Raw genomic sequence first — 53,978 nt, 5'->3', positions numbered from 1 at the left:
AATCCCTGCAACAATGGGCTCGCCCAACGATGTCGCTGCAATCGTGATTGTCATCAAAGATATGGCGACTACAAGCACATCGATCATAATGCGCTTCGAAAAGTGTTTCGTCATGAGTTGAGCCCTCACAACCGAGATGAAGTAACTGCGCAGTTACAATCTTAGTTCGTACGCAAATGGGTATCCCGAGCCATCGCCGCTTGGTTCGTTATTGCGCCTCGTCGACGAGAGCCCCATGTCTTGCGGCCGCTTCAATTCGGCGCGCCGTAGCTGAATTCGTGCTGCGTGTCCGTCCTACCAACGCTACTGTGATCAACGGGATCATAATCGGATTGTAGGACTTGAGGAGTTTCACGCGAGATCAGAACCTGATTCCGCATTTCAGCGAGGCGGGCGCGGCAGTATTCGCGGTAAAGCAGGTCGAATATGGCGGGCATGGATACCCCCATCGTTAGAGCACCACTAGATTTCCAACACGGATTTCGGATAATCGTGGCCCCGGCGATGGCTGTCCGATGTGAGCCCATTTACAGGCTGAGCCAATTCAAAAAACTCAAAGAACGATTGGCTGGCTTGTCGGTGCAAAAAGGAACAGGGCTGATTACCTAAAATAGATTATAGCAGCCTTCTGTTTCAACAGAACTTCGTCAAACAACTTAAGAGCGCTGCTCTGCGAATAAATTTCCAACTACAGCGCGAAACAACTTACCAGTGGATGCAAGCACCGTTGGCTGCAACGTCGTCTGTTAGCCACCAGACCGAAGCAAGAATGGGTCGACCGAGGCAGCTAGTCGGTCTGCCACTTGCATGTTCGGCGTGGACTGCTTTTCGGAAGGCAGCGGGCCGAGAGAACTGACAGCCAGCCCGGCACAGGCGACAAGAACAGCTATTGCAACCGCAGCGAGATATTCGGTTCTCATCTTGTCCCTCCCTTCATAGCCAAGAACTAACCGGGTGCTCCTAGAAATCGTTCCGGGTGCTGTTCGTTTCCTCGTTCGAATGGAGGCCCGGCGTCGCGATCCCAAAGGAACGAAGCGCCTGCCAAGGCTTTGGCAGAACACGAGACCGTCGCTCGCCGATTCTAGCTCGGCGCATGTCGCGGGATAGCCAAAGGTCGGGGCCACCGGCCCGCTATGCTCAATGCAAGCGCTCGCGCAGATAGCCAAAAACGGCGGTCTCCGGTTCCACTAGTGGAGGGCAGCCGTGCTCGCAGGCGGAGAAGCTGCGAGAAAGGGGTAGGCACGGAGGTCCGTTGTGCCCCGCCGCATCGACATAGACCAGAAACACAGCCGAGCAACTGCCAAAGAAATCGGCGAGAAATTGCGTGCGGCGCTAAAGCCTGAGCCGGACCAACCGGAGAGGCTCAAAACGCAGATCGAACGGCTCCGGAAATTGGAGGAGCGCTCACCGTCAATCGTCCCCGGGAGCGAGCATGGGAACAAATCTCGCCGTTGAGCCGCAGATGGGTCGTAACCGGCATGAGCTCCCACGTCTGTGGTGATCAGCGGGCGCGTGGGTAGCGGATCGGCATCCAATATTGGCGCATGGCCTCGACGACCGCTGGAATATCGGCGTGGGCGTTACGCAGAAAGTCGGCGGTCTCGCGGCCGCTTCGGGGTGGTCCAAGCATCGGCCGCCCCTGATCGTCGCGACAGTGCAACAGAATGGGCAGTAGCAGGCCGTGATTGACATTGCTGGTGTCCAGCAACGGTGCCCACGCCGACAGCCTGAGCCGCATCGCGGCATGGAAGCCCTGGCACCAGGGACGCGGATCGACGTCGCCATTGATTTTGCGCCGGTGCATCGGGGCGAACTGGGCAGGCGCGGTCGAAAGGATCTGGCTGATCTCGTTATGGCGCAGCGCGACGGCGGAGATCGCAGCAAACTCCGGGGTGCCGCCGTGGTTGAAAGCGTCGGCATCGATGGCGAGCAGCGGGCAGATCCAGTCGAGCGGGCTCATCGTCACCGGTCCGGCCACGATCGCGGCGACGTAACCGTCGAGCATGGGGAGATTGGTGGCGGCGGGATGCCGATCGACGCGAGCCTGGAGCCATCGCTCGAGGTCCGTAAGCGGCATCGCGGCGGCGGCCATCGACGACGATTCTTTATGGCGACGTGGGCTCACGCGGCTGCCTGCGCAGTGCACTGGCGGGCAGCCTTCCAGTTCCAGGCAAGCAGCTCGTGGAGCTGATGGCTCTTGGTGCGCCCGGAGACGATGCGCTCCAGCACGTCGGTCAGGTAGCCCTGGGGATCGAGCTCATGGAGCTTTGCCGTGTTCACGAGCGACGCCACGATCGCCCAGCTCTCGGCACCGCCTTCGCTGCCGCTGAACAACGAGTTGCGCCTCCCCATCGCAATCGGGCGCATGGAACGCTCGACCGTATTGCTGTCGACCTCGACACGGCCGTCGCGGAGAAACAACGTCAACCCGTCCCAGTGGTTGAGCGCGTAGTTGATGGCCTCCGTCAGCTTCGACTGGGAGAAGAGCTGGTCGACCATCTCGGTCAATCGCTCCCTGAGCGCCGCCATCAACGGAACGGCCCTGGTGCGGCGGGCGGCCAGCCGCTGCTCGGCGCTGCTGCCGCGGATCTCCGCCTCGAGCGCATAGACCGCCTGCAGCCGTTCGATCACCTCACGCGCGAACGGCGACTGCGTCGTCTTGTAGACCTCCACAAATTTGCGGCGGGCATGGGCGAGACAAAAGGCGAGCTGGATCGCGCCGCCATGACCGCCGGCGAGCGCTTTGTAGGCGGCATAACCATCCACCTGCAGAATGCCGGAAAACCCCGTCAATTGTCCGGCGATCTCCTCCGTGCCGCGGCCGTCGGCGAACACGTAGGCGACCGCCGGCGGCGCGGGGCCGCCCCATGGCCGGTCATCCATCGCATGCGCCCAGAACTGGCAGATGCGGGTGCGATGTCGTCCGGGATCGAGCACCGGCATCGGCGTCTCGTCGCAGAACACGCGCGACGCGGCCTGGATCGTGCGCAGCTGGAGCTCATAGAGGCTCCTGAGCCACCAGGCCGCACGCTTCACCCAGCCGGCGAGCGTCGCCCGGTCGAGATGGACACCCTGGCCGGCCAGAATTTGCACCTGTCGGTACAGCGGCAGATACCAGGCGAACTTCGAGACCACCACGTGGCTCACGAGTGCGGTCGAGGCCATGCCGCTCTCGATCAGGCGCGGCAGCACCTTCGCTTGGACCACACCATCGGTGCAGCTGCGGCAGCCATATTTGGGACGGATCGTGCGCAGCACCCGCAGGATCGCCGGGATGATGTCCAGCACCTCGCTGACGTCCTCGCCGATCTTGTGGAGCTGACCCTGGCAGCACGGGCACGCAGTTGCCTCTGGCTCCAGCACCTGCTCGCAGCGCGGCAGGTGCTTTGGAAGTGCGCCGATGTTGCGGCGCGCCTTCTTGCGCACCTTGCCGGGCGGCTTCGCCGCAGGCGCATCGTCGTTGGCCTGCACAAGCAACGTGGCGTCGGTCTCGAGATCGCCCAGCTCAAGCGCGAGTTGCTCGTCCACGAGCACCGCAAGTCGCTCCGAGCGCTTCCCGAAGATCATCTCCTTGAGCGTCTGCATCGCCACACGCAGCTTCTCGTTCTCTGCGTCAAGCGCGAGCACCATCTCGGTCAGAGCTGACGGATCGGTCGGGAGAGCATCGGGGCGAATCGCCATGACCAGACGATACGTCCGCGCGCCACAGGCTCCAGCGAAATCCTCACCCCTCAGCCGACAACGGTCGGCTGCTTCACAGGCTTAGGCGACACACGCGTCCACTCGAGCCCGTCGAGCAGCATCGCAAGCTGCGTCGCACTGAGATGCACAACGCCGTCGCGGATCGGCGGCCAGGTGAAACGTCCTTGGTGCAACCACTTCGTTACCAACACCATGCCGCTGCCGTCCCACGCCAGAAGCTTCACTCTGTCCATGCGCTTGCTGCGAAACACGAAGACGTCGCCGCAGTACGGGTTCGCGCGCAGTGCTTCGCTCACCAGCGCCGACAGTGTGTGCACCGACTTGCGAAAGTCGACCGGCTGGGCCGCCAGCACCACCTTGAGGTCAGACCGTAGCGCGATCACCGGATCCCTCGAAGCGCGGCCAGCACCGTCGCAAGCGTCGCCAGCTCCACGCCCGGCTCGACCCGGATGCGCGCCCCGTTCATCTCGATCTCGACCACTCCACAGACCTTGGCCGGCGGCGCGGCAATCTCCAAGGGCTTCATCTGTACCGGCGAAATACACTCGGACTCGCCAGCTCTCCCGCCATCGCTCTCGGCACCAATTTGGATCGGCACGAAGTTCTGGGCTTTGCCGGCTACCGCCGCCGCTACCTGGCGTCGCCACACCGTGAGCAGTCCGCGGGAAACGCCATTGCGCCGCGCCACCTCGGAGATGTTCGCACCCTCGTCAAAGCTCTCCGCAGCGATCCGGGCCTTCTCCTCGCTCGTCCACCGTCGCCGCCGGCGCTCCCCAGTGATCACCTCGACGCGACGATAAGAGTCGCCTTCCTGCCTGGCATCAAGCATGGCATTTACCATCGCTTCACCTCCACCCATCACCTCATGCCAGGCTGTATCCCAGGCGAACCGCGCGATGACGAGGTGGAGGCCTCATGCCGGTTACGATGGGTCGCCGAACGTGGACGAGCAATGCCATCGGTGAAACGCCGTGCGCCAAGAATTTTGAATGAGTACGGTGGGCGCAAGCCGAATTGATCGGCAAAGCCGTCGTCCTTACCGATGGAAAGGCACGCACCGTCGAGAACGTTTGGCGAGATGAACTGCGTGGGCTTCGCATTTCGATCAAAGGTCATTATGGAAGATAGCCACTCTCGACTATCAAGCTTGTTGAGAATTGACCTTCGACATCAGCGGCGCGCGCTGCCTTTCCCATTTCGAGGGTGGTCGCCTTAGGGGTCCCAATCGAGCTCGTGGCAGCTAATCGTCCCAGATGAGCTCACCACATCGGCACCGGAACACGCGGATCATCCGACCGCTGTGCGGATCGGCGATTGAGTGGAGCAATGTTGGAATAACTGCACAAGCGGGGCATCGGCGTTGCGTGTCGTGCGTCGTTTGCTCGGGCAACTGCATGTTTTTGTCCTCCGCCATCGCCCACCCTCATAACTAAGCGCCCCCGCAGCCCTGCTTTTAGAGCCAAGGCGCACTGCCGGGCGATCTAGCAGTAAACGGCTGCGACAACGTTTCAGGAAGATGCACATCGCGGGGGTTCGCTATTCGTTAGCAGACCGCAGCGCCGCTTCTAATTCTGCGACGATGTCGTGCAGGAGGCCAAGTGCGAGCGGATCAGTGATGTCACGCTCCATCATGCGGTAGCCCATGATCTGGTCTTGAAGCTCTTGCTGTTGCTCATTGTCGTCCATCGCGCGCTCCGCAATTGAGCATGACGCCGAACGGGGCCGATGCTTGCCGGGGACTTTGAGAAATTTGAGCCGGAATTAAGGCGTCCTTTCCGGCGCGAGGTGTCCTATCAAGGGATGAGTGCACCATTCAGAACATCCCGATCAAGATGAAAAGGCCGATCTCGGCCGCGAAGGTCACGGCCATGATTGCGACCGTGAGAAACACATCACCCACCGGAAGAGGGGTCATGGCGCGCCTCGCACGTTGCGAAGCCCCGAAGCCCAATAGCCAACCCCCCGATCTCGGGAATGTTTCAGTTCCAAGCGGTGTTAGGCCGAGACCTTCACTTGTCGCGAGGTGCCTCCTTCCCACGACCTTGCGATCTGGCGCACCATGTCCCGAGCGCTCACATAGATTGAGCGCGGCACCCTCGGCGAAGGCTGCTTGGGGCAACACGGGGACTTCAGTGCGCATCGATCACAATCGCGCTTGCTGGCGAGGTAATACTCACTTCCATTTTAGCTGATCTGTGCGAGCAGTCGCGTGTTGGTTACGAGAACCGCTCGTTTCCGCTGGGAACAATGGACGGCGACTCGTCCAGCTCGCGCCATTTCTGCATCCGCCTTTTGAGAATCGAGGGCAGTTCGGTTTCCTCTCTCACCGATGCCATCGGCGAGTTTAGAAGGAAAGCCGGTTGCCGAAAGCTGCCTCGGGTGTTGAGGTGTTTTCGCTTCGGCGAGCTACTTCTCTCCCCGACTCTTGTTTTAGGCTCATGTACGTGATGAACCGTCTTAGGTGAGCGTCAGGTGCGACGTAGATGGTGCAAGGTTATTTCCGGCGGGCAATTGAGGCGCACGGGAACGACGCTCGAGCCCGCACCAACGGAAGTATAGCCGGTCATATCGCCGTATTGCCAAGGCCCCGCCCCCATCCGTCTTGGCAGCACCGCCTCGAGCTTGATTGGAATGGATCCGGGGAGACAAATCTGACCGCCGTGGGTGTGTCCGCTCAGCATGAGATCAAAATTGGCATGGGCAGCCTGGCGATAAACCTCCGGTGTGTGAGACAACAAGATCGAGAATTGACCGCGGGGTATCGAGAGAGCGGCTTTTTCGATGTTATCCACTCTGTAGAAATGTGCATCGTCGATTCCCGCCAGATAGATCCGTTGGTCCCTACGAACGATTGTTTCGCATTCATTGAGCAGCACGCGAATGCCCATGGCTTCGAGCCCCGGAACCATCTGAATCGTATCGTGGTTGCCGAGCACGGCGTAGATTGGCTGTTTCAGATGATTTCCCAATCGCGCGACACCATCCAGCGCGGGCTGGAAGGGCCCAAAAGTCCGACCCCGATAATCGCCAGTCAGGACACACACATCATACTGCATGCTGCTAACGAGCTCGATAAGTCTGTTCATGGCAACTTCATTCATATCCACGTGAAGGTCGCTAATGTGGAGAATGGTGAAGCCCTCAAAGAGGGGCGGTAATTTCTCGAACCTCAAGTCATTCCGCCTGACAAGAATGCGTTCTGCATTCTGGCGCGCACGCCAATAAAGCCCCGTTGCCCGCAGAACATTTCGAATGATCCACTCGGCCCAGGATGAGTTTTCGAGGTGAAAGAATGTGAGGCCCTGGCCAAACACCTGCGCTTCATGATCTCGCTCAATCCCCAATCGCTGCCGGGCGTGGAGCGGCCCGAGACGGATCTCGAGTTTGCGCAGAATGTCTTCGTCCACCAGCTAGCCCCCTTGATCGGCCTTCGGGTAGATATAGCGTATTCCCATGAGGCCAGAATCAGCCCGACCCTGGCGGATGCAACTATAAGCTAAGCTGAAGAAATGCAACTTGTGCATATTCTGCAATTGTTGGTTTTAATGACGTTGGCGAACGGCACACCGATCGTTGCGAAGAAGATTTTTGGCTCACGTTTTTCCTTTCCGCTGGATGCCGGCACCATATTTTTTGATGGGCGGCCGTTGTTTGGGCCATCGAAGACCATCCGCGGTATCTTGATTTCTTTCCTCGTGACGACAGCAAGCGCCCCACTTATTGGTCTGGATCTGACGATTGGTGCAATCGTGGCGGTTGCGGCTATGGCGGGCGATTTGTTCTCCAGCTTCGTGAAGCGCCGCCTAAACTCTCCGCCTAGCAGTCAGGTACTCGGGCTCGATCAGATTCCCGAATCCGTATTTCCGATGCTGGCATGCCGCGGCGCACTTTCATTGACGATCGCAGACGTCGCGCTTGGCGTCGGGATCTTTTTTATTGGCGCGGTAATTCTGTCTCGTTTTCTATTCCGGGTCCACCTGCGCGACGAACCATATTAGCCCGCCGTTAGCCCGAACGAAGGCAGTGCAGGGTGATTTCTGGTGGACAGTTGAGGCGAACAGGAACGACGCTCGATCCAGCACCGACAGAGGTGTAGCCGGCCATGTCATGATACCGCCAAGCTCCTGCGCCCATCTGTCGAGGCAATACTGCATCAAGTATGATCGGAATAGATCCTGGCAGACAGATCTGCCCGCCGTGCGTATGCCCGCTCAGCAACAAATTAAAACCGGCATGAGCCGCCGGATGATAGACCTCCGGTGTGTGTGACAGTAAGATGGAGAACTCGCCAAACGGTATCTGCAACGCAGCCTTTTCGATATCGTCGGCCTTGAAGCAATGAGCGTCATCGATTCCGGCTAGATAGATTTGCTGATCGCCGCGCACGATCACCTCGCTCTCGTTAAGCAGTATATGTATTCCCATGGCTTCCAGCCCCGGAACCATTTGGATGGTATCGTGGTCGCCTAGAACCCCATAAACGGGCTCCTTTAGATGAGCTCGCACACGTGCAACGCCGTTCAAGGTAGCCTCAAACGGTCCAAGATTCTTCCCCCGATAGTCCCCGGTTAGGACACATAGATCGTAGCGCATGTCGCCGACGAGTTCGATAAGGCGCTGCATGGCAGCTTCATTCATATCCACGTGCATGTCGCTAAGGTGGAGTATGGTGAAGCCGTCGAAAAGCTGTGGCAGCTCCTTGAACACAACGTCATTCCGTTTGACGAGAATGCTTTCTGTATTTCGGCGTCCGCGCCAGTAGAGACCAGTCAGCTTGAGTGCATTTCGGACGACAGAGTGGACCGGATACCAGTTCTCTATGTGAAAGGAGAGAAGGCCGTGGCCGAAGATCTGCGCCTCATGAACCGTCTCGATAGCCAATCGCTGTCTCGCATGGAGCGGTCCGAGGCGCCCCTCCAATTTGTGTAGGATATCTTCGTCCATGGAACGAATTCCTCTGAATCGGCTCAACCTTCCATGGGAGCACCAGGGCTTGCCAACTCTTCAGGATATTCCTTTCGGCTGGCTGCTTGGCAGCACAAAATCCAGGAAGATCTTCCGGCTTTTTCTTATAAACCTGCTGGACGTGTGCAACTTCTATTGTGCGTGTGGAACTTCGCTATGAGCTCAATGTCGCTTTGGGTCATAGCTCGCCGCACCTGCGTCCCAGGCCGGTGGCTTTTGTATTTAATTCCGGAATTTTGCGCACGAACCAGGAAGACCGGTCCCGGAGAGAAGGTTATAGACTTTTTGGTACCCCCACCTTCTGTTCATTCCAAGCTCTCTACTTACTTCCTCTCGATCTCTCCCGGCCTTGCTTGATGGTGAAGGTTAGAGCAGAGGACATAGGCGAGAAATCCCGACGCTTGCGCATCGAGATCCTTCCCATGCCATCAGCGAGCTTGCTCGGCGGAGCCAGGCCGTCGCGTTCGGACCCTGCACATGCGATGGCGCTATGCAGGTCGCGTCTACTTGCGGCGATCTCCATCTCGCCGGCGGCCGCCCTCACGCTTAAGGACGGGTTTGCCTTGGCTGCATCCCATGGTAGGCATCTCTCAAAGCGCACCGCCACCGTTACGCGCATTCTCAAGCTCGACCGTTTGCGTTTACGAGGTCCAAACGGCGCGCGTGACGAGTTCATCCTCGCAGCCACCGCCCAAAACCTTCGAAAGATGGCCAAGCTGATCCGGATGCCCACCCCGAGCCTCGCATAGGTCGGTAGAGCAGTTCGGCGACGTTGCGACGGAGCTACTACAACGAAATACTGCCGGCCTTTTTCAACAGAATCGGTCAAATTCGGCAAAACTCAAGGTGAGCATAGTAGGTCTGGTTTGAGGCGGATAGCGTCCCAACGCCTGCGCCAATGAGTCAATGTCCCAAGCCACGTCGGGAGAAATTGGCACTCCCGTCAAACTTTATCTAAATCCAGCACATCGGATTTGGCGGAATGAAAGCTCTTCGCGCCATGCTGGGACATGTCGCTTTGCTCCCGTTGCTGACGACGCAATCGGGACAGATTCGGAAAGACCACCGATGTATTACGTCGCCGCTGCATTGCTGGGGCTGTCGGGACTGTTCTACTCCGCGGGCCGCCACGAGCTCGGCCAGTTCGGCGCAGACGTGTGCCGCTATGGCAGCGCGTTCTGCGACAATCCGGTGCTCGTCTTCGCGGGCGCAGCGCTGGCCGCAGCCTGGGGCATGTTCGTCAGCATCAAATAGCACCAGGCCACGACTTGGCTTCCGGACCTGCGAGCGGGCCAGGCGAACACAAGACATCGCGCCGCAACAGACAGCCCGCGGCCGGGGGCGGCGCGGGCATCGGCTATTTCTGCGATGATGGCACTCTACGCCTGTTTTGCCCGACGAGTCAAAAGAAAATTCGTATTATCAGAATCAAATCCACACGACCCCTCTGCGGGAACTTTCCGGCTATAATCGGCCTTAATCGTTGACTTCGAAATTGCGGAAGGCCTGCCCCTGTCGACCGGATCGAAACACCGCCCCGCCGAGCATGGCAGCGTCGACACCTCGACCAAGTCCGTGCCGGTGCTGCTGAAAAGGCTGGGGCCGGGCCTGATCACCGGGGCTGCCGACGACGATCCGTCGGGCATCGCCACCTATTCGCAGGCCGGCGCGCAATTCGGCTACGGGCTGCTCTGGACGGTGTTTCTGACCACGCCGTTCATGATCGCGATTCAACTCGTCAGCGCCCGGATCGGCCGGGTCACCGGCAAGGGGCTCGCCGCCAACGTCATGCAGCTGGCGCCGCGCTGGGCGGTGCTCGCGCTCGTGTCCATGCTCGTCGTCGCCAACACGTTCAACATCGCGGCCGATATCGCCGCGATGGCGGAGGCGCTGGCGCTCGTGATCGGCGGGCTCCAGCACGAACACGCGCTGATCTTCGCGGCCGGCTCGACCCTGCTCGAGGTCTTCCTGCCCTATCGCCGCTATTCGCCGGTGCTGAAATTCCTCACGCTGGCGCTGTTTGCCTATGTCGCCACCGCCTTCACCGTGCAGATCCCGTGGAGCACGGCGCTGCTCGCCGCGGTGTGGCCCAAGGCGAATGTCAGCGCCGACTATTTTCTGATGGTCGTCGCCGTGCTCGGCACCACCATCAGCCCTTATTTGTTCTTCTGGCAGGCCTCGCAGGAGGTCGAGGAGATGAACCAGGGCAAGCACGACAGGCCGCTGCGCGATCTGCCGAGCGGCGGCGATCCCGTGCTCGCGCGCATCCGGGCCGACACCATCTCCGGCATGCTGCTGTCCAACGGCATCGCCTTCTTCATCATCCTGACCACCGCAGCTGTGCTGAATGCCAACGGCGTGACCAAGATCCATTCGGCGACGGAGGCCGCCGAAGCGCTGCGGCCGCTCGCCGGCGACTTCACCTTCGCGCTGTTCGCGCTCGGCATCATCGGCACGGGGCTCTTGGCGATCCCGGTGCTGGCGGGCTCGGCGGCTTACGGCGTCGCCGAGATCTTCGGCTGGCGCGCCACGCTGGAGGCGAAACCCGAGAAGGCGGTCGGCTTCTATACTATCATCGCGGCCGCAACCATCATCGGTTTCGGCCTCGGCTTCACCGGGATCGACTCGATACACATGCTGGTGTGGAGCGCGGTGCTCAACGGTATCGTCGCCGTCCCGATCATGGCGATGATGATGCTGATCGTCTCGAGCAGTACGATCATGGGCCGCTTCAAGGCCCGCTCATGGCTGATCGCGCTCGGCTGGCTCGGCACCGCACTGATGGCGCTCGCCGTCCTCGCCCTACTCGGCTCGTCCGTGATCGGCTGATGAGAGGGACAACGTCGATAAGGCTACGGTGTCACGGGATTGACGGTCGACGACGTCTTCGGCCCCGGCCGTGCCGGCTCGACAGGCGACTTCGGTTCGGTCGGAAGCACGGCAGCGCCCGCGGCGCGCGCAGCCTCCCCAGTGGTCGCGTACATCGCGATATGGGCCGGCTGGGTCTTGGCGCGGCTCCAAGGGCCGTGGTCGACGATCAGCATCGCTGCAATCGTCAGGCCCGCCACGATCAGTGCGATCACGCCGGGATGACGAAGCGCCGTAGAGATGGAATCCGCGAAACGATCAGCCGTCATCATCAGAAGGGTCCGCAATTATCCTATCGCAGGTTAATTCAATTGCGTCCCTCCGGTTCCCGTCCTGGCTCCGGTAAGTTCCCGACCAAGGCGGGGAACACACGCTCCTTTTCGGTTCAAACCGGTTTCACTCGCCCGGCGCGATGGCATTGCTCGGCGTCGGCCGGTCGGTGATCTGCTGACCGAATAGGCTACCGATCAGTTCGACCGCGGTACGCGCGGTCCGGCCGCGCTCGTCGAGGAACGGATTGAGCTCGACAATGTCCACCGACCCCACCAGCCCTGAATCGTGCAGCAGCTCCATGATCAGATGCGCCTCGCGATAGGTCGCGCCACCGGGCACCGTGGTGCCTACTCCCGGCGCCACGCACGGGTCGAGAAAATCGACGTCGAAGCTGACGTGCAGCACGCCACTGCTCGCCTTCACGCGCTCGATGACGCGCCGGATCAGCACGGCGACGCCGAACTCGTCGATCTGGCGCATGTCGATGACCCTGATCCGGCGCGCGCGCATCAACTCCTTTTCGAGCTTGTCAACCGAACGCGCGCCGAACAGATCGAGCCTATCGGGGTCAATCGAGGCGCGCGGATCATCGCCCAATAATCCGTCGAGGCCAGGCTCCCCGCACAGGAACGCGGCCGACATGCCGTGCATATTGGCCGTGATCGTCGTTTCCGGCGTGTTGTAATCGGTATGGGCATCGAGCCAGAGCACGAACAGCTCGCGGCCGCGTTCCTTCCAATGACGCGCCATCGCATTGACCGACCCCATGGACAGCGTGTGATCGCCGCCGAGGAAGATCGGCAGTGCGCCGGTTTTCGCGATCTCATAGCCTCTGTGACTCAGCACGCGCGTCCAGCGCTGGATCTCGCGGTAGTGATTGGCTTTCTCGGGCGGCTTGTCGGCGAGGTCCCGGACCTCAGCCACGGAAAGATCGCCGTAGTCGACGACCTCAAAATCGAGGCTCTCGAGCAGTGTCGCAAGGCCCGCGGTGCGAAGCGCAGCAGGGCCCATCAAGGTACCGCGCTGCGAAGCTCCCATGTCGATGGGAGCGCCGAGCAAGGCGATCCGCCGGGGTCGATCCGTCACGGTCCGATCGGTCACGGCAATCTCCTGATGTCAGCAAGGCTACCGTCAGCCTAACAGAGATTCGCACCCGTCGTTTCCCGGGGAGGTCCGCCGTGAGCATATCATCCCGGAACAAAATCCCCCGCGCCGAATTGCCATCCAAGGCCGGCACCCGCCGTAAATGTAAACCACGGCGCCTGTCGCGGATAGCCAAAGGTCGTCAGACCCGCTGTTCAAAACGAGCGCTCGCGCGGATAGCCAAAGGTGCCGGCCTCCACCATCGGGCCTGGAGATCGCACGCTTGAGCACGGAAATACCGCAGTCCAATCCCCAACCCGGCGTGGCCGAACGCGCCATCGATGCAGCGACGGATGTATCCCGCACGATCGGTGAAGTCGCCGGAGGCCTGCATGCAGCGGTCGACCGTCTTACCTCCGCGATCGAGGAAGCGCGAAAGCCGGGCCGGCCGCTCTCGACGGTTGCGGCGATTACACGCGAAGCGCCGCTCACCAGCCTGTTCGTTGCCTTCCTGTTCGGCGTCGCGGTGGCGCGCCGGCGCTAGCGACTTTACCCGATAGCAGCCCGTCTAGGCGGCGCTGACGATGGCGCGCTCGATCGTGAGAAACTGCCGTTCGAACGCCTCGGAAGGCATAGGACGGCCGAAGAAGTAGCCCTGCCCTTCCGCGCATCCCATGCTGATCAGGAAGTCGGCCGTGGCGCGGTTCTCGATGCCCTCAGCTACGACCGTGAGCCCAAGCTGCCTGCTAAGACCGATGGTGGAGCCGACGATCGCGGCATCATCGGAATCGGTGAGCAGGTCGAGCACGAACGACCTGTCGATCTTGAGCCCATCGAGCGGAAATTTCTTCAAATAGCTCAGGCTCGCATAGCCGGTGCCGAAATCGTCGAACAGGACGCGGACGCCGAGCTCCTGGATCCGCTTGAACATGTCGAGCACGCGGGCCTCGTCGTGTAACAGGATGTCCTCGGTGACTTCGAGCTCGAGCAGCGAGGGGGCCAGCCCCGTCGCATCGAGCAATTCGGCAACCGAATGCGCGAGGTCGCCGGAATCAAGCTGGGACGGCGACAGGTTGATCGCCACGCGGACCTCGTTGCCGGATATTTCCCAGGCGCGCGCCTGGCGGCAGGCGGTCTCCATCACCCAGTTCGCGATCCGCTCGGACAGAGCCGACGTGTTGACCACCGGCATAAACTCCGCAGGCGAGACGTAGCCGCGCACGGGGTGCCGCCAACGGATGAGCGCTTCGGCTCCGACCAGGCTGCCGTCGACCAGACGAACCTTGGGGCTGATAGAACAGTTCGAATTCGCCGCGATCCGCGGCAAGCGCCAATTCGCTCTCGAGCGTCAGCCGGTTCTCCAGCTCCTGCCTGATCGCACTCTCGAAGATCAGGTGGCTGCCGCGCCGCGTCAGTTTCGCCTTCGTAAGTGCGAGGTGGCCGTTACCGAGGAGATCATCGGCGTTGCGCCCGCCGTCGGGATGGACGGCCACGCCGATGCTGATTCTGACCCGGTACTGCCTTGTGCCCATTGCCAGCGGCGTTTCGAACGCGCGCGCGATTCGCTCGGCGAATTCGGCAATCGGCTCGCTGGCGTCCGCGCAATCTAGTGCGACGGCATACTCGTCGCCGCTGAGGCGCGCGACGATCGCCTCGGCGCCGGCCTCGGCCGTTAGGCGCTCGGCGACCGCCCGCAGTACGAGGTCGCCCGCGGCATGCCCGAACATGTCGTTGATTTGCTGGAAGCCGTCGAGCCCGAGCACGAGCAGTGCGACGTTGGAAGACCGATGCTCTGCCGCGGTGATCAGACTGGCGAGCGACGCATGCAGCATGTTGCGGTTGGCAAGACCTGTCAGCGCATCATGTTCGGCGAGATACCTGACGCGCTCGGCCTCGCGCTTGCGCACCGAGATGTCGCGCAGGATCGCTCCATACTGGAAGCCGTCCGTTCCCTGCCAGCCTGAGAAGCTCGCCTCGACCGGGAATGTCTCGCCGTTCTTGCGTCGCCCTTCGAACTCGACGACGACGGCGCCACCGGGAACCAGGAGCGACTGGCGCGCGGCATCGTGCATGGACGGCCTTGGGTCGCCGTCCGCCGGTACGGCGCACAGCGTTTCGAACGGGCGACCGATCATCTCGGCCGGCATGTAGCCAAAAATCGCGCTGGCGCCGGGATTCCAAACCGTGATCCGATGATCCTCGTCGGTGCAGACGAGACCATCGCCCAGCGACATCGCGATACGGTGGAAGCGGCTCTCGGCGATGCGACCCAGGAGACTGCGGAAATCGATCTCGTCCAGCGCAATCGCCGTCAGATAAGCGATGATCGCGATGTGGAACAGCGACGTATCGATGACGAAGGGCCATCTCGCCTGCACAAGGGTCGCGACCAGTTCGATGGCAGCACCGGCTGCGATCAGGATTGCGACGCGAAGTCCCGGTGCGAAGCGGCGCCACGAAGTGATCATCAAGAGGCAGATCAGGCCGAGGCCAAGCATCATGCCGGCATCGGAGGTCCAGCGCAGCATCCGGTTCTGGAGGATCGATTCCGCCGCGAGCGCCTGAAGGACGGGTCCAGAGACGATGCGGCCATTCGGAACGCTGAACCGGTCGCCCAGTTCGAGCGCCGTCGCGCCAACGATGATCTTCTTGCCTCTCACCTTGTCCAGGGTCGCGGCATCGCCGCGCAGCACGTCGACATAGGAGACACTTGGGATGGAAGCCGCCCGAATACTAAAATCGATCAGGAAGGGCGGCCGGCGATTGGCGTCCTGCCCAGCCAGCACGACGGCCATCGACGGCATCAAGGCGTCACCGAGCTTCTCGCCGAACGGATAACGGCGCACGAGTCCGTCGGATTCGACCGCGACATTGACGACGGCCGGCCAAGACTGGTTGCTGAACGGCTTCAGTGGATGATTGATGTAAGCCGCACCGCCATTCGGCGCCGGCTGCTTGAAGGATGGCAGGACCGTCGAGCCGCCGACGTCCCGAAGCGCCTTGACGAAAGCCTCGTCAGAGGCCGGATCCGACGGCGTGCTGAAATCGACGTCGAAGGCCACATCCTGCGCGCCGGCGGCTTCAAGCCTATGCAGAAGCTCCGCGTGCAGCCGGCGAGGCCAGGGCCACACCCCGATCTGGTCGATCGAGGGCGCGTCGATGGCCACGACGACGACATTGCCGCTGGCAGCACGCGATTGCCAGGCGAACCGCAGGTCGGTGAGCGCATTGCGGAGCGCGCCATGCCACCCCGTGGACAGTACGACCGCAAGCGCGATCACGACCAGAATATGCGGCCGATAGCGTTTCACCTGATCCTCCCCGCGCCCGCTTCAACCGGCGAGCCCCCCTGATCCCCTAGGAAATCGCCTTAGTGTCTGTTGTAGCCGTGGCCGTTGCTGCCGTTACCGCCGCCACGCCCATCGCCGTTGTTGCCCCTGCCGTTACCGGTGGCGCCATTGTTGGCGTTGCCATTATTGTTGCTGCCATTACCGGAATTGCCGTTGCCACCGGAGTTTCCGTTATTAGCTGCGGCTATCGCTGCGCTTGCGCCCGACGAGGCACTGCTGCCAGCCGTTGCGACAGCGCTAATCGTTGCCGCGGTTTGGACGACACTGTTGGATGCTTGCGTGCTGGCCTTGCCATCGCTCCAGACCGTCTCGGTAGCGGTGCTGGCGTTCGCGCTGCGCACCTGTCCGGGGGCAACGGCGCTGTGGGCGAGCCCGCGCGTCACCTTTTGGAAATTCAGCTTGACCTCGCCGAGCGAGCTCGAGATGCGCACGACGCCGGCCTTGGGGGCGTGCCCGCCAGTCGCCTGATGCGATCGCATCGGCGAACCGACCATCTTGATCCCCTTATCGATCGGACCGAGCGCATGGATCGCATGACCATTCGCGGCATTGTGCGGTGCGGACAGTCCCGATTTCGGCACGGGAATGCGCTCGATGGTGGAGGCGCGGGGCTTACCCTGCTCGATCGGATTGAACGTCCCCGCACCGCTCAGACTGAGACCAGGCTTGCCACGTTCGAAGACGGTGGCCACTTGCCCCGGCATGACCTGGGCGATCTGTCCCGTCTTGAAGTCGGAAACTTCAACTTGACCACGGAGCACGCTGACCTTGGTGCTGCCCGCCCCCACCGTGACGCTGAACTGCGTTCCCTTGACGACGGCGGCGAGGTAAGGTGTCTCGACCTCGAAATGCTTGACGTTGCGCTTCTCGACCTCGAGCAGGATCGAACCCGCCTGCTGGATGATGGTGGTCGAGAGTCCCTCCTTCTTCTCGGCAGGCAGGCCGACGACCGAGTTGGGAGAGATCAGGATCGTTTCCTCGCCGCGGACGAGCAGCACGCGGCCGTTGCGGCCGGTGCGAATGGTGTCGCCAGGCTTGAGCGCCTCCTCCTGATTCAACGACACCTGCTGCGCGCCGTTGGTGGCGACCCAGACCTCGCCGGTGGCCTTGCTGACCGACCAGGCGCCATTCTCCGCGCCAAATGCACCGGATGCGGTTCCAAGGATCAGCGCTGCCAGCAAGGCGCGCCACACTCCCACTCTACCGAACATGACAATCCTCAGTCCGCGTTACAGCCAGACCTGAGGCGTATCCGAAATCACTCAAGAGAAAATTAGCGCGAAGTGGCGAGCCGAGAAGCCGCATTAACCAATCATTGACCATGAAAAACTATGGAAAATCATGCGGCTAACGAACCCTTACCGCCTTATGGGCAAATCCCCGTCAAACTACGGAGACGCGTTCACTCCGCGTATTGAGAAGCGACACTTCCTTACCACATCGGTACTGCTGGCAACGATTTTTACGGGAATTCCGCAGTCCTTCGCGCAGCAGGCGAACCAGCCAGGCTTTGATCCGCGCCAGCCCGAGAAGTACTTTGAAAACCAAACTGAGCGGGAAACGCTGAACCGCCCCCCGGTCAGGCTACCGACGGTCGGCCAACCCAACACCGGCGGTGATACCAAGCCGCAATTCGTGCTGCGCGGAATCGACGTCGTCGGCGCCCACGCCGTCTCCCGCGATCGCATCGCTACATCCTATCAATCCTATCTTGGAAAGAAGGTCTCGCAGGCGGATCTCGCCGCGATTGCCGGCGCGATCAGCGATCTCTATCGCGAAGCCGGATTCCACTTGAGCCGCGCGATCGTGCCACCGCAGGATATCGCCGACGGCCGAGTTCGGATCCAGGTGATCGAAGGCGCCATCGTGCAGGCCGAGCTGAAAGGCGACGGCGCCGAACAGTTCGGCGTAAGGCCGATGCTCGGGCCGGTTCTGGCCGAGCAGCCGTCGCGCCTGGCAACGCTCGAACGCCAGCTGTTCCTCATCAACGGCAGGCCGGGCGTCCGGATCACCGACACCGCGCTGGAAGAGATTGGCGGAGCGACCGGCCGCTTCCGCCTGATCGTCTATTTGAAGACCTGGCACGTCTTCTCGTCGTTCGGCATGGACAATCTCGGATCTTCCTCGGTCGGTCCGTGGCAGACCTACGCGACCGGCGCGTTCAACTCCTACCTCACGCCCGGCGACACGCTCGCGGTCAACCTGTCGACCATTGCCAATGATCCGCGCGAGCTCGGTTTCGCGCGGATGTCCTATGACGCACCGGTCGGTGTCGATGGCGTGCGCCTTGGCGCTTCGATCCTGTACAGCGCAGTCCGGCCTGGCGATGCTCGTCGTCTCGACAGCGACATCACCACCACCGAGGCGTTCGAGCTGCGTGCCAGCGTCGTCCCATTGCAGTCGCTGTCCTCCTCGCTGACCCTGACTGCAGCGACGACCTTCAGCAATGTATCTGAGCACGACCTCTACGGCCCCTGGTATAACGACCACATCAGGACGGCGAGCCTGACCGCCGACTACAGGCTCCAGGATCGCTTCGGCGGCACCAATTTCGCGACTCTGAGCTACCGGCAGGGCCTCGACATCTTCGGCGCTTCGCATTTCGACGACGATCTGTTGTCGCGCGTCGGCGCGTCGTCGAACTTCTCGGTGCTGAACCTCTGGTTCACGCGCTATCAGACGCTCAACAACGCCTGGTCACTCAAACTCTCGGCGGCGAGCCAGACGGCATCGCGGCCATTGTTCACCTCGCAGCAATTCTATCTCGGCGGCGCGGCCTTCGGCCGGGGCTATGGCGCGGCCGAGATCAGTGGCGACAACGGTCTTGCCGGCTCGCTCGAACTGCGCTTCGACCAGAAGCTCAATTTTCGCTACTGGACCGGCTATCAACTCTACGCCTTCGGCGACGCCGGCGCGGTCTGGAACGACGGTTACCGCCTGAGCGATGGCCTCGCGCTGACCTCGGCCGGGGTAGGCGTGCGGTTCTTCCTGCCGGACGATCTCCAGGTCGATCTCGGCGTAGCCGTTCCCTTGAGCTACAGGGCGCCGGACAACGAGCGCCGCAGCCCGCGCTTCCTGCTCACACTGTCGAGCGCGCTGCGGCACTGCCCTGAACGAGGCAAGGCCGGCTGTCTCTAGGCCTTGCGCTTCGCCCCACAAACCTGCATGCGGCGCTTTTGCGGCTTGCTCACAGACTTGCCTAAATTTAATCCCGTAACTTGCTCACGATCGCTCGATCCGCGAGTTCCCAATGACCATGTTCAGCCAAAGGTGATTTGAGACGAAGCCATGAAGAGGGTGTTTGCAGTCCTGGCGTTCCTCTGCGTCCTCGCCGTCGGCCAGTATTTCATCGTCAGCCGGTTCGCGATCCACCATGAGACCTTGCCCCTGTTCGACGCCTCGCGCCAGCGGCCGATCTCGGTCGACATCGCGGTGCGGCGTGATTACGAGACCAAGGCCAATCTCGGCCTCTGGAAGCTCCCGCTCGCCATCATCAGCAACGGCAACACCGTCAAGGCGACCGAATATTCGTTCCTGGCCAACGTGCTCGCCGCACGCGGCTATCTGGTTGCCAGCATCCAGCAAGATCTTCCGAGCGATCCACCGCTGATGACCCATGCTGGCCAGCAATATGTCGGCCGGCGTGAAGTCTATATTCGCTGCGAGGCCAATATTCTGTTCGTGCTGGGCGAGTTGAAGAGGCGGCGGGAGAACGCCGACTACGACCACATCACCCTCGTCGGCCATTCCAACGGCGGCGATGTCTCGATGTATGTCGCCCATCAGCACCCGGAGCTGGTATCGAAGGTGATCACGCTCGACAATCTGCGTGTGCCCTTCGTGCTCAGCGACCATATGAGGATCCTGTCGTTCCGCTCGAAGGATCCGCATTTCGTGACCGATCCCGGCGTACTGCCGACGCCGGAGGAGGCCAGGGCTCGCGGCATCGACATCGTCCATACTGGTGCACAGCACACCGAGATGAGCGATCGCGGTCCCGACGCGGTCAAGGAGAAGATCCAGGCGACGCTCGACCGCTTCCTGCGTGACAGCGCCAGCAGCGCGCTCGCGCCGGCCGATACGAAGAGCCCGATGATCATGAACCCCGGCGACTATTAGCCGGAAACCCTTTGCGGCAGATCAAGGCAGCTCCGAGCCGGCCACGATAGGAAGGGCCTTGCCATCTCGGAGAGGCACGTGTCGCACTATACCGAAAGTCTTGATACGAAGAGCCTTGATACGAAGAGCCTTGGATTGCCCGCGGCAAGGACGCCGGCGTTCGTACGGCACTTTTATCGTTCGACCCGCAGGCTGCTGCGGTCGATCATCGCCCGCATCGATCTCTCGCAATTTCCGAGATCGTGTTGCGGGTGAGCACGTCGGCCGCAAGCGCATGCATGAAGGTTGCCCGATGCACCGATGTTTGAGACGAATTTTCCTGTTGCTTGCCGGCGCCACCGCGGGCTTCGGCATGTCGCCTGCCCTCGCCGCCGATGCCGAGCACGGCGCCGATCTCGCCAAGCGCTGGTGCGCGAGTTGCCACATGGTGGCGAACGGCCAGACGCAGGCTAGCGCCGACGTCCCCTCCTTCGCATCCGTTGCGCGCAGGCCAGACTTCAGTCCGGAGCGGCTCGCTTTCTTCCTGCTCGACCCGCACCCGAAGATGCCGAACTTTCCCTTGAGCCGGACCGAAGCTGGCGACATCGCGGCCTATATCGGATCGCTGCGCCAATAGAGCCCCGGTCAATCGCGAGCCCGCCAAAAACTGCAAATCCCTGCCGGAAGACCGACAGGGATCAGCAGAAAGGATGATGGACGGCGAATGGGGATCCATTCGGTGGCCCATCATGGACCTGCACCAGGATCAGAATGCGCATCTCGCCGCCGCGCAAGATCAATTTGTGGGCATGCCGCACGGCACCGACAGAATCAGGACTTGTCCTTGCCCGGTTGCATGAAACTGCCGGTCATCTGGCGCATGTGGTCCCCGGCGCTGGTGAATTGACTGCGCAGGAAGTCGGACTGAATTCGCATTGCTTCCTGAAGGTCTGTGGCGTGAACGAGCTTGCGCGCGTGCTCGAACGCCGACTTCATGTTCTGTTCGGTGAAAGCGAGCGCCTGCTTCGACACGTCCGTCCCCGCGCCCGGGACGGACGACATCGATTTGGTGGCCGCTTCGAAAAACATGCCGAATGCTTTTTCCGCCTGGTCAATCGTCTTTTCGGCCAAGTCGCGCAGTTCGGCCGGAACTTCGAGTTTCGGTTCGATCATGGTCGCATTCCTCCCTTTTTCTGACTGAATACCACACTTGCCGGATCGCCTTCCAGCGGCCAGCCCCGGGCAAAAGTTGCCCGGTGGGCCGGATCTGGCAGGAAACGAGGGACGAGGTGTAAGGCCGGCGCGGCCAGACTCAGGACATGGGGTGTTCGGGAAGAGTTTCTTCGGTGGCGAGGTCTTCGACGAGCTTGATAACCTCGAAACGCTGCCGAGCCTCGAGCTTCAGGAACGCACGGAGCAGGCGCAGGCTTTCGACGGTGCCGCTCGCAGGCGCGCCAAGCTTGAGGTGCAGTTCAGCCGCGAAATTGAGGTTCTTCATCCCGCACCTATGACAAGCATCGGCCTTCAGTTCTTGCGTCGAAGTCGCACTCGAGGAGCGAACGCCGCAACCCAATACAATGGCGACAATCAGCTCTCGGCCGGCAGGTCCCGGCGGGCCAGCAGGCCGAACTCCATTAGCCGAACGGATGGGCCCAACCGAGCAGGTTGCAATTATGCCAAGGAACAACCGATCCGGCAAGCCCAACAGCCGGCGTAGCGATGCTTCGACCGCATCGCGCCACGGCAATTCCGGATAACAGGAATATCGAGCGCCGTCACCCACCTGCGTCAAGAAGCGGCATCAATCACGCATACAGCCGAGATCGCTGCCAATCGGCGCTGCGTTTCGCCTTGTTTCCGATGTGAACAGACATTTGCAGAGACGAACTGGCGCCTCGGCAGCATATACACCTAATTGTTGAGTAGCGTCCCAGCGGTTGTATCGTCAGCGACATGAACGCCAGGTCTTCAACGTTCCGATTGGGGCGCCGGTGAAGCCGACCAACGCGGCAAGCGCCTTGGGATCGGTCGCCTTCCTCATCTCGTCGGAATGCGCCCCGCTGGCGCTTTTCCCAGCGAGCCTCATCGGTTCCGATATGTTTTCCGGCCGTGAACCGTTGTTCAGGAGCGAACGACAAAGCGGTTGCGGAACGGCCACGCGGACGACGGCGCCATGGCTGATAGACTCATGATTTGGGCGCGTGTCACCACCAAAGGACGACGGCATGCTTTCTCGCTGCGATCTGATCAAGGGCGCCGCGGTCGCGCTTCTTACCCTCTCGATACAAGGCGCATGGGCGCAGGAGACCAGGATGAACCTGTTCAAGATCGTCACCATCAAGGACGAAATCATCGTCGGATTGTCGGCGGAGGAGCTTCAGGCGCTCGGCGGCAATGACGCGAGCGCGCTTGCGCATGCGCTGGCGCAGAAAGGCGACCTCACCGTCTGGCAGTACAGCGTGCACCGCGGCCCGAACGGCGAATTGCAGCAGGCGCCGACCGCCAAGATCGGGCTTTTGGCCAACGCTTCTCTCCGTGTCGAGCCGTATTCCACGCCTTACCAGATTGTACCGCATCCGTAAGCAGCAGACGGCATGCCCGCGGGCGTGCCGTCGTCATTTGCGCTGCTCTGCCCGTGGTGTCCCCGTTTCCGTCGCAAAACCGTAGATCAGCGCCAGCCGGTCCAGGCATTCACGAAAACGCCGCGCAAAATAGTCGTTCCAGCGCTGCGTACGAACGGCGCGCCGCTGCCCGATCTGATCCATGGTCAAGCCCAGCACGAGCACGTCGTGCACCAATGCTGCGCCGTCGGTGCCGAGTTCGCGTTCGACTCGGTTCAGCCGCAACACCGCCTGGCGCTGGCTTTCGGTGACCGGCTCGCGCGTACGCGCGCCATCGACATATTCGCGGGTCGGATTCATCACCTGAGGGCCCCTCTCCGCTCTCTCCCAATCGCTCTCGAAGGCGCGCCCGCCGCGATATTGTGCTTCGTCGATTTGATGGTGCGCGTGAAGCCGGCCGAGCGGGTCACTACGGACGGACCGGACGGCCACGATCTTCTCGCCGGCATCGAGCGACAGCGGATTGTCGACCTCGACTTCCGCCACCTCGGCATTGAACGGCACGTCGCGGGACCGCCGGTCGTAGATTCCAGCCAATTTGTAAGATTTATTGCGTCGGGCACGTGCCACTCGGATACTCCTTGCAAAGTTGGCGATTGCAAAATCGATAGTCGAACGGGCGGCCGCCTCCTCAGCCGGCCGAGACCAGCCGCAACACGACGGGACCGACGACGCGGGCGGACGCAACCCCGGATGGCCGCGTCAGACCTGCATGCGGCGCGCAATAGCTGGAGCCGGGCTGACGCGGATGGCCGCAAAACGTGATCTCCTCCCTGTCCTTGTCGCCGCCATAGGGATAGCGACAGTCGCCTCGCGCGAGTTCGAGCAGCGGGATCAGGCGTGGCTGGACGCCGACACAGCGCAACTTCACGCGCGCCGCAGGTTTCATCGCGGATTTTGGCGGCAGGTTCAGGTTTGGTAACGCCGGACGGCGCGGCGAAGGCAGACAGGCCTCGCCCGGCAAAGGCGGCACGATCGGTGGGCTCGTCATCCGTGCCAATGTGGCGACTCCCAGCCGCTTGGCGCGGCCGGCCACCGCGTTGCGCGTGTAAGCCGTTCCAAACCTTGCGTTAATCTCCGTTGCGATTGCCGCGTAAGACATTCCTTTGAGAAAATAGTCGCGAAGCGCGTCGGAGTGCTCCGACGGCCAATGGCACGGTTCCATGCTGTTGTCCTGTGATGCGCCTGCTTCGATCGCACGATCGGGCGGCGGGAAGGCACATTCCGGTATTCCGAATCGAAAGTCAAGCGATAATTCTGATATTCATAATTGCATCAATTCCGAATTTCGGATTATAAGAGGCAAGACGGTGCGCAATCGAGGGAATCACCATGTTGGACGTTGCAATGATCGAGCGAGGCCTGGAAAAGACAGGCAAGAGCAAGGGCGGCCTGGCGGCAGCCATGGGCGTGCGGCCCGGCGCGGTCTCGGAGATTCTCGGCGGCGAGCGCCTTGTGAAGGCCTCGGAGATCATTCCGATCATGGAATATCTCGAGCTCAACCTCGCGCCGATCATGGGCCGCGTCGGCGCCGGCGCCGTGATCGAGCCCGATTATGAACAGGTTCCGCCGGAGGGACTCGGCGACATCGCGCTGCCCTTCCCGATCATGGAAGAGACGGTCGCCTTCGAGATCGTGGGCGATTCGATGCTGCCCAAGTACGAGAGCGGCGACGTGATCGTGGTCTACAAGGACCAGCGTCATCCGCTGTCGAGCTTCTACGGCGAAGAGGCCGTGGTCCGGCTCAAGACCGGCGAGCGCTATTTGAAGACCATCGAGCGCGGGAAAAGCCCGTCCGTCGTCAATCTCACCAGCTTCAACGCCAAGCCGATCGTCGGCGTCAAGCTCGACTGGGTCGGAGAGATCTGTCTTTCCATGCCCAAGGGACAGCTCGAGCGGCTGCGCGCCAAGTCGGCCCGCCCCCGCAAGAAGGGCAAATAGGGCCCGGATTTCCGGGTTTGGAAATCGCCCTTGACTGACTTCTGATTTTCGGAAATAATCTGCCGCACTCCCGACTCGGGAGGGCGGCAGGTTCATTCCATGCAATACTTCGTCGTGATGATCGACTATGGGCGGCGCGGCCGCGAGGCGGTCGTCGATCCCGAAATCACAAGGCGCGAGGTCATCTCGCGCATCGTTTCGGGCGAATACCAGAACGTCTCGTTCATCCACGAAATCGCCGGGAATTCGGTCGAGGACGTGACCGAGGCCATCCTGGCCGAGGCTGCGCTACCCCAGATCCCGCCCGAAGACATCGACCTCCAGGCAAAGCGCCTCGATCACGCCCGCGATCTGCGCAAGCACGAGCGGACGTGACGGAAGCCGGCAGCCTCTGCCCCACCGTCTCGGGTGAATATCACACCATGAGCACGGTCGATCCTGTGGTCTTGCGCGCCGCGAGATCGGCATGCGCCTTGGCGGCGTCCTTCAGTGGATAGGTTTGGTGCACCTCGATCTTGACTGCGCCGGACTTGACGACGTCGAACAACTCGCCTGCCATCGCGACCAGACTTTCACGCTTGGCGGCATAAGTGAACAGCGTCGGCCTCGTGACGTAGAGCGAGCCCTTCTGGGCCAACAGGCCGAGATTGAGCGGCTCCACCGCGCCGGAGGACTGGCCGAACAGCGCGACGACGCCGAGCGGCGCGAGGCAGTCCAGCGATTTCAGGAACGTGTCCTTGCCGACGGAATCATAGACGACCGGCACCTTCTTGCCGCCGGTGATTTCGTCGACGCGCTTCACGAAATCCTCGCGCGTGTAGATGATGACATGGTCGCAGCCATGCGCCTTGGCAAGCTTCGCCTTCTCGTCGTTGCTGACGGTGCCGATCACGGTCGCGCCGAGATGCTTGGCCCACTGGCTCAGGATCAGACCGACGCCGCCGGCTGCGGCGTGGAGCAGGATGGTGTCGCCGGCCTTCACCCGATAGGTCTGCCGGATCAGATACTGCGTCGTCAGCCCCTTGAGCATCATCGCCGCCGCGGTCTTGTCATCGACGCCGTCAGGCAGCTTCAACAAGCGGTCGGCGGGAATCAGCCGGGCCTCGGAATAGGCGCCGAGCGGCGAGGCGCCATAGGCGACACGATCGCCCGCCTTCAGATCGGTGACACCTGGGCCGACCTCCTCGACGACGCCGGCCGCCTCGCTGCCGAGCCCGCTCGGCAGTTGCGCCGGATACAGGCCGGAGCGGTTGTAGATATCGACGAAATTGAGACCGACGGCGGTGTGGCGGATGCGCGCCTCGCCCGGTCCGGGCTTGCCGACGCTGACCTCCTCCCAGACCAGGACTTCCGGGCCGCCGGTCTTGTGAAAGCGAATGGCATGCGTCATGGGCGTTACTCCCTTATCGTTGCAGTGAAGTTCAGAGCACCTGATCGTCCCGTGAAATAGGCATTTGGTCCGGCCGTTACAGTACAGACACGTAACAAGAATGTCACAACGGACGACAAACGCCCGCCGTTCCGTCTCTGTTCGGAAGAGTTGATGACGGGCCTGGGGCGAGTGGCAGTAGCCTTCGCGCGGGGTTTGGTAGTCGCCTGCGAAGGAGAGCCGAGATGCCAGCTTATGTTCAGCATCATCAGGATGTCGAAATCGCGCCAGTGAATTGCCCCACCTGCATGGGGTTCCTGCCGATGTATGTCCGCGAGGTCGAACCGCATTGGAGCCTTGCCAAGATCGACTTTGTCTATGAATGCGCCGATTGCGGCGCCGAGGTCAGACAAACCATCCGCAAGCCGGAGCAGCTGCGGCACTGATCGCGGGGCCCGCGCACCGCAACTATTTGCGTTAAGCGGAAAAAACGCAGTTCGCGCGGGTCTGATGTCTCCCAAACGAGGCTTGTTCTTTGCCCGGAACACAGGCAGAACAAGCCTCAAGCAAGACCTTTGGGAGCGCCCTTTCGTGGCTGATCAGAAGGCCTCGACCTCGATCGAGGCAGTGGAGAGCGGCCTCGCCGCGCAAGGCTATATCGCGAGCCGGCAGATCGCGACCGCCGTCTATCTGTCGCAACAGATCGAGAAGCCTATTTTGGTCGAAGGCCCCGCGGGCGTCGGCAAGACCGAGCTTGCCAAGGCGATTGCCGCCTGGCGCGGCATGAAGATGATCCGCCTGCAATGCTATGAAGGCCTCGACGAGGCCAAGGCGCTCTACGAGTGGAAATACGCCAAGCAGCTTCTCTATACCCAGATCCTGAAGGACAAGCTCGGCGAAGTCCTGGGCGGTGCGCCGACACTGCATGCCGCGCTCGACCAGCTCCATGATTTCGGTGACGTGTTCTTCTCCAAGGAATTCGTCGAGCCGCGCCCTCTGCTCCAGGCGCTGGAGCAGCCGGGCGGCTGCGTGCTCCTGATCGACGAGATCGACAAGTCGGACGCGGAGTTCGAATCGCTGCTGCTGGAGATCCTGTCCGACTTCCAGGTCACGATCCCCGAGCTCGGCACCGTCTCCGCGATCACGCCGCCGACCGTGATCCTCACCTCCAACAGCGAGCGCGATCTTGGCGATGCTCTGAAGCGGCGCTGCCTGCATCTGCACATCGGCTTCCCCGAGCAGCGGCTGGAGGAACGCATCGTCGAGAGCCGCGTGCCCGGCATCTCGCGGACGCTGCGCCGGCAGATGGTCGGCTTCATCCACGAGATCCGCTCATTGGATCTGAAAAAGCTGCCTTCGGTCAGCGAGACCATCGACTGGGCGCGCGTGCTGGTGCTGCTTCAGGCTTCGGAGCTCGACACCGAGATCGTCAAGGACACGCTCAACGTGCTCCTAAAATACGAAGCCGACATCGAGGCAGCAGTGCCGCAAGTTACGACCTTCATTGCCAAGGCGGCACGGTCCAACGTCTTCGGTTGACGCCGATGCGCGAGAACCTCCATCGTTTCTTTCGGGCGGCGCGCGGCGCCGGCGTTCATGTCTCGCCCGCCGAAAGCATCGATGCGATGCGCGCGGTGAAGCAGGTCGGTTTCTCCGACCGCGCCATCTTGCGCGACGCCCTGCTGCTGACACTCGCCAAGTCGCAGGACGAAAAACTCGCACTCGGCGACTGTTTCGATCTCTTCTTCAGCCAGCCCGAACCGCGGCAGGATCAGCCCGAGGCGGGCAGCGACGACGCTTCGCAGGGTTCAGATCAGTCGTCCTCATCGGACGCGGCCGGCGAAGCTGGTGAAGGTCAGCCCGCCCAGGAACTCGGCCCTCTTGCGCAGATGCTGCTGTCGCAGGATCGCAATGCGATCGCGGCGGCGATCGCCAGTGCCTCCGGTGCTGCCTCGCTGTCCGACATCCGCTATTCCACCCAGCGCGGCATCTTCTCCAGCCGCATCCTGGACGCCATGGGCCTCCAGCGCCTGCGGGACGATTTGGACCAACTGACCGCGACCAACTCGTCGCTTGCCGAGCGTCTGCGCGCCGCGCTCGATGCCTTGCGCGAAGCGGTGCGCGACACGGTCTCGCAGGGGCTCGCGCTCTACGCCCGCGAGGAGGCCGAAAACCTTCGCAACGAGATTCTGCGCAACGCGCCGCTTGCGCGCATCGAGCGGCGCCAGGTCGCCGAGATGCGCGCTCTCATCCGCCAGATCGCACGACGGCTGCGCGAGCGCTACTCGAAGCCGCGCAAGCGCCAGCGCCGCGGCCATCTCGACGTTCGCCGCACGCTCCGCCGCAACGCGGCCTGGGGCGGCGTACCGTTCCTCACCGCATGGAAGCGCAAGCATCGTGACCGGCCCAAGATCGTGGCGCTCTGCGATGTCTCCGGCTCGGTCGCTCAGGTCTCCGACTTCTTCCTGCTGCTGATCCACTCGCTGCACGAGGTGATCGACGACGTCCGCTCGTTTGCCTTCTCCTCCCATCTGATCGAAGTCAGCGAGATCCTGGAGAACAACTCGCCGGAAGAGGCGATGGCCGAGATCATGTCCAAGGTCGGCTTCGGCTCGTCCGACTATGGCTCCTCGCTGGTCGATTTCGAGAAAGAGTTCATGAGCACGCTGACGCCGCAGACCACGGTGATCGTGCTCGGCGATGCCCGCAGCAACAATCTCGACCCGCGCGCCGACATTCTGCGCCGCATCTCCGAACGGTCGAAGCGACTGGTCTGGCTCAATCCGGAAGGACGGCTCGCCTGGGGCTTTGGCGATTCCGAGATGCCGCGCTATGCGACCTTTTGCAGCGTCGTACGGCAATGCGCCACCGCGCAGCAACTCGAGCGCGCGGTATCCGATATCGTGGCCAGTTATCAATAAGCGGCGATCGCACCCGCCTCTATCGTCAGGCGGCGGTCAGCTCGGCGTGAGCAAGATTGCACTCGCGAAAGTGATGCGCGATTTCGTCGACAGCGCGCTGCTTCCACTCTTCCGCCTGCGCCAGCCAGAAAACGCGGCGCTCGAAATCGAGCGCGGCCCGCTCTCGGCACAGGGATTCCTGACTGCGGATTTCGACCAGCCTCTTCATGCACTCCACTCCGGCCTGTGAAGCCATTCCCTGCGAACGAGGCTAACAGAGTCCGGAACGCTCCGTCTCATTGTTTCTGTGCATATTGCGCGCGAAATGGGACAGCAGCACTTCCCGTGCAGTGCGGCAGTTCGCAGCGCAACATCAAACCAACATCATCAATAAGTGATCGAGGTCCGGAACGATATTCGCGGCGGAGCGATCTTAACTCTTGTGACGCAACGAAGTGCGGCAATTTGTGAAGAGACGTTCCAAACAGCTCACCGAATTCCCGACTCATTGTCGTCGCATGGTTTTCATGCAGCGTCGCTAACAGAGGCGCGCAAACGGTACTATCGCTTGAGGCAACATGAGCAACGACGTCGACTTCGATCTTTCGCCAGACCAATGGGAAGCGCTACGCACACTTCGCAATCCGGCATCGAACGGTCGCCTCTCGAAGGCCTACCTCGTCGAAAGTCTCGTCAAGCTTGGCCTCGTCGTCGTCAATAATGGCTTGCCTGAGATGACGTCCATCGGACGCAAGGTGCTGGTGCGCGGATCATGCCGGCTGCTGGATCTCGTGGCGTAGTGCGAGGACGGTTGCCCCCCTCGCCCGAATATTAGTTCTCGCCGAAATCGGAACTAGATGACCCTGGCAGCAAAAGTGCTCGAGGGGGTCTCGCCGACTGGCTAACCGACGTTGTGGATCAATCATTCCCACCGGAGGAGCGGCGTTCCATATGCCCTCCTCCAGACAGAGAGGAAGCGGGGAAACCAGGAATGAGCCACAGCGCCCTTATAAGCCCAGGTGCGATATTTCAGACCCTGCTCCGAGATCAGTTCCTGATAGCCGCCATGGACCTCGGTTGCAGTCCGAATGTCATTCAATATTCCCTGGGCGCAGGCCCGGTAGGTGCCGCTCCCCGAGAATTCGTCGAAGTCCAGCATGCGATCCGCAAACTCGACATTGAATGTTGGCCAGGATGAGCGTCCCTGGTAGGCGGGAGCCGCGATCTTGTGGATCATCTTGGTCCGCGGATTATCCGCCGACACAAGGAAATGAAACGTGCTGGGGATGCGGAAGCGCGGCTCCGCAATGATCAAATCCGCCGTGGCCGCGAACAGCGCGCGCTCGCTTTCCTCGTTCAGGTCCCAGAAGCCGTGATGCACGCTGACGAAATCCAGCGCAACCGAGGACGCCGGCGGAGCCGCGGGGCCGTCCAGGGAATGTCTGATGTAGCCATCCTTGCCGAACAGCCGGAGCAGGTCTCTCTTGTGCTGCGCAAGGTCGCGCCCGAGCAGCCGTTTCAGCTCGTTCTCGTCGACGATTCCGAGCTGCACGCCCCACACGAACGTCGTGTAGACGCAGGCATTGGTCACGAAGCGTCGGCGCTCGGCGCGGGTATCCGTTGCCGCAGAGCGCGGGGCACGGGCATCGCACAGCAAACATCTGGTGCCGTCAGCCTCGAACGGCTCCAGCTCGCTTGCGAGCTGGAGGATCGCCCGCTTCAGGTCGGCTCCATAGTCGGCCAGCAGCAGGCGGCCGGCATGCACGCATTGCGACATTGCCAGATAGGACGACGCCCTGTCCTCGGCGGACAGCATCTGCTGGAGACCGGCAAGGATGCCGAGCAGCGTATCCGAGGGCCGCGAGAAATAGTTCACTCCGAGATACCGACCGCATCCCGCCGGCACGATGGTCGTGGTGACGACGCCAGCGCGAACCGCCTCCAGCAACAGACGCACGCTCTTTTCGAGCAGACGGGCCCGTCGCACTGCGTCCTGCGAATCCATGATGGTTTCAGGATCGAGAACGTCGGGATAGAACCAGGCGAAGTCGCGCGGATAGTACGCGGAAGCGTGCGGCGCCCCCGTGACGAGGAATGCCTCGGTCACCGAAAAGGCGCTGTCCATCGAGTGCCGGTAAAGGTCCGCGATGGCGGTGAACGGATGATGCGATTGCCTCAGGAATCGATCGCCGAGAAAATTCACCGCCTGAAGCGCGTTGGCGACAAAGGTCGCCGTCAGCCCCTGATAGAACCGGCTTTCGCGATGGCGCGGAAAAGAAATGTCGCTGTTCATATGTCTCGTCGAATTGTTCCTCGTGGTCCCGGCGGAAGGCCGTCACTATTTTAGGCGTGTCTGATTCGTGTCTCTATCCGGTGACTTGCGGGCTCAACTGACCGTCCCGCGGCCTGAAATTCTCGATCACCCGCAGCAGCACCCGCGCGCCGGTGTCGGCATCGGCGAGCTCGACATGCTCGTCAGGATGATGGCTGATACCGCCGCGGCAGCGGACGAAGATCATGCCGACATCGGCAATGTCGATCATCGCCATGCCGTCGTGCCCTGCCCCGCTCGGCAGCTCGAATACGGAAAAACCTTCCGCTCCGATCGCCTTGGCGATCTGCTCCTTGAGCCAGGGCGCACACGGTGCAGTGCGGTTCTCGTGCGTGACGTCGAGCTGAAGCACCAATTGCCGGCGCTTGGCGATCGCCTCGATCTGGCGGACGATGTCGGCAACTGCACGCTTGCGATGCATGTCGGTCGGCGCGCGCAGGTCGATGGTGAAGGATACCTCGCCCGGAATAACGTTGGTCGCGCCTGGCTTGGCGTGGATATATCCGACGGTGCCGACCAGACCGCTCGCGTCGGTGCGACAAAACTGTTCGATCGCGCCGATGCATTCGGCCGTGCCGGCAAGTGCGTCGCGCCGAAGCGCCATCGGCACCGTGCCGGCGTGCCCCGCCATGCCGGTCAGCCGCGCGGCAAGCCGTGTCGCGCCCGCAATCGCCGTGACAATCCCGACAGGCAGGTTCTGTGCTTCCAGCACCGGCCCCTGCTCGATGTGCAGCTCGAGATAGGCAAGCAGCTCGCCTCGCGCCCGCGCAGCCGCGCCGATATGATCGGGATCGAGGCCGAATCTGATGAGCGCATCGCGCATCGACACGCCGTCACGGTCGCGCGTGTTCAGGACGCTCTCGTCGAATGTGCCGGTCACCGCACGGCTGCCGAGGAGCGTCGAGGCGAAACGTACTCCCTCTTCATCGGCAAAGCCGACGACCTCGATCGCGAACGGCAGGCGCTTGCCGCGGCGGTTGAGGTCTGCGACGCAGGCGATCGCGGTGATCACGCCGAGCGGCCCGTCCCATTTGCCGGCATCGCGCACCGTGTCGTAGTGCGAGCCGAGCATCAGGCAGGGCGCACCCGGCCGCTCGCCTTCGTAGCGGCCACAGACATTGCCGATCGCATCGAGATGCGCGCTCATGCCGGCCTCGCGCATCCAACCCAGGATGAGGTCCGCAGCCTCGCGCAGCTCCTTGCTGAGATAGATGCGGGTGAGCTTGCCAACCTCTTCCGAAATCGCACCGAGCTCGTTGATGCGGCGCCCGATCTCTTCGCCGAGCGATGTCGTCTGAACGGCGTTCCCAGCAACCATCTCGGCGGGCTTTCCATCTCTCGCGGACCGCAGCAGCGGCGGTTCTGATGACGATCGATACAAGTTCGGTGCCAGCGAAAATCACGCATCCGGCGCCGTCCCAATCCGCACGTGGTTAGCATGAATGCGAGTGGCCGGCCGACCGTCCCGCTCCCCTCATGCACACGCGCGAACCGGTTAAGGCTGCTTAACTCCATTGCATACAATTGGGAGTTACTGCCCATAAATTAATCCGTCGATTCCCTGATCAGGATTCAGGCAACCCACAAATTCCACTATTTTCAATAACTTGCACTCAAATGAACGCTCCGCAGCCTGTGGCACGAAGCTTGCGACACTTGTTCCAAGCTCCGCCAGACCGGCGGTAGCCGCGAGATTGAGGCGGGGCATCCGCCAAGGGGAGCAAGCAATGGATTTTGGCAGGATTTCACGACGGCATTTGTTGCAAGGCAGCGCGGCCCTGACCCTCGGCGCCGCGGCTGGCGTCCGACCGGCCTTCGCAGCCGAGACGACCATCGGCTTCATCTATGTCGGCTCGCGTGACGACTACGGCTACAACCAGGCGCATGCGCAGGGCGCAGCGGCACTGAAGAAGATTCCCGGCCTCAAGGTGGTCGAGGAAGAGAAGGTGCCGGAGACCGACGCGGTCGAGAAGACGATCGAGTCCATGATCAATCTCGACGGCGCCAGCCTGCTCTTTCCGACCTCGTTCGGCTACTACAATCCGCACATGGTCAAGATGGCCAACAAGTACCCGAAGCTGCGCTTCGAGCATTGCGGTGGCTTGTGGAGCGACAAGGACCCGAAGAACGCCGGCAGCTATTTCGGCTATATCGACGAAGCTCAATACATCTCCGGCATCGTCGCCGGCTACACTTCCAAGAGCGGCAAGCTCGGCTTCGTTGCGGCGAAGCCCATCCCGCAGGTGCTGCGCAACATCAACGCTTTCACGCTCGGGGCCAGGCTCGCCAATCCGAAGGCGACCACGCAAGTCATCTTCACCGGTGACTGGTCGATGCCGGTCAAGGAAGCCGAAGCCACCAACAGCCTGATCGACCAGGGCGTTGACGTGCTCACCTGCCATGTCGACGGCCCCAAGACCATGGTCGAGAACGCGGCGCGCCGCGGCGCCTTCGTCTGCGGCTATCACACCAACCAGTCGCCGCTCGCGCCGAAGACGTATCTCACCGGCGCGGAGTGGAATTGGGAAGCGCTCTATCCGAAGTTCGTGAAGATGATCGCCGCCGGCGAGAGCATCCCGAACTTCTATCGCGGCGGCCTCAAGGAAGAGATCGTCAAGACATCTCCCTATGGCGAAGCGGTTTCCGCAGAAGCCCGCAAGCATGCCGACGACGTCAAGGCCAAATTCCTCTCGGCTGAAGGCTACGCCATCTTCAAGGGCGGGCTGGTCGACAACAAGGGCAAGACGGTGATCGCGGCCGGCACCGATCGCGGCCAGAAGGATCCCGAGCTGGAGAAGATGGACTACCTCGTCGAAGGCGTGATCGGAGCGACTTCGTGACGACGGAAGCGGCGGATTCTGCCGAGGCGGTCGGGACAATAGCCCCGGCCGCCGATTCCGGCTTTCTCCAACGGCACGGCGGCACGATCGAATATGTCCTGATCCCGGGCGCGGCGCTCGTCGGCGCGCTCGTGGTGTTCGGCATCTTCGTCGCGATGTTCGGCAAGAATCCGCTCGACCTTTATTTCTACATGTACTACGGCGCGTTCGGCACCTGGTTCTCCTGGCAGAACACCCTGACGCGCGCGGCGCCGCTGATCCTCACCGCACTCTGCGCCGCGTTGCCCGCGCAACTCGGCATGGTCATCATCGGCGGCGAAGGCGCGCTCCTGATCGGCGCACTCTCGGCAACCAGCGCCGCATTGGCGCTTCAAGGCATGCCGCCGCTCGCCGTGCAAATTGTCATGGTCATCGCCGGCGTGACCGGCGGAGGCGTGTGGATCATGCTGTCGGGCGGCTTGCGACAGTATCGCGGCGTAAACGAGACCATATCGAGCCTGCTGCTCGTCTACATCGCGCTTGCAATCCTCAACCATCTCGTCGAAGGCGCTATGCGCGATCCCGCGAGCCTCAACAAGCCCTCGACGCGCGAGATCGGCGCCGCCAACATGATAGGCACCATTCCCGGCACCGACGTGCATTGGGGCCTGGTGTTCGGTCTGATCGCCACCATTGCTGCCTACATCCTGATCTATCACACCGTGTTCGGCTTCGCCGCGCGGGTTGCCGGCGGCAACATCCGCGCCGCGAAGATCGTCGGCCTCGGCGTCGACAAGCTGATCCTGACCATTTGCTTTCTCGCCGGCGGCGCCGCAGGCCTTGCCGGCATGGTCGAGGTCGCCGCCGTGCAGGGACGCACCAATGCCAATCTTGCTGCAGGCTACGGCTTCACCGGTATTCTCGTCGCCTTCCTCGCGCGGCAAAATCCGCTCGCCATCATCCCCGTAGCGATCCTGCTCGGCGGCATCAGCGCCAGCGGCGGCCTGCTGCAACGGCGCCTCGGATTGCCCGATGCATCCGTGCTGGTGCTCCAGGGCATCATCTTCGTCTTCGTGCTGGCCAGCGATGCGCTCTACGGCCGCATCGGATTCCTGAAAGGCAAGTCCTGATGGCGGACGGATCGATCGGACTCTGGACCGTCCCGCTCGCTGTGCTCGGCGGCGCCATTCGTGTCTCCACGCCGTTCCTATTCGTCAGCCTCGGCGAATGCATCACTGAGCGCTCCGGCCGCATCAATCTCGGCCTCGAAGGCACGCTGGTGATGGGCGCGATGAGCGCCTACGGTGTCTCGTACCTTTCGGGCTCTCCGTGGCTGGGCGTGCTCGCAGCCGGCATCACCGGCGCACTGCTGGGCGCGCTGCACGCTGGCATCTGTTCGCTGCCGCGCGTCAACGACGTCGCGGTCGGCATTGCATTGATGCTGTTCGGTACCGGCCTTGCCTTCTATCTCGGCAAGCCGCTGATCGAGCCCACCGCGCCGCGCCTGCCCGCGATCGATTTCGGCTGGTGGAGCGACGTCCCGCAGGTCCGCGCCGCGCTGCGCGTCAACGTGCTTTTCCTGATCGGCGTCGCGCTCGCACCAATCCTGTACTGGGCCTTCCGCACCACGCGCTGGGGCTTGCTCATCCGCACCGCCGGCGAGAGCTCGGATGCCGCGCGCGCGATGGGCCACTCGGTGCTGCTGATCCGCCTGCGCGCCACCATGGTCGGCGGCTTCCTCGCCGGCATCGGCGGCTCGTTCCTGTCGCTGTTCTATCCCGGCAGCTGGAATGAAGGATTGTCCTCGGGCCAGGGCATCACGGCGGTGGCGCTCGTGATCTTCGCGCGCTGGGATCCCCTGCTCTGCCTATGGGCCTCGCTCGCCTTCGGCGGCGCCGCGGCGCTGGGGCCGGCGCTGCAATCGGTCGGCGTCACCTCCGGGTATCACCTTTTCAATGCCGCGCCATACATCCTGACGCTGGCGATCATGATCATCACCTGCTCGCCCAAACGCACGCTGACCGGAGCCCCGGCGGAATTGTCGATCACACGCTAGAGAGCAAGATCATGCCTGAGCGGCACATCAAGTCCGAGCCTTATGCCTGGCCCTATAACGGCGACCTCCGTCCCGAAAACACCGCGCTCATCATCATCGACATGCAGACCGATTTCTGCGGCATCGGCGGCTATGTCGACAAGATGGGCTACGACCTCTCGCTGACACGGGCACCGATCGAGCCGATCAGGAAGCTGCTCGCAGTGATGCGCAGCCAAGGCTTCCATATCATTCATACCCGTGAAGGCCACCGCCCCGATCTGTCCGATCTTCCGGCCAACAAGCGCTGGCGCTCGCGCCAGATCGGCGCCGGCATCGGCGATCCCGGCCCCTGCGGCCGCATCCTGGTGCGCGGCGAGCCCGGCTGGGACATCATCCCGGAGTTGGCGCCGCTGCCGGGCGAGCCGATCATCGACAAGCCGGGCAAGGGCTCGTTCTGCGCCACCGACCTGGAGCTGATCCTGCGGGTACGCGGCATCGAGAACATCGTGCTCACGGGCATCACCACCGACGTCTGCGTTCACACCACCATGCGCGAGGCCAACGATCGCGGCTTCGAATGCGTGCTGCTGCACGATTGCTGTGGCGCGACCGACAAGAACAACCACGACCACGCGCTGAAGATGATCAAGATGCAGGGCGGCGTGTTCGGCGCGGTCTCGACGTCGCACGCCTTCATCGGAGCGATTTCGTGATCATCGGCGAAACGCCACCGCCCTCCGGCGCCTTCGGCGTCGATGCCGTCGCCATGACCATGCGCTTCGGCGATTTCCTGGCGCTCGACAATGTCGAGCTGAAGGTGCGGCCGGGCTCGTTCCACGCGCTGCTCGGCGAGAACGGCGCCGGCAAATCGACCCTCGTCAAATGCATCATGGGCTATTACCACGCGACCGAAGGCGACATCCTCGTCGGCGGGCGCGAGCAGGCGATCGGCAATCCGAAGGACGCTCACGCGCTCGGGCTCGGCATGGTCTACCAGCATTTTACGCTGGTGCCGGCGATGACGGTCGCGGAAAACCTCGTGCTGGCCCGCGACGATGTGCCGGCGGTGGTGAACTGGCCGAAGGAGATGAAGGAGCTCGAGGCGTTTCTGAGCCGCATGCCCTTCAAGGTGCCGCTCGGCGCCAAAGTCTCGGACATCTCTGCCGGCGAACGCCAAAAGTGCGAGATCCTCAAGCAGCTCTACCTGAAGCGTCGCTTCCTGATCCTGGACGAGCCGACCTCGGTGCTGACGCCGGCGGAAGCCGACGAGGTGCTCGGCATGCTCCGCGACATGGTCGTCAGGGGTGAGCTGACGATCCTGATGATCACGCACAAGTTCCGCGAGGTCATGGCGTTCGCTGACGACGTCACGATCCTGCGCCGCGGTAAGCTCGCCGGTGCGGGCAAGGTCGCCGAGCTCACGCCGGACGCGATGGCCCGCACCATGATCGGCGCCGAGGAGTTGACGGTGCAGCCACCGCGCACCGGTAAGCCTGGCCAGGCCAGGCTCGAGCTGCAAAAGCTCCGCGCGCTCGACGACGCCGGCGCAGTCGCCGTGCATGACGTTTCGCTCACTGTGCGGGCTGGCGAGATCGTCGGCATCGCCGGTGTCTCCGGCAACGGCCAGCGCCAGCTGGTCGAGGTGCTGGCCGGCCAGCGCGAGGCCGAAAGCGGCGAGATCCGTGTTGCCGGCGATCCCTACCGCGCCAGCCGCGAGGAGATGCGGCGCCACAAGATGTCGCTCCTGCCCGAGGAGCCGTTGAAGAACGCCTGCGTGGGCGGCATGAGCGTCGCCGACAACATCGCCTTCCGCGAATTCGACCGTGCGCCCTTCGCCCGTGGCGGCTGGTGGCTCAATCGCGGCGCCTTTCGAGACGACGCCAGGACGAAGATTGCGCAATACAAGATCAAGACCCGCACGCCGGATACGCCGATCTCGGCGTTGTCCGGCGGCAACGTGCAGCGTGCCGTGCTCGCCCGCGAGCTTGGCAGCGACGTCGAGGTACTGATCGCGGCCAATCCCTGTTTCGGCCTCGACTTCGCAGCGGTGGCGCAGATCCACGCCGAGATCATGGCCGCCCGCAACCGCGGCGCCGCCGTGCTGCTCGTCAGCGAGGATCTCGACGAATTGCTCGAACTGTCCGATCGGCTGGTGGTGATGTTCCACGGCGAATTCGTGTATGAAGCACGGACCAGCGAGGCCGACCTCACCGTGGTCGGCCGGCACATGGCGGGGCACTGACCAGGGAGCAGCGATGAGCGGCGCATCCGAGCAGGACGAGCACTTCCTCCGCCTCTCCTTGGCGATCGCCCGCCGCTCCCTCACCCATGGCAATCATCCCTTCGGCTGCATCGTCGTCGATGCGGATGGCAACGTGCTGATTGAGACCGAGAACGGCTACATGCCGGATCACGACGGCACCGCGCATGCCGAACGTCTCGCGGCCACGCAGGCCTGCCGCACGCTCAGTCGCGAAGTGCTGGCGAAGGCGACGCTCTATGCCTCCGCCGAGCCTTGCGCGATGTGCGCCGGCGCGATCTACTGGGCCGGCATCGGCCGCGTGGTCTACGGTCTCAGCGAGCACCGCCTGCGCGGCGTCACCGGCAACCATCCGGAGAATCCGACGCTCGACCTGCCCTGCCGCGAGGTCTTTGCCAGCGGGCAGCGGCCGACCGAGGTGCTCGGGCCGTTGCTGGAGGATGAGGCCGAAGCGTTGCACGAGGGCGCGTGGACGAAGTAGCAGCACATCCAAGAGGAGATGACGCCGCGGAGGTTTGACGCGGCGCCATCGTCTTTCACCTGCAGAGCGTCAGGTGATTAGAACTTCACGGTGATACCGGAATAGAGCGAGGACTCGGTGCAGGAGCCGGTGCTCACCGTCCGGCCACCGACGGCCGTGGTACAGCCGACGGCAAGGTTGTGATCGAGGCCGAACTTGTTCTGCCAGTAGCGGTAGGCCACCCAGACGTCCACGAAGTGAGAGTACTTGTCCCCCCAGGCTGCCTTCGAGGCATCGAAGGTCAGACGGATGGGTTCCGAATTCAACTCGACCGCCGTGTTGTAGACGCCATTCGCCGGGCTGTAGGGAAGCGGCTCGGTGTCGGTGCCCTTCTTGCCGTACCAGCCGGCACGGCCGCTGATCGAGAAATACTGCATGTTCGGCGGCAGGAAGCCGAGGTCCATGTAGTAATTGACTTCGACAGCCCAGGTTGGCTTGAACGACGTGTTGCCGTCCGCGAGACACGTCACTCCGGGAACGCCCGGACCGAACAGGCCGCACTGGCTGAAGGAGTTGTGGTTGGCGAACTCCCAATAGACCAGCGGCGCGACGTTGATGTAGCCCTTGTAGGGCAGGTCGAACGCAAACTGCAGGCCGCCGACGACGTCGCGCTTGGCAGCGCCGAAATACCTGTTCTCGGTATTGGCATCCATGCCGACTTCAAACGAGATGTTGTGCAGCGGCCCCGCGGTGAAAGCCTTGGTGTTGAAGAGCTCGTTCCAGCCGAAGGTCGAGCGGAACAGACCATAGATTTCGGTCGCACCGGCGCAGGATGCCGGCGCGCCGAAGATCGTGCCAGCGTTGGTGCAGGGCCCCGCCGGGTCATTGTGATCCGACTTAAACATGGAGATCGTGAAGAAGTTCGTGCCGTATGCCCAGAGGTCGAAATGGGTGAACGAATAGACCTGCTTGGTGGTCTTGCTGTTGATCGATCCATCCGGCCGGAATGACCACGCGCCCGGCTGCGAGGCGTTGAAGATGTACGAGAACGTGACGCGGTTATCGATGACCAGGAAGAACGGAAGGTCCGGCGCCTTCTTGAACGCCTTGACCGGCAGATCCGCCGCTTGAGCCAGGCCACCGGTGGCCAGCGTAGCAAGTGACAGCGCCGCTGCTGCCATTGCCGTGTAACGAAACGACATCCTGAATACCCCCAAGTTTGGACACGTAAAAATGAACGTCCCCTGGGTGCGACACTTGCGCCGATCTTCCGGAGTGAGAAGCCTCAACTTTTCACACGGCGTGCCGCTTGTTTCGGCAGCACACGACGAGTCATGGAGGAGATTGCAGAGTGCCCGCGCGCAGTGAGCACGAGAGGCAAGGGATCGCTATTGCCGAACATTCCCGTTTGTTTTTATTCGGATTTTCTGATCGCGCCCCGATGCGACGCCGAGTTGGAGCAGCCGTTGCGACCGCTCCGCTGCAAGCGATGGACGGACCGACGCATGATTGCTCAACATGGCGTCAAGCCTGCACAGCGGGTTCCGATTTGGTTTGAACCGTCACAAATTTGCAACAGGCGCGGCTCGAAGCCGCGATTGCTTCCGCTGTCCATGTTTGCGCTCGAAAGCGCGGAACGACTCAACCGGCACCGCCGCACCTGCCGCAGCGTTGAGCAAGGGATGACGCTTTTTCACATCTTACGCGGCGGCTCAAACTAGCCCACAATTGAGGCACTTCATCCATGCCAGCGCATCAGCGAATGTTAGATCAGACGCCTAACGGCCTGCATTCCGGCGAGCCCCCTCTGCTTCAGGCGATCGGGCTCACCAAGCGCTATGGCGATTTCCGCGCCAACGATGCCATCGACATCGAGATCCGGCGGAAGGAAATCCACGCGTTGCTGGGCGAGAACGGCGCCGGCAAGTCGACGCTGGTCAAGGCGATCTACGGATTGATCCAGCCCAGCGCCGGCGAGATTCACTGGCAGGGCGAACGACTAGTGCTGTCCGGTCCCTCGGACGCGCGCAGGCGCGGCATCGGCATGGTGTTCCAGCATTTCTCGCTGTTCGACAATCTCACCGTCGCCGAGAACGTCGCGCTCGGTCTCGACGGGCAAGAATCCTTCAAGGACATGTCGGCGCGGCTGGAGCGGGTCTCGAAGACCTACGGACTGCCGCTCGATCCCCGACGCGAGGTCTGGCAATTGTCGGTCGGCGAGCGCCAACGCATCGAGATCGTCCGCGCGCTGATGCAGGATCCGAAATTCCTGATCCTGGACGAACCCACCGCAGTGCTGACGCCTCAGGAAGCCGACCAGCTTTTCATCGTGCTGGAGCGGCTCAAGGCCGAAGGTCGCGCCGTCCTCTACATCAGCCACAAGTTAGAGGAAGTGAAGCGGCTCTGCGACACCGCAACGATCCTGCGCGGCGGCAGGAAGGTCGAAACCTGCAATCCCCGGCGCGAGACCGCCGCCTCGCTCGCGCGCATGATGGTCGGGGCCGAGATCAAGGAAGTGAAGGCCGCATCCGGCCGCAAGACCACCGTGCCGCGTCTCGTCGTCAACGATCTCTCGCTCTCTCCAAGCGAAGCGCATGGCGTACGTCTCGAGCACATTTCGTTCGAGCTGAAGGGCGGCGAGATCTTGGGCATCGCCGGCGTCGCCGGCAACGGCCAGGACGAGCTGTTCGCCGCACTCTCCGGCGAGCGCCTGTCGAAGGACCCCGGCACCGTCGTGATCGAGGGCATCGCCGCCGGCCACCTCTCGATCACGCAGCGGCGCAAGCTCGGCGGCGCCTTCGTGCCCGAGGAGCGGCTTGGCCACGGCACCGCGCCGCGCATGAAGCTGTCGGAGAACGCGCTGCTCACCGGGCATGCCGCCAGCGGTATGGTCCGTCACGGCTTCATCGACACCGCGGCCACGCTGAAGACCGTCGACCGCGCGACCGAAGCGTTTGACGTCCGCAAGTCCAGGCGCGATCCGGAAGCAGCATCCCTTTCCGGCGGCAATCTGCAGAAATTCATCGTCGGACGCGAGATCCTGCGCAATCCGGCGGTGCTGGTGGTGAGCCAGCCGACCTGGGGCGTCGACGCCGGCGCGGCCGCCGTGATCCGCCAGGCGCTGCTTGATCTCGCAACCGCTGGCGCCGCCGTGCTCGTGACCAGCCAGGATCTCGACGAGCTCACGGAGATCGCCGACCGCATCGCCGTGATGTTTCACGGCCGGCTGTCGGCTCCGCTCGCCGCCAGCGAGGCGAGCCGCGAAAAGCTCGGTCTTCTGATGGGCGGAAGCAGCCTGGAGCCGAAGGAGGTCACGCATGCAGTTGGTGCTTGAGAAGCGCGCCGAACGCTCCAATACGATCGCGCTGATCTCGCCGCTGATCGCGATCGGCCTCGCGATCGTGACCATGGTCATCCTGTTCGCGATCCTCGGCAAGAATCCGCTGCTCGCTTTGCATGCCTATTTCATCGCGCCCCTCACAGATGGCTATTCACTCCAGGAGATCGCGGTGAAGGCCACGCCGCTGGTGATGATCGCGATCGGGCTGTCTCTCTGCTATCTCGCCAATGCCTGGAACATCGGCGCCGAGGGACAATTCCTGATCGGCGCGGTCGCCGGAAGCTGGATTGCGGTGAAAACGCAGGGCACCGATGCCGGCGGCTGGGTGCTGCCGGCCATGCTCGTGCTCGCCGCCGCCGCAGGTGCGCTCTATGCGCTGATCCCCGCGATCTGCAAGGTGAAGTTCGGCGCCAGTGAAATCCTGACCAGCCTGATGCTGGTCTATGTCGCCGACCTCTTCCTCGACTATCTCGTGCGCGGCCCCTGGCGCGATCCGCACGGCTTCAACTTCCCGACCACGGCGGAGTTCGATCCGGTGGCAACGGTGCCGCTGCTGATCGAGGGCGGCCGGCTGCATCTCGGCTCGATCATCTCCCTGCTCGTCGTCGCAGCGGCAGCGATCCTGCTCGCACGCACCATCAAGGGCTTTGAGATCCGCGTGGTTGGAGCCGCGCCTCGCGCCGCGCGGTTCGGCGGCTTCAATGCCGACCAGCTCATCATCCTCACCTTCGCGGTCTCCGGCGCGCTGGCAGGCCTCGCCGGCATCATCGAGGTCGCAGGACCCGTCGGGCATCTCCAACCCGGCATCTCGCCCGGCTACGGTTTCACTGCGATCATCGTCGCCTTTCTCGGCCGGCTGAACCCGCTTGGAATATTAATTGCAGGCCTTTTCCTCGCATTGACCTTTATCGGCGGCGAGCAGGCACAGATCGCAATGAAGATCCCATTGGACGTCACCAAGATCTTCCAGGGCATTTTGTTGTTCTACGTGCTCGCCTGCGATTCCCTCATCCTCTACCGCTTCAAGCTGATCTTCGCGAACCGACAGGTGACCCGTGGAGCTGGTTGAGGCCATCATCCTGGCGGTGCTCGCCGCGTCGACGCCGCTGCTGATCGCGGCGACCGGCGAGCTCGTGACCGAGCGTTCCGGCGTGCTCAATCTCGGCGTCGAGGGCATGATGATCGTTGGCGCGGCCTGCGGCTTTGCCGGCGCCTGGCTGACCGGCTCGATCTTCATTGGTGCGCTGTTCGGCATTGTGGCGGGCACGTTGATGTCGCTCATCTTCGCGCTGATGACGCTCGGGCTCGCCGTCAACCAAGTCGCAACGGGTCTCGCGCTGACCATCCTCGGCGTCGGACTCTCCGGCCTGATCGGCGCCGGCTTCGTCGGCGAGCGCATCACGCCGGCAGTGCACCTCACCATTCCCGGCCTTACGGATGTCCGCCTGATCGGCCGGGTGCTGTTCGGCGAGGACGCCTTTGTCTATTTCTCGGTCGCACTCATCGTTGGCGTCTGGTGGTTCCTGTACCGCTCGCGCGCGGGATTGATCCTGCGCGCCTGCGGCGACAATCATGCCTCCGCGCATGCACTCGGCTATCCCGTGCTGCGCATCCGCACCTTCGCCGTGATGTTCGGCGGCGCCTGCGCAGGGCTGGCGGGCGCTTATCTGCCGCTCGCCTATACGCCGTTCTTCATTCCCGGCATGACCGCAGGCCGCGGCTGGATCGCGCTGGCGCTGGTCGTGTTCTCGTCCTGGCGGCCGGGCCGGCTCGTCGTCGGCGCTTACCTCTTCGGCGCGGTGACGATCCTGCAACTGCATGCGCAGGGCTGGGGCGTCGGCATCCCCTCGCAGTTCATGTCGGCGCTGCCGTACCTTGCAACCGTCATCGTCCTGGTCCTGCTCTCCCGCGCGCGCACTGGCGGCTCGACCGCGCCCGCCGCGCTCGGCAGCGTGTTCGTGCCCGACCGCTGAGTTTTTCATTTCCGGAGCGTGCGCGATGGGGCGCGCGCGTTGCGGATCGTGGCTTTCCCCTGATGTTTGGAGATTGATGATGAGGAAATCACTTCTTGCGCTGGCTGCCGGGCTTTTGCTTGCCGGGAGCGTCGGTGCAACCTCCGCCGCCGACAAGTTGAAGGTCGGCTTCATCTATCTGGGTCCGATCGGAGACCTCGGCTGGACCTATCAGCACGATCTCGCGCGGCAGGCGCTGGTGAAGGAATTGGGCGACAAGATCGAGACCACCTATCTCGAGAACGTGCCCGAAGGTCCCGACGCCGAACGCTCCATCGAGCAGCTCGTTCGCGCCGGCAACAAGCTGATCTTCACGACCTCCTTCGGCTACATGGATCCGACGCTGAAGGTCGCCAAGAAGTATCCGAACGTGCATTTCGAACACGCCACCGGCTACAAGCGCAACTCGAACATGTCGACCTATTCGGCCAAATGGTATCAAGGCCGCTACATTCAAGGCCTGATCGCGGCCAAGATGTCGAAGTCCGGCGTGCTCGGCTATATCGGCTCGTTCCCGATTCCGGAGGTCGTCTCCGGCATCAACGCGACGGTTCTGGCGGCGCAGACCATCAACCCGAACATCAAGGTCAAGATCATCTGGGCCAACACCTGGTTCGACCCGGGCAAGGAGGCCGACGCCGCCAAGGCGCTGATCGACCAGGGCGCCGACGTGATCATGCAGCACACGGATTCGCCAGCCGCGATGCAGATCGCCAGCGAACGCGGCAAGCTCGCCTTCGGCCAGGACTCCGAGATGATCAAGTTCGGACCCAAGACCCAGCTGACCTCGATCCTTGACACCTGGGGCCCCTACTACATCGAGCGCGTCAAGGCCGAGCTCGCCGGCACCTGGAAGTCCGAGGACACCTGGGGCGGCCTCGACAGCCACATGTTCGCGATGGCGCCCTATACCAACATGCCTGACGACGTGAAGAAAATGGCCGAGGATGCCCAGGCCGCGATCACAGCAGGCAAGCTGCATCCGTTCAAATGCCCGATCGTTGGGCAGGATGGCAAGCCGGTCGAGTGCAAGGGCGGCGATCACCTCGATGACGGCCAGGTCCTCGGTATGAATTTCTACGTCAAGGGCATCGACGACAAGCTGCCGGGCAAGTAGCACGCTTCTTGCTTTGACCAGATCACCTGCTCCTCCCGGAGGAGGTTCGGAGGGGGTGGCCAGAAGCACCCGGCACTTGTGGCTGCCCCCTCTTTTATCCCAGTTGCATGCTCCGCGCCGTCGAACTGTGGCGGCGGATGAGGTCCGCCACATCGAGGCCCGGGATCGCGCCGTCGACCACGGCCCATTTTCCCGCCACCATCACTCGATCGGCCCGATGCGCGCCGCACAGCACCAATGCGGCCAGGGGATCGCCATGGCCGGAGAAGCGCAGCTCGTCCAGCTTGAACAACGCGAGATCGGCGGCCTTACCGACGGCGATCTCGCCGAGCTCGGGCCGGCCGACGCACGCCGCCGAGCCTCTGGTGGCCCAGCGCAAAGCGTCCTTGTGGCTGACCTTCGTCACGCCGTAGCGGGCTCGTTGTAGCAGGAAGGCGGCACGCACTTCTTGCATCAGGTTCGAGCCGTCGTTGGAGGCCGAGCCGTCGACGCCGATACCGATGCCGACCCCGGCCTCCTCCATCTCGCAGACGGGACAGCAGCCGGAGGCCAGCAGCTGGTTGCTGCACGCGCAATGGCTGATGGTCGTCCTGGCCTTGCCGAGCCGCTTCATCTCCTCGGCGTTGAAGAAGATTCCGTGAGCGAGCCAGGTCCGCGCACTGAGCCAGCCGCATTGCTCGAGATAATCGAGCGGGCGGCAGCCGTACATCTCCTGGCAGAATTTGTTCTCGTCCTCGGTCTCGGCGAGATGGGTGTGCAGGCGCACATCGAGCTTGTCGGCGAGCTCGGCGGTGGCGCGCATCAGCGAGGTCGTCACGGAGAATGGCGAGCACGGCGCCAGCGCAATCTGCACCATCGCATCTGCGCCGCGCTGGTGATGCTTGGCGACCACGCGCGCGCTGTCGGCGAGGATGGTGTCCTCGTCCTGCACGACGCTATCAGGCGGCAGGCCGCCGTCGCGTTGCGACAGGTTCATCGAGCCGCGCGTCAGCAGCACGCGCATACCGAGCCGCTGCGCCACCGCCACTTCGATATCCACGGCGTCCTCGAGACCTGCCGGGAAGACGTAGTGATGATCGGTCGTCGTCGTGCAACCTGACAGCAGCAGCTCGGACATCGCCACGGTGACGCCGAGTTCCAGCGCCTCCGGCGTCAGCTTCGCCCACACCGGATAGAGCGCCTGGAGCCAGGGAAACAGCTCGCGATCCATCGCCGCCGGCAGGGCCCGCGTCAGTGTCTGGTAGAAGTGATGGTGCGTGTTGATCAGGCCAGGCAGCACGACGTGGTCGCCTGCATCGAACACCGCAATATTTGCAGTCGCGGGCATCCCGCCGGCCGGCACCAGCTCGACGATCCGGCCATCCTTCACCACGACCCCGCGCTCGGCCCCATCGGCGAGGATGGCCAGGGGATCCCTGATCCAGATCGGACTTGCGTCGGTCATGATCCTGCTTCTCCTCACCTCCGCTGACGGCAGGCCTGCAAGGCGGCGGCCGGTCCGATCGCGTTCTTGGCTGCGACTTGTTGTTGCGACTTGGCTCCGGTCTTGCAAGACTTTCTCTTGTCCGATTCACCCGGCGGAAGCGTTGGCGCAGCCATGGATTTGAATACCATCACAGCAGTCGCCCATCCGCAAACACGCGCGCAACTCCCTGCCTGGACGGCAGGTGATGCTTGGCTCGCGGGCGGCACCTGGCTGTTCTCGGAGCCGCAAACGCATCTGAGGCGGCTGATCGATCTCACCGACCTGCAATGGCCGGCGCTGACGGTCACCGCGAGCCATCTCAGCATCGCCGCCACCTGCACTATCGCGGAGCTCGACGGTCTCGCCTGCCCGTCCGACTGGCTCGCAGCACCGCTGATCGGCCAGTGCTGTCGGGCCTTCCTTGCTTCGTTCAAGATCTGGAAGACGGCAACGGTCGGCGGCAATCTCTGCATGTCGCTGCCGGCGGGACCAATGATCTCGCTCACCTCGGCGCTCGACGGCGCCTGCACCATCTGGAAGGCCGGCGGTGGTGAACAGAGGATTTCCGTCGCCGACTTCGTCACCGGCAACCAGCGCAACCGCCTGACGCCGGGCGACCTGATCCGGCAGATCGATCTCCCGATTACCGCATTGAGGCGCCGCACCGCCTTTCGCCAGGTCTCGCTGGCGCCTGTCGGCCGCTCGGCGGCGCTGCTGATCGGCAGCCTCGATCCGGACGGCACGCTGACCTTAACGGTTACCGCATCGACGGTGCGGCCGATCCAGCTAACCTTCCGCAAGGCCCCCGACGCAAGCGCGCTCCGCGATGTGATCGCGCAGCAGATCACGGACGACCTGTACCATACCGACATCCATGGCAAGCCGCTCTGGCGCAAGCACATGACGCTGCGGCTCGCCGAGGAGATCCGCGGCGAGCTCCTGGGCGGAGTGCCGTCATGAGCTTCGAGATCAACGGCAAGGCGTTTTCGCAAGAGCCGCGCGCCGGCCAATGCCTGCGCACGTTTCTGCGCGAGCTCGGCCATTTTGGGGTGAAGAAGGGGTGCGATGCCGGTGATTGCGGGGCCTGCACCGTGCTGCTGGATGGCGAGCCGGTGCATAGCTGCCTGATCCCGGCGTTCCGCGCCGAGGGACGCAGCGTCACCACGATCGAAGGCCTCGGTGGGGACCACGGCGCCCATCCGATGCAGCAGGCGTTCCTCGATGCGCAAGGCTTTCAATGCGGCTTCTGCACCGCCGGCATGATCCTGACCTGCGCCTCGCTGAACCAGGCGCAGCGCACCGATCTCGGCGCAGCGTTGAAGGGCAATATCTGCCGCTGCACCGGTTATCGTTCGATCGAGGATGCGATCCTCGGCAACACCAATGTCGAGGCGAGCGTCGAGGCTGGCGCCGCATTCGGCCGCAGCCTGCCTGCCCCCGCAGGTCCCGACATCGTGCGCGGGAAGGCGCGTTACACCTTCGATACCGCCATCGACCGACTGCTGCACATCAAGCTGCTCCGCTCGCCGCACGCGCACGCCAGGATTGTTGCGATCGACACGTCGGAGGCCCTTCGCGTCGCGGGCGTGCACGCCGTGCTGACGCATGAGGATGCGCCGCCGGTCCTGATGTCGACCGCGCGGCACGAGAAGGAGTGGATGGATCCCGAGGACACCCGCATCCTCGATGACGTCGTCCGCTTCATCGGCCAGAAGGTTGCGGCCGTCGTCGCCGAGAGCGAAGCCGCCGCCGAGGAGGCGTGCCGGCGGCTCAGGGTCGACTACGAAATCCTGCCTGCGCTGATCGATCCAGAGCAGGCGATGGTGCCTGGCGCGCCCGTCATTCATCCTGGTCGCACCACCGCGAACCGGGTCACTGATGCTCAGCGCAACCTCGTCGCGGAGACGCATGGCGAATTCGGCGACGTCGCGGCTGCGCTCGCCACCTCTGCCGTCGCCTACGAGGGCACCTTCCACAGTCACCGTGTGCAGCATGCCGCATTGGAGACCCATGGCGGCCTCGCCTGGCTCGATGACGCCGGCGTGCTCAATGTCCGCACCTCGACGCAGGTCCCGTTCCTGACCCGGCGTGCGCTGTCGGATATCTTCAAGCTTCCCATGGACAAAGTCCGCGTGTTCTGCGAGCGCGTCGGCGGCGGCTTTGGCGGCAAGCAGGAGATGTTCGTCGAGGACATTCTGGCGCTCGCCGCGCTCAAGACCGGGCGGCCGGTGAAGCTGGAGCTGACCCGCGAGGAGCAGTTCATCGCGACCTCGACGCGCCACCCGATGCGGGTCCGCATTAAGGCCGGCGCCGATGCCGACGGCAAGCTCACCGCGCTCCAGCTCGACGTGCTCTCCAACACCGGCGCCTACGGCAATCACGCCGGGCCCGTGATGTTCCACGCGCTGGCTGAATCCATCAGCGTCTATAATTGCCCGAACAAGCGGGTCGACGGCGCCGCCGTCTACACCAACACGGTGCCGGCGGGGGCGTTTCGCGGCTATGGCCTGCCGCAGGCGCTGATCGCGGTGGAGGCCGCGATCGACGAGCTGGCCAAGCAGCTCGGCATCAGCCCCTATGAGATGCGCCGGCGCAACATCGTCAGGCCCGGCGATCCCATGCTGTCGCCGCCACCGTCCGAATTTCACGACGTCGACTATGGCTCCTACGGGCTCGACCAGTGCCTCGACCTCGTCGAGCGCGCGATGCAGGCCGATGGCCCGCAGCCGGAGCTGCCGCCGGAGTGGCTGATCGGCGACGGCGTCGCGCTGACCATGATCGACACGGCGCCGCCGGCGGGCCACCTCGCCGACGCCATGATCGTGCTGCGCGATGACGGCGGGTTCGACCTTACCGTCGGCACCGCCGAGTTCGGCAACGGCACCAGCACGGTGCACCGGCAGATCGCGGCGACGACGCTGGCGACCACCGTCGATAGGATTCAACTGCGCCAGTCCGACACCGCCCATGGCGGCCACGACACCGGCGCCTATGGCAGCGCGGGCATGTTCGTTGCGGGCAAGGCGACGCATGCGGCGGCCCTTCAGCTTGCGACCGAGCTGAAGGCGGCGGCTGCGGACGCGTGGCTCTCCGATGCCGGGAGCTGCGCGCTCGAAGCTGACGCCGTCGTCAGCGGCGTGCGGCGCATGTCCTTTGTAGAGCTGGCAAAGCTCGCTCGCGACCGCGGGCAGCCATTCGCAGGCACCGGCAATTCCGCCGGCACTCCGCGCTCGGTCGGCTTCAACGTGCAGGGCCTTCGCGTCGCCGTGAACAAGGGCACCGGCGAGCTCAGGATTCTCAGGAGCGTGCAGGCGGCGGACGCCGGCGTCGTCGCCAATCCCATGCAATGCCGCGGACAGGTCGAGGGCGGCGTCGCGCAGGCACTCGGCGCCGCGCTCTACGAGGAGATGGTGATCGACGCAGACGGCCGCGTCACCAACCCGAAGTTCCGCGACTACCACCTGCCCTCCTTCGCTGACGTGCCCCGCACCGAGGTGTTCTTCGCCGAGACGTCCGACACGATCGGACCGCTGGGCGCGAAGTCGATGAGCGAGAGTCCGTACAATCCGGTCGCGGCCGCGCTCGGCAACGCCATTGCCGATGCCACCGGCATCCGCTTCACCGCACCGCCTTTCAAGCCGGACCGGTTGTTTCCGGCGCTGCTCGACAAGTTCGGTGGCTAGAGCGGGATGGTTCGGTTCACCTCTCCCGTAGGGAGAGGTCGGAGCGCATCGAAGATGCGGTCCGGGTGAGGGGTTTAGGTCTCACTGAGCGCCGCAGCCCCTCACCCGGATTGCTCAGGCGCGCAATTGCGCGCCACAGCAATCCGACCTCTCCCCTTTGGGGAGAGGTGAACCACGGACAGCCCGCCGAACCTACATGCTCTAGCTGCCGCGATAGGTCGAATAGCTCCATGGCGTGACCAGCAGCGGAACGTGATAGTGCCCCTCCGGCTCGCTGACGGCGAAACGCAGCGGGATCTCGTCGAGGAACGGCGGGGCGGATAACGGCACGTTACGCTCGGCGTAATATCTGGCAACGCTGAACCTGAGCTCGTAGCGGCCGATCGGCAAGGGGCGACCGCCGATCAGCGGCTGATCCGTGCGGCCGTCCGCGTTGGTGACAGTGCGCGCAATGACGCGGCTCTCGCCGAGGCTCGCGAGCTCGACCAGTTCAACCGGGATGCCCCGCGCAGGCTTGCCCGTGTGATTGTCGAGCACATGCGTCGACAGCCGGCCGTGCACCTTCAGCTTGTCGTCGGCCATGACGAGCTGATCGAGCCGCAACGCGGAGATGCGGCCGATCTCCTCGATTGCGCGCCTTATCTCGGTCTTGACGATGTTGAGCAGCCGCGTCTCGAAGTCACGCAGGATGGAATCCCTGGTGTGACGGCGCACGCAGACGATGTAGGGGAAGCCGAATTTGTCGCGATAGGCGGTGTTGACGCGCTCGAACGCGGCGTATTCGGCCTCCGACAGCCGGTCGAGGCCGGCGCTGTTCTGCTCGTCGGTCGATTCCGCCGTGAGGCCGGCGGCGCGCTGGGTCTTGTTGGCGAGATCGGGATGCGCCCGGATCAATGCCAATTGCACGTCGGGTTCGGCGCTCTGGATCGCCGCCATCAGCGCAGCGTGCAACTGGTTGATGCCGGCGAACGGTCGCTTTCCGGCGAGCTGCTCGGCGATCCACGGCGAATATTCGACGACGTTGGCGAGCGCCGCGACGAAATCGGTTTTGCTTGCAGCGTTGAGATCGGCCAGCGAGATCTGCGACATCCTCTCTCACCCGATCTCGAATGCATCGGCCGCAAGGTGCGCGTGCTTGTCGTGCCAGTGCTGCGCGATCTGCAATCGCGTCGGCACCCAGACGCGCTCGTGCTTGCCGATGTAATCCAAGAAGCGCATCAGCCCCGCAGCGCGGCCGGGCCGGCCGGCGAGGCGGCAGTGCAAGCCGACCGACATCATCTTCGGCGCGGTCTGCCCTTCAGCATAGAGCACGTCGAAGGCATCCTTCAGATAGGTGAAAAACTGCTCGCCTTCGGCAAACCCCTGCGGGTTGATGAAGCGCATGTCGTTGGCGTCTAACGTATAGGGAATGATGAGCTGCTTGCCGTTCGCGCCCTTCACCCAATAGGGCAGATCGTCCGCATAGGAATCGCAGAGATAGAGGAAGCCGCCCTCCTCCATCAGGAGGCGGTTGGTGTTGATCGAGGAGCGTCCGGTGTACCAGCCGAGCGGCGGCGATCCGGTCGCCGCGGTATGGACGCGGATCGCTTCCGCGATCTCGGCGCGCTCCTGCGCCTCGGTCATGTCCTTGTGCTCGATCCACTTCAGGCTGTGGCTGGCAATGTCCCAGCCCGCCTCCTTCATCGCAGCTACGATTTCCGGATTGCGCTTCAGCGCGGTCGCGACACCGAACACGGTGGTCGGCCAGTTGCGCGCGGTGAACATGCGCCATAGCCGCCAGAATCCGGCGCGCGAGCCATATTCGAACATCGATTCGATGTTGGCGTGGCGCTGGCCCGGCCAGGGCTGCGCGCCGAGCACATCGGACAAGAAGGCTTCCGAGGCGCGGTCGCCGTGCAGAATGTTGTTCTCGCCGCCTTCCTCGAAATTGACGACGAACTGCACCGCGACCCGCGCATTGCCGGGCCACTCGGGATGCGGCGGGTTGCGGCCGTAGCCGCGGAGATCGCGCGGGTAGCGGGTCTCAGTCACTCAGACTTCCTCGAAGCGGATCGGGAGCGCGCCCTTCCACAGCACGCTCTTGCCCAGCGTTGCCAGATTGTCCAGCCCCGAGGTCAGCGTGATGAAATGGTTGCCGGCGAGCTGGCCCATCTTGCTCGCGAAGTGCACGCCGCCATAGGCGAGCAGGATCTCGGTCTCGCTGATGCCGCCGGGATAAAGGATGATCTGGCCGGGCGCGGGATAGCTCGTGTGGTTCTCGTAGCCGACGCCGAAATCGAGGTCGCCGAGCGGCATCCACACCCCCTCGCCGCTCCAGCGCACATGGATGATGTGGCTTTCGAACGGCAGCGCCCTGCGGAACGCGGCGACCGTCTTGGGCGCCAGCTGCTCCTCGAAGCGGGCATCGAAGGTGAAATCGCCGGCGCGGATAACGAGTTTGCTCATCTCATCTCTCTGGGTCGGGGGTGATGGGCCCCACGGTGGATTCCTCGGCAAAGAGCATTCCATCGGGCTTCGCGCAAGAGGCGCGGCCCTCACCTACGGTCGTAGGACCAGCCGAAAATGCCGCTCCGCCGGACCTCCGGCTCCGGCTCCGCGGTCGCCGTCGGAGGCACCTCCTTCAGTTCCGCCTGCGGCGGCGGGGGCGGCGCCGGCAGGGTCTCGCATTTCATGGAGTAGACCAGCTTGCCGTCCGCGGTACGCCCGATCGGGGCACAGGGGTCGGGATGCGCCGCCGTGGTCTTCGGCGTCATCTTCACTTGCGCCGCCGCCGGTGAGGCGATCAGCAGCAGGACCAGCAGATATCTCGACATCATTGTCGCCTGGAAACTCGATTGGCCCCATTGAACCGGATTGCAGCGGTCAAGTCCATCGGCGCCGCGGGCACGATTGCCGAATATTTAGCCGGCGTGCCGCCTAACACTCTGGGCGGCACCAGGCCAAGACGAATTCGGGGAGCGCAACTGCTTCAACGCCGTCATTGCGAGGAGCTCTTGCGACGAAGCAATCCAGAGTCTTTCCGCAGAGGGATTCTGGATTGCTTCGCTGCGCTCGCAATGACGGAGTATTGGGCATCGGCTTCGTCCTCCAACTGCCACTGTCATTCCCCGCGAAAGCGGGGAATCCAGTACGCCGCGGCCTTTCGGTTCAATCATTGCCGTCTCTGGAATACTGGATCGCCCGGTCGAGTGTTCAGCCCGGGGACATGACCGACGGGTGTTCGGGGACATAGCCGACACGTCATAGTGCACGGATTTGGCAGTGTGGGAGGCCAAGTCCATG

Annotated in this window: 51 protein-coding genes and 2 pseudogenes; 28 read left to right on the top strand and 25 right to left on the bottom strand. The window is 63.0% G+C overall.

Features of this window, described 5'->3' with window-relative positions; all coding sequences use genetic code 11:
• Positions 1-1,501 precede the first annotated feature (1,501 nt).
• From BLV07_RS39515 to BLV07_RS39490, 6 genes are all read right to left on the bottom strand, one after another.
• Positions 1,502-2,092 carry a UPF0149 family protein gene (locus tag BLV07_RS39515; protein WP_091897210.1) on the bottom strand — a complete coding sequence of 197 codons (591 nt, stop codon included), beginning with the start codon at positions 2,090-2,092 and terminating at the stop codon, positions 1,502-1,504.
• Positions 2,093-2,121: 29 nt separating this feature from the next.
• On the bottom strand, positions 2,122-3,681 hold the full coding sequence (gene tnpC / locus BLV07_RS39510) for an IS66 family transposase (RefSeq protein WP_091897207.1): 1,560 nt from the start codon (positions 3,679-3,681) through the stop codon (positions 2,122-2,124).
• Positions 3,682-3,731: 50 nt separating this feature from the next.
• Complete coding sequence (gene tnpB / locus BLV07_RS39505) at positions 3,732-4,085, bottom strand: IS66 family insertion sequence element accessory protein TnpB (RefSeq protein WP_091897204.1); 354 nt, start codon at positions 4,083-4,085, stop codon at positions 3,732-3,734.
• Positions 4,082-4,543 (bottom strand): IS66-like element accessory protein TnpA, encoded by a 462-nt coding sequence (gene tnpA, locus BLV07_RS39500; protein ID WP_244551370.1) that lies wholly within the window; start codon positions 4,541-4,543, stop codon positions 4,082-4,084. The genes tnpB and tnpA overlap by 4 nt, the downstream gene beginning before the upstream one ends.
• Before the next feature lie 695 nt (positions 4,544-5,238).
• Complete coding sequence (locus tag BLV07_RS48080; RefSeq protein ID WP_176946063.1) at positions 5,239-5,388, bottom strand: hypothetical protein; 150 nt, start codon at positions 5,386-5,388, stop codon at positions 5,239-5,241.
• A gap of 782 nt (positions 5,389-6,170) precedes the next feature.
• Positions 6,171-7,109: a metallophosphoesterase gene (locus tag BLV07_RS39490; RefSeq protein WP_091897200.1), complete on the bottom strand. Its 939-nt coding sequence runs from the start codon at positions 7,107-7,109 to the stop codon at positions 6,171-6,173.
• 102 nt (positions 7,110-7,211) lie between these two features.
• Here BLV07_RS39490 and BLV07_RS39485 point away from each other — a divergent pair, with 102 nt between their 5' ends.
• A complete protein-coding gene (locus BLV07_RS39485; protein ID WP_091897198.1) occupies positions 7,212-7,700 on the top strand; it encodes a CDP-archaeol synthase in 489 nt (162 codons plus the stop codon).
• A 7-nt stretch (positions 7,701-7,707) separates the two neighbouring features.
• On the opposite strand, the gene BLV07_RS39480 is transcribed toward BLV07_RS39485, so the two are convergent.
• The gene (locus BLV07_RS39480) at positions 7,708-8,646 is read right to left on the bottom strand and encodes a metallophosphoesterase (RefSeq protein WP_091897196.1); all 939 of its coding nucleotides are present in this window, start codon (positions 8,644-8,646) and stop codon (positions 7,708-7,710) included.
• Between the two features lie 623 nt (positions 8,647-9,269).
• Between BLV07_RS39480 and BLV07_RS46945 the strand changes: the two are divergent.
• The 3 genes and pseudogenes from BLV07_RS46945 to BLV07_RS39465 all read left to right on the top strand — a co-directional run.
• Positions 9,270-9,416 (top strand): annotated as a pseudogene (locus BLV07_RS46945) (IS5/IS1182 family transposase); the annotation flags it as partial.
• Positions 9,417-9,735: 319 nt separating this feature from the next.
• Positions 9,736-9,921, top strand: a complete 186-nt coding sequence (locus BLV07_RS39470) for a hypothetical protein (protein ID WP_091897192.1) — start codon at positions 9,736-9,738, stop codon at positions 9,919-9,921.
• Positions 9,922-10,248: 327 nt separating this feature from the next.
• Positions 10,249-11,496: an NRAMP family divalent metal transporter gene (locus tag BLV07_RS39465; RefSeq protein WP_176946064.1), complete on the top strand. Its 1,248-nt coding sequence runs from the start codon at positions 10,249-10,251 to the stop codon at positions 11,494-11,496.
• A 23-nt stretch (positions 11,497-11,519) separates the two neighbouring features.
• On the opposite strand, the gene BLV07_RS39460 is transcribed toward BLV07_RS39465, so the two are convergent.
• Positions 11,520-11,804 carry a hypothetical protein gene (locus BLV07_RS39460; protein WP_091897222.1) on the bottom strand — a complete coding sequence of 95 codons (285 nt, stop codon included), beginning with the start codon at positions 11,802-11,804 and terminating at the stop codon, positions 11,520-11,522.
• A 127-nt stretch (positions 11,805-11,931) separates the two neighbouring features.
• Positions 11,932-12,909 carry an arginase gene (gene rocF / locus BLV07_RS39455; protein ID WP_091897188.1) on the bottom strand — a complete coding sequence of 326 codons (978 nt, stop codon included), beginning with the start codon at positions 12,907-12,909 and terminating at the stop codon, positions 11,932-11,934.
• A 265-nt stretch (positions 12,910-13,174) separates the two neighbouring features.
• Between rocF and BLV07_RS39450 the strand changes: the two genes are divergently transcribed.
• The gene (locus BLV07_RS39450) at positions 13,175-13,435 is read left to right on the top strand and encodes a hypothetical protein (protein WP_091897185.1); all 261 of its coding nucleotides are present in this window, start codon (positions 13,175-13,177) and stop codon (positions 13,433-13,435) included.
• Positions 13,436-13,459: 24 nt separating this feature from the next.
• On the opposite strand, the pseudogene BLV07_RS39445 reads toward BLV07_RS39450, so the two are convergent.
• Positions 13,460-16,202, bottom strand: a pseudogene (locus BLV07_RS39445) (EAL domain-containing protein).
• A 59-nt stretch (positions 16,203-16,261) separates the two neighbouring features.
• Positions 16,262-17,452, bottom strand: a complete 1,191-nt coding sequence (locus tag BLV07_RS39440) for a FecR family protein (protein ID WP_091897182.1) — start codon at positions 17,450-17,452, stop codon at positions 16,262-16,264.
• Positions 17,453-17,582: 130 nt separating this feature from the next.
• Here BLV07_RS39440 and BLV07_RS39435 point away from each other — a divergent pair, with 130 nt between their 5' ends.
• The 3 genes from BLV07_RS39435 to BLV07_RS39425 all read left to right on the top strand — a co-directional run bounded on the left by BLV07_RS39435 (position 17,583) and on the right by BLV07_RS39425 (position 20,976).
• On the top strand, positions 17,583-19,379 hold the full coding sequence (locus BLV07_RS39435) for a ShlB/FhaC/HecB family hemolysin secretion/activation protein (protein ID WP_091897179.1): 1,797 nt from the start codon (positions 17,583-17,585) through the stop codon (positions 19,377-19,379).
• A 150-nt stretch (positions 19,380-19,529) separates the two neighbouring features.
• Positions 19,530-20,360 (top strand): alpha/beta fold hydrolase, encoded by an 831-nt coding sequence (locus BLV07_RS39430; protein ID WP_091897176.1) that lies wholly within the window; start codon positions 19,530-19,532, stop codon positions 20,358-20,360.
• 292 nt (positions 20,361-20,652) lie between these two features.
• Entirely contained in the window at positions 20,653-20,976 is a 324-nt protein-coding gene (locus BLV07_RS39425; RefSeq protein WP_091897219.1) for a c-type cytochrome, read from the top strand.
• A gap of 194 nt (positions 20,977-21,170) precedes the next feature.
• On the opposite strand, the gene BLV07_RS39420 is transcribed toward BLV07_RS39425, so the two are convergent.
• Positions 21,171-21,512 carry a phasin gene (locus BLV07_RS39420; RefSeq protein WP_091897174.1) on the bottom strand — a complete coding sequence of 114 codons (342 nt, stop codon included), beginning with the start codon at positions 21,510-21,512 and terminating at the stop codon, positions 21,171-21,173.
• Between the two features lie 139 nt (positions 21,513-21,651).
• Positions 21,652-21,837: a hypothetical protein gene (locus tag BLV07_RS48075; protein WP_176946062.1), complete on the bottom strand. Its 186-nt coding sequence runs from the start codon at positions 21,835-21,837 to the stop codon at positions 21,652-21,654.
• A 727-nt stretch (positions 21,838-22,564) separates the two neighbouring features.
• Here BLV07_RS48075 and BLV07_RS39410 point away from each other — a divergent pair.
• Positions 22,565-22,921, top strand: coding sequence for a hypothetical protein (locus BLV07_RS39410; RefSeq protein ID WP_091897171.1), 357 nt, complete (start codon positions 22,565-22,567; stop codon positions 22,919-22,921).
• A gap of 33 nt (positions 22,922-22,954) precedes the next feature.
• Here BLV07_RS39410 and BLV07_RS39405 read toward each other — a convergent pair whose 3' ends face one another.
• Both BLV07_RS39405 and BLV07_RS39400 read right to left on the bottom strand, forming a co-directional pair.
• The gene (locus tag BLV07_RS39405; protein ID WP_091897168.1) at positions 22,955-23,530 is read right to left on the bottom strand and encodes a hypothetical protein; all 576 of its coding nucleotides are present in this window, start codon (positions 23,528-23,530) and stop codon (positions 22,955-22,957) included.
• A gap of 61 nt (positions 23,531-23,591) precedes the next feature.
• Positions 23,592-24,125, bottom strand: coding sequence for a GcrA family cell cycle regulator (locus BLV07_RS39400; RefSeq protein ID WP_091897165.1), 534 nt, complete (start codon positions 24,123-24,125; stop codon positions 23,592-23,594).
• A 167-nt stretch (positions 24,126-24,292) separates the two neighbouring features.
• Here BLV07_RS39400 and BLV07_RS39395 point away from each other — a divergent pair, with 167 nt between their 5' ends.
• Both BLV07_RS39395 and BLV07_RS39390 read left to right on the top strand, forming a co-directional pair.
• The gene (locus BLV07_RS39395; RefSeq protein WP_018644790.1) at positions 24,293-24,901 is read left to right on the top strand and encodes a S24 family peptidase; all 609 of its coding nucleotides are present in this window, start codon (positions 24,293-24,295) and stop codon (positions 24,899-24,901) included.
• A gap of 99 nt (positions 24,902-25,000) precedes the next feature.
• Positions 25,001-25,276, top strand: coding sequence for a hypothetical protein (locus BLV07_RS39390; RefSeq protein WP_091897162.1), 276 nt, complete (start codon positions 25,001-25,003; stop codon positions 25,274-25,276).
• A gap of 40 nt (positions 25,277-25,316) precedes the next feature.
• On the opposite strand, the gene BLV07_RS39385 is transcribed toward BLV07_RS39390, so the two are convergent.
• The gene (locus BLV07_RS39385) at positions 25,317-26,291 is read right to left on the bottom strand and encodes a quinone oxidoreductase family protein (RefSeq protein WP_091897159.1); all 975 of its coding nucleotides are present in this window, start codon (positions 26,289-26,291) and stop codon (positions 25,317-25,319) included.
• 224 nt (positions 26,292-26,515) lie between these two features.
• Between BLV07_RS39385 and BLV07_RS39380 the strand changes: the two genes are divergently transcribed.
• The 3 genes from BLV07_RS39380 (at position 26,516) to BLV07_RS39370 (ending at position 29,191) form a co-directional block, all read left to right on the top strand.
• Positions 26,516-26,716: a hypothetical protein gene (locus BLV07_RS39380; protein ID WP_091897156.1), complete on the top strand. Its 201-nt coding sequence runs from the start codon at positions 26,516-26,518 to the stop codon at positions 26,714-26,716.
• Positions 26,717-26,861: 145 nt separating this feature from the next.
• Entirely contained in the window at positions 26,862-27,809 is a 948-nt protein-coding gene (locus tag BLV07_RS39375) for an AAA family ATPase (protein WP_176946061.1), read from the top strand.
• A gap of 5 nt (positions 27,810-27,814) precedes the next feature.
• Positions 27,815-29,191 carry a vWA domain-containing protein gene (locus BLV07_RS39370; RefSeq protein WP_091897216.1) on the top strand — a complete coding sequence of 459 codons (1,377 nt, stop codon included), beginning with the start codon at positions 27,815-27,817 and terminating at the stop codon, positions 29,189-29,191.
• A 25-nt stretch (positions 29,192-29,216) separates the two neighbouring features.
• Here the strand turns inward: BLV07_RS39370 and BLV07_RS50195 are convergent, their stop codons facing one another.
• Complete coding sequence (locus BLV07_RS50195) at positions 29,217-29,399, bottom strand: hypothetical protein (RefSeq protein ID WP_091897150.1); 183 nt, start codon at positions 29,397-29,399, stop codon at positions 29,217-29,219.
• 349 nt (positions 29,400-29,748) lie between these two features.
• On the opposite strand from BLV07_RS50195, the gene BLV07_RS39360 reads away from it, so the two are divergent.
• Entirely contained in the window at positions 29,749-29,970 is a 222-nt protein-coding gene (locus BLV07_RS39360; protein WP_091897148.1) for a hypothetical protein, read from the top strand.
• 122 nt (positions 29,971-30,092) lie between these two features.
• Here the strand turns inward: BLV07_RS39360 and BLV07_RS39355 are convergent, their stop codons facing one another.
• Together BLV07_RS39355 and BLV07_RS39350 are read right to left on the bottom strand one after the other, a co-directional pair.
• A complete protein-coding gene (locus BLV07_RS39355) occupies positions 30,093-31,463 on the bottom strand; it encodes a hypothetical protein (RefSeq protein WP_091897143.1) in 1,371 nt (456 codons plus the stop codon).
• A 73-nt stretch (positions 31,464-31,536) separates the two neighbouring features.
• The gene (locus BLV07_RS39350; RefSeq protein ID WP_091897140.1) at positions 31,537-32,820 is read right to left on the bottom strand and encodes an allantoate amidohydrolase; all 1,284 of its coding nucleotides are present in this window, start codon (positions 32,818-32,820) and stop codon (positions 31,537-31,539) included.
• A 409-nt stretch (positions 32,821-33,229) separates the two neighbouring features.
• On the opposite strand from BLV07_RS39350, the gene BLV07_RS39345 reads away from it, so the two are divergent.
• From BLV07_RS39345 to BLV07_RS39320, 6 genes are read left to right on the top strand one after another with little or no spacing between them, the layout of a single operon-like run.
• A complete protein-coding gene (locus BLV07_RS39345) occupies positions 33,230-34,342 on the top strand; it encodes a BMP family ABC transporter substrate-binding protein (protein ID WP_091897137.1) in 1,113 nt (370 codons plus the stop codon).
• On the top strand, positions 34,339-35,451 hold the full coding sequence (locus tag BLV07_RS39340) for an ABC transporter permease (protein ID WP_091897134.1): 1,113 nt from the start codon (positions 34,339-34,341) through the stop codon (positions 35,449-35,451). Before BLV07_RS39345 ends, BLV07_RS39340 begins: the two co-directional genes overlap by 4 nt.
• A complete protein-coding gene (locus BLV07_RS39335) occupies positions 35,451-36,377 on the top strand; it encodes an ABC transporter permease (protein WP_091897131.1) in 927 nt (308 codons plus the stop codon). The genes BLV07_RS39340 and BLV07_RS39335 overlap by 1 nt, the downstream gene beginning before the upstream one ends.
• An 11-nt stretch (positions 36,378-36,388) precedes the next feature.
• Entirely contained in the window at positions 36,389-37,072 is a 684-nt protein-coding gene (gene biuH / locus BLV07_RS39330) for a biuret amidohydrolase (RefSeq protein ID WP_091897128.1), read from the top strand.
• Positions 37,069-38,601 carry an ABC transporter ATP-binding protein gene (locus tag BLV07_RS39325; protein WP_091897125.1) on the top strand — a complete coding sequence of 511 codons (1,533 nt, stop codon included), beginning with the start codon at positions 37,069-37,071 and terminating at the stop codon, positions 38,599-38,601. Before biuH ends, BLV07_RS39325 begins: the two co-directional genes overlap by 4 nt.
• A 13-nt stretch (positions 38,602-38,614) precedes the next feature.
• A complete protein-coding gene (locus BLV07_RS39320; protein WP_091897123.1) occupies positions 38,615-39,100 on the top strand; it encodes a nucleoside deaminase in 486 nt (161 codons plus the stop codon).
• Between the two features lie 77 nt (positions 39,101-39,177).
• Here BLV07_RS39320 and BLV07_RS39315 read toward each other — a convergent pair whose 3' ends face one another.
• Positions 39,178-40,281: a hypothetical protein gene (locus BLV07_RS39315; protein ID WP_091897120.1), complete on the bottom strand. Its 1,104-nt coding sequence runs from the start codon at positions 40,279-40,281 to the stop codon at positions 39,178-39,180.
• A 132-nt stretch (positions 40,282-40,413) separates the two neighbouring features.
• On the opposite strand from BLV07_RS39315, the gene BLV07_RS46940 reads away from it, so the two are divergent.
• From BLV07_RS46940 to BLV07_RS39295, 5 genes are all read left to right on the top strand, one after another.
• Complete coding sequence (locus BLV07_RS46940) at positions 40,414-40,800, top strand: hypothetical protein (RefSeq protein ID WP_143035647.1); 387 nt, start codon at positions 40,414-40,416, stop codon at positions 40,798-40,800.
• Positions 40,801-40,841: 41 nt separating this feature from the next.
• Positions 40,842-42,413 (top strand): ABC transporter ATP-binding protein, encoded by a 1,572-nt coding sequence (locus BLV07_RS39310; protein WP_091897117.1) that lies wholly within the window; start codon positions 40,842-40,844, stop codon positions 42,411-42,413.
• Positions 42,397-43,488, top strand: a complete 1,092-nt coding sequence (locus tag BLV07_RS39305; protein WP_091897115.1) for an ABC transporter permease — start codon at positions 42,397-42,399, stop codon at positions 43,486-43,488. Before BLV07_RS39310 ends, BLV07_RS39305 begins: the two co-directional genes overlap by 17 nt.
• The gene (locus tag BLV07_RS39300) at positions 43,475-44,392 is read left to right on the top strand and encodes an ABC transporter permease (RefSeq protein WP_091897112.1); all 918 of its coding nucleotides are present in this window, start codon (positions 43,475-43,477) and stop codon (positions 44,390-44,392) included. Before BLV07_RS39305 ends, BLV07_RS39300 begins: the two co-directional genes overlap by 14 nt.
• A gap of 79 nt (positions 44,393-44,471) precedes the next feature.
• A complete protein-coding gene (locus BLV07_RS39295; protein ID WP_176946059.1) occupies positions 44,472-45,548 on the top strand; it encodes a BMP family ABC transporter substrate-binding protein in 1,077 nt (358 codons plus the stop codon).
• A gap of 94 nt (positions 45,549-45,642) precedes the next feature.
• Here BLV07_RS39295 and BLV07_RS39290 read toward each other — a convergent pair whose 3' ends face one another.
• Positions 45,643-46,992, bottom strand: coding sequence for an 8-oxoguanine deaminase (locus BLV07_RS39290; RefSeq protein WP_176946058.1), 1,350 nt, complete (start codon positions 46,990-46,992; stop codon positions 45,643-45,645).
• A 153-nt stretch (positions 46,993-47,145) separates the two neighbouring features.
• Between BLV07_RS39290 and BLV07_RS39285 the strand changes: the two genes are divergently transcribed.
• A complete protein-coding gene (locus tag BLV07_RS39285; protein ID WP_091897103.1) occupies positions 47,146-47,973 on the top strand; it encodes an FAD binding domain-containing protein in 828 nt (275 codons plus the stop codon).
• On the top strand, positions 47,970-50,696 hold the full coding sequence (locus BLV07_RS39280; RefSeq protein ID WP_091897101.1) for a molybdopterin-dependent oxidoreductase: 2,727 nt from the start codon (positions 47,970-47,972) through the stop codon (positions 50,694-50,696). Before BLV07_RS39285 ends, BLV07_RS39280 begins: the two co-directional genes overlap by 4 nt.
• A 201-nt stretch (positions 50,697-50,897) precedes the next feature.
• On the opposite strand, the gene uraD is transcribed toward BLV07_RS39280, so the two are convergent.
• The 4 genes from uraD to BLV07_RS39260 form a co-directional block, all read right to left on the bottom strand.
• Positions 50,898-51,785, bottom strand: a complete 888-nt coding sequence (gene uraD / locus BLV07_RS39275; RefSeq protein WP_091897099.1) for a 2-oxo-4-hydroxy-4-carboxy-5-ureidoimidazoline decarboxylase — start codon at positions 51,783-51,785, stop codon at positions 50,898-50,900.
• Positions 51,786-51,791: 6 nt separating this feature from the next.
• Complete coding sequence (puuE, locus tag BLV07_RS39270) at positions 51,792-52,727, bottom strand: allantoinase PuuE (RefSeq protein ID WP_091897097.1); 936 nt, start codon at positions 52,725-52,727, stop codon at positions 51,792-51,794.
• The gene (locus BLV07_RS39265; protein ID WP_091897095.1) at positions 52,728-53,141 is read right to left on the bottom strand and encodes a DUF3830 family protein; all 414 of its coding nucleotides are present in this window, start codon (positions 53,139-53,141) and stop codon (positions 52,728-52,730) included.
• Between the two features lie 89 nt (positions 53,142-53,230).
• Positions 53,231-53,509, bottom strand: a complete 279-nt coding sequence (locus BLV07_RS39260) for a hypothetical protein (protein ID WP_176946057.1) — start codon at positions 53,507-53,509, stop codon at positions 53,231-53,233.
• Positions 53,510-53,978 lie beyond the last annotated feature (469 nt).

The sequence above is a fragment of the Bradyrhizobium sp. Rc2d genome (assembly GCF_900099855.1).
Taxonomy (GTDB): Bacteria; Pseudomonadota; Alphaproteobacteria; order Rhizobiales; family Xanthobacteraceae; genus Bradyrhizobium.
The sequence above is the reverse complement of the archived record's forward strand: the minus strand, read 5'-3'. Positions and strand labels throughout refer to the sequence as shown.

What these genes read in the sequence shown, in the direction of transcription:
- BLV07_RS39515 (WP_091897210.1), bottom strand. Translation starts at nt 2,092, where the DNA reads ATGGCCGCCGCCGCGATGCCGCTTACGGACCTCGAGCGATGGCTCCAG.
- tnpC (WP_091897207.1), bottom strand. Translation starts at nt 3,681, where the DNA reads ATGGCGATTCGCCCCGATGCTCTCCCGACCGATCCGTCAGCTCTGACC.
- tnpA (WP_244551370.1), bottom strand. Translation starts at nt 4,543, where the DNA reads ATGGTAAATGCCATGCTTGATGCCAGGCAGGAAGGCGACTCTTATCGT.
- BLV07_RS48080 (WP_176946063.1), bottom strand. Translation starts at nt 5,388, where the DNA reads ATGGACGACAATGAGCAACAGCAAGAGCTTCAAGACCAGATCATGGGC.
- BLV07_RS39485 (WP_091897198.1), top strand. Translation starts at nt 7,212, where the DNA reads ATGCAACTTGTGCATATTCTGCAATTGTTGGTTTTAATGACGTTGGCG.
- BLV07_RS39480 (WP_091897196.1), bottom strand. Translation starts at nt 8,646, where the DNA reads ATGGACGAAGATATCCTACACAAATTGGAGGGGCGCCTCGGACCGCTC.
- BLV07_RS39470 (WP_091897192.1), top strand. Translation starts at nt 9,736, where the DNA reads ATGTATTACGTCGCCGCTGCATTGCTGGGGCTGTCGGGACTGTTCTAC.
- BLV07_RS39460 (WP_091897222.1), bottom strand. Translation starts at nt 11,804, where the DNA reads ATGACGGCTGATCGTTTCGCGGATTCCATCTCTACGGCGCTTCGTCAT.
- BLV07_RS39440 (WP_091897182.1), bottom strand. Translation starts at nt 17,452, where the DNA reads ATGTTCGGTAGAGTGGGAGTGTGGCGCGCCTTGCTGGCAGCGCTGATC.
- BLV07_RS39435 (WP_091897179.1), top strand. Translation starts at nt 17,583, where the DNA reads ATGCGGCTAACGAACCCTTACCGCCTTATGGGCAAATCCCCGTCAAAC.
- BLV07_RS39430 (WP_091897176.1), top strand. Translation starts at nt 19,530, where the DNA reads ATGAAGAGGGTGTTTGCAGTCCTGGCGTTCCTCTGCGTCCTCGCCGTC.
- BLV07_RS39425 (WP_091897219.1), top strand. Translation starts at nt 20,653, where the DNA reads ATGCACCGATGTTTGAGACGAATTTTCCTGTTGCTTGCCGGCGCCACC.
- BLV07_RS39420 (WP_091897174.1), bottom strand. Translation starts at nt 21,512, where the DNA reads ATGATCGAACCGAAACTCGAAGTTCCGGCCGAACTGCGCGACTTGGCC.
- BLV07_RS48075 (WP_176946062.1), bottom strand. Translation starts at nt 21,837, where the DNA reads ATGAAGAACCTCAATTTCGCGGCTGAACTGCACCTCAAGCTTGGCGCG.
- BLV07_RS39410 (WP_091897171.1), top strand. Translation starts at nt 22,565, where the DNA reads ATGCTTTCTCGCTGCGATCTGATCAAGGGCGCCGCGGTCGCGCTTCTT.
- BLV07_RS39400 (WP_091897165.1), bottom strand. Translation starts at nt 24,125, where the DNA reads ATGGAACCGTGCCATTGGCCGTCGGAGCACTCCGACGCGCTTCGCGAC.
- BLV07_RS39395 (WP_018644790.1), top strand. Translation starts at nt 24,293, where the DNA reads ATGTTGGACGTTGCAATGATCGAGCGAGGCCTGGAAAAGACAGGCAAG.
- BLV07_RS39390 (WP_091897162.1), top strand. Translation starts at nt 25,001, where the DNA reads ATGCAATACTTCGTCGTGATGATCGACTATGGGCGGCGCGGCCGCGAG.
- BLV07_RS39385 (WP_091897159.1), bottom strand. Translation starts at nt 26,291, where the DNA reads ATGACGCATGCCATTCGCTTTCACAAGACCGGCGGCCCGGAAGTCCTG.
- BLV07_RS39380 (WP_091897156.1), top strand. Translation starts at nt 26,516, where the DNA reads ATGCCAGCTTATGTTCAGCATCATCAGGATGTCGAAATCGCGCCAGTG.
- BLV07_RS39370 (WP_091897216.1), top strand. Translation starts at nt 27,815, where the DNA reads ATGCGCGAGAACCTCCATCGTTTCTTTCGGGCGGCGCGCGGCGCCGGC.
- BLV07_RS50195 (WP_091897150.1), bottom strand. Translation starts at nt 29,399, where the DNA reads ATGAAGAGGCTGGTCGAAATCCGCAGTCAGGAATCCCTGTGCCGAGAG.
- BLV07_RS39360 (WP_091897148.1), top strand. Translation starts at nt 29,749, where the DNA reads ATGAGCAACGACGTCGACTTCGATCTTTCGCCAGACCAATGGGAAGCG.
- BLV07_RS39355 (WP_091897143.1), bottom strand. Translation starts at nt 31,463, where the DNA reads ATGAACAGCGACATTTCTTTTCCGCGCCATCGCGAAAGCCGGTTCTAT.
- BLV07_RS39350 (WP_091897140.1), bottom strand. Translation starts at nt 32,820, where the DNA reads ATGGTTGCTGGGAACGCCGTTCAGACGACATCGCTCGGCGAAGAGATC.
- BLV07_RS39345 (WP_091897137.1), top strand. Translation starts at nt 33,230, where the DNA reads ATGGATTTTGGCAGGATTTCACGACGGCATTTGTTGCAAGGCAGCGCG.
- BLV07_RS39335 (WP_091897131.1), top strand. Translation starts at nt 35,451, where the DNA reads ATGGCGGACGGATCGATCGGACTCTGGACCGTCCCGCTCGCTGTGCTC.
- biuH (WP_091897128.1), top strand. Translation starts at nt 36,389, where the DNA reads ATGCCTGAGCGGCACATCAAGTCCGAGCCTTATGCCTGGCCCTATAAC.
- BLV07_RS39320 (WP_091897123.1), top strand. Translation starts at nt 38,615, where the DNA reads ATGAGCGGCGCATCCGAGCAGGACGAGCACTTCCTCCGCCTCTCCTTG.
- BLV07_RS39315 (WP_091897120.1), bottom strand. Translation starts at nt 40,281, where the DNA reads ATGTCGTTTCGTTACACGGCAATGGCAGCAGCGGCGCTGTCACTTGCT.
- BLV07_RS46940 (WP_143035647.1), top strand. Translation starts at nt 40,414, where the DNA reads ATGGAGGAGATTGCAGAGTGCCCGCGCGCAGTGAGCACGAGAGGCAAG.
- BLV07_RS39310 (WP_091897117.1), top strand. Translation starts at nt 40,842, where the DNA reads ATGTTAGATCAGACGCCTAACGGCCTGCATTCCGGCGAGCCCCCTCTG.
- BLV07_RS39305 (WP_091897115.1), top strand. Translation starts at nt 42,397, where the DNA reads ATGCAGTTGGTGCTTGAGAAGCGCGCCGAACGCTCCAATACGATCGCG.
- BLV07_RS39295 (WP_176946059.1), top strand. Translation starts at nt 44,472, where the DNA reads ATGAGGAAATCACTTCTTGCGCTGGCTGCCGGGCTTTTGCTTGCCGGG.
- BLV07_RS39290 (WP_176946058.1), bottom strand. Translation starts at nt 46,992, where the DNA reads ATGACCGACGCAAGTCCGATCTGGATCAGGGATCCCCTGGCCATCCTC.
- BLV07_RS39285 (WP_091897103.1), top strand. Translation starts at nt 47,146, where the DNA reads ATGGATTTGAATACCATCACAGCAGTCGCCCATCCGCAAACACGCGCG.
- BLV07_RS39280 (WP_091897101.1), top strand. Translation starts at nt 47,970, where the DNA reads ATGAGCTTCGAGATCAACGGCAAGGCGTTTTCGCAAGAGCCGCGCGCC.
- uraD (WP_091897099.1), bottom strand. Translation starts at nt 51,785, where the DNA reads ATGTCGCAGATCTCGCTGGCCGATCTCAACGCTGCAAGCAAAACCGAT.
- BLV07_RS39265 (WP_091897095.1), bottom strand. Translation starts at nt 53,141, where the DNA reads ATGAGCAAACTCGTTATCCGCGCCGGCGATTTCACCTTCGATGCCCGC.
- BLV07_RS39260 (WP_176946057.1), bottom strand. Translation starts at nt 53,509, where the DNA reads ATGTCGAGATATCTGCTGGTCCTGCTGCTGATCGCCTCACCGGCGGCG.